This is a genomic window from Halalkalibacter urbisdiaboli (genome assembly GCF_002156385.1).
In the GTDB taxonomy this organism is placed as follows: domain Bacteria; phylum Bacillota; class Bacilli; order Bacillales; family Bacillaceae_D; genus Halalkalibacter_A; species Halalkalibacter_A urbisdiaboli.
In genome coordinates this window covers 1,520,882-1,578,552 of record NZ_MVJM01000001.1, presented here as the reverse complement: position 1 = coordinate 1,578,552, position 57,671 = coordinate 1,520,882, and the positions used below count along the sequence as shown (strand labels likewise).

48 protein-coding genes and 3 pseudogenes (1 of these 51 cut by a window edge) are annotated in these 57,671 nt (G+C 39.7%); 46 read left to right on the top strand and 5 right to left on the bottom strand.

All coding sequences use genetic code 11. The features are described from left to right. The 11 genes from purK to purD all read left to right on the top strand — a co-directional run. Positions 1–786: the 3' portion of a 5-(carboxyamino)imidazole ribonucleotide synthase gene (purK, locus tag B1R93_RS07870; RefSeq protein WP_088103332.1), read on the top strand. The gene continues 333 nt to the left of window position 1, outside the view; only the last 786 of its 1,119 coding nucleotides appear in the window; its start codon lies beyond the left edge, outside the window; it ends in the stop codon at positions 784–786. Between the two features lie 51 nt (positions 787–837). Continuing rightward, positions 838–2,133 carry an adenylosuccinate lyase gene (purB, locus tag B1R93_RS07865; protein WP_088103331.1) on the top strand — a complete coding sequence of 432 codons (1,296 nt, stop codon included), beginning with the start codon at positions 838–840 and terminating at the stop codon, positions 2,131–2,133. 67 nt (positions 2,134–2,200) lie between these two features. Beyond that, positions 2,201–2,923: a phosphoribosylaminoimidazolesuccinocarboxamide synthase gene (gene purC / locus B1R93_RS07860; protein WP_088103330.1), complete on the top strand. Its 723-nt coding sequence runs from the start codon at positions 2,201–2,203 to the stop codon at positions 2,921–2,923. Then, positions 2,911–3,162, top strand: coding sequence for a phosphoribosylformylglycinamidine synthase subunit PurS (gene purS / locus B1R93_RS07855; RefSeq protein ID WP_088103329.1), 252 nt, complete (start codon positions 2,911–2,913; stop codon positions 3,160–3,162). Before purC ends, purS begins: the two co-directional genes overlap by 13 nt. Beyond that, complete coding sequence (gene purQ, locus B1R93_RS07850; RefSeq protein ID WP_088103328.1) at positions 3,159–3,842, top strand: phosphoribosylformylglycinamidine synthase subunit PurQ; 684 nt, start codon at positions 3,159–3,161, stop codon at positions 3,840–3,842. Before purS ends, purQ begins: the two co-directional genes overlap by 4 nt. Continuing rightward, positions 3,826–6,051, top strand: a complete 2,226-nt coding sequence (gene purL / locus B1R93_RS07845; RefSeq protein ID WP_088103327.1) for a phosphoribosylformylglycinamidine synthase subunit PurL — start codon at positions 3,826–3,828, stop codon at positions 6,049–6,051. Before purQ ends, purL begins: the two co-directional genes overlap by 17 nt. Continuing rightward, complete coding sequence (gene purF / locus B1R93_RS07840; RefSeq protein ID WP_088103326.1) at positions 6,027–7,439, top strand: amidophosphoribosyltransferase; 1,413 nt, start codon at positions 6,027–6,029, stop codon at positions 7,437–7,439. Before purL ends, purF begins: the two co-directional genes overlap by 25 nt. A 77-nt stretch (positions 7,440–7,516) precedes the next feature. Next, entirely contained in the window at positions 7,517–8,557 is a 1,041-nt protein-coding gene (gene purM / locus B1R93_RS07835) for a phosphoribosylformylglycinamidine cyclo-ligase (protein ID WP_088103325.1), read from the top strand. Further along, a complete protein-coding gene (gene purN, locus B1R93_RS07830) occupies positions 8,554–9,126 on the top strand; it encodes a phosphoribosylglycinamide formyltransferase (RefSeq protein ID WP_088103324.1) in 573 nt (190 codons plus the stop codon). The genes purM and purN overlap by 4 nt, the downstream gene beginning before the upstream one ends. A 148-nt stretch (positions 9,127–9,274) precedes the next feature. Further along, positions 9,275–10,813 carry a bifunctional phosphoribosylaminoimidazolecarboxamide formyltransferase/IMP cyclohydrolase gene (purH, locus tag B1R93_RS07825; RefSeq protein WP_088103323.1) on the top strand — a complete coding sequence of 513 codons (1,539 nt, stop codon included), beginning with the start codon at positions 9,275–9,277 and terminating at the stop codon, positions 10,811–10,813. 33 nt (positions 10,814–10,846) lie between these two features. Next, the gene (gene purD / locus B1R93_RS07820) at positions 10,847–12,115 is read left to right on the top strand and encodes a phosphoribosylamine--glycine ligase (protein ID WP_088103322.1); all 1,269 of its coding nucleotides are present in this window, start codon (positions 10,847–10,849) and stop codon (positions 12,113–12,115) included. Here purD and B1R93_RS23805 read toward each other — a convergent pair. Continuing rightward, entirely contained in the window at positions 12,093–12,197 is a 105-nt protein-coding gene (locus tag B1R93_RS23805; RefSeq protein WP_342587512.1) for an EYxxD motif small membrane protein, read from the bottom strand. The genes purD and B1R93_RS23805 overlap by 23 nt on opposite strands. A gap of 154 nt (positions 12,198–12,351) precedes the next feature. Next, entirely contained in the window at positions 12,352–12,609 is a 258-nt protein-coding gene (locus tag B1R93_RS07815; protein ID WP_088103321.1) for a YgaP family membrane protein, read from the bottom strand. A gap of 139 nt (positions 12,610–12,748) precedes the next feature. On the opposite strand from B1R93_RS07815, the gene B1R93_RS07810 reads away from it, so the two are divergent. The 27 genes and pseudogenes from B1R93_RS07810 to rlmD all read left to right on the top strand — a co-directional run bounded on the left by B1R93_RS07810 (position 12,749) and on the right by rlmD (position 47,641). Next, entirely contained in the window at positions 12,749–14,488 is a 1,740-nt protein-coding gene (locus B1R93_RS07810) for an adenine deaminase C-terminal domain-containing protein (RefSeq protein WP_088103320.1), read from the top strand. A 406-nt stretch (positions 14,489–14,894) separates the two neighbouring features. Further along, entirely contained in the window at positions 14,895–15,941 is a 1,047-nt protein-coding gene (locus B1R93_RS07805; RefSeq protein ID WP_207634126.1) for a DUF3048 domain-containing protein, read from the top strand. A gap of 26 nt (positions 15,942–15,967) precedes the next feature. Further along, positions 15,968–16,279, top strand: coding sequence for a YerC/YecD family TrpR-related protein (locus B1R93_RS07800; RefSeq protein ID WP_088103318.1), 312 nt, complete (start codon positions 15,968–15,970; stop codon positions 16,277–16,279). Between the two features lie 135 nt (positions 16,280–16,414). After that, a complete protein-coding gene (gene ade, locus B1R93_RS07795) occupies positions 16,415–18,154 on the top strand; it encodes an adenine deaminase (RefSeq protein ID WP_088103444.1) in 1,740 nt (579 codons plus the stop codon). An 83-nt stretch (positions 18,155–18,237) separates the two neighbouring features. Then, positions 18,238–18,771, top strand: a complete 534-nt coding sequence (locus B1R93_RS07790; protein ID WP_088103317.1) for a helix-turn-helix domain-containing protein — start codon at positions 18,238–18,240, stop codon at positions 18,769–18,771. A gap of 34 nt (positions 18,772–18,805) precedes the next feature. Then, positions 18,806–19,738, top strand: coding sequence for an alpha/beta hydrolase (locus B1R93_RS07785; protein WP_088103316.1), 933 nt, complete (start codon positions 18,806–18,808; stop codon positions 19,736–19,738). Further along, positions 19,731–19,937 (top strand): hypothetical protein, encoded by a 207-nt coding sequence (locus tag B1R93_RS07780; RefSeq protein WP_088103315.1) that lies wholly within the window; start codon positions 19,731–19,733, stop codon positions 19,935–19,937. Before B1R93_RS07785 ends, B1R93_RS07780 begins: the two co-directional genes overlap by 8 nt. Continuing rightward, the gene (locus B1R93_RS07775) at positions 19,918–20,232 is read left to right on the top strand and encodes a YbjQ family protein (protein ID WP_088103314.1); all 315 of its coding nucleotides are present in this window, start codon (positions 19,918–19,920) and stop codon (positions 20,230–20,232) included. Before B1R93_RS07780 ends, B1R93_RS07775 begins: the two co-directional genes overlap by 20 nt. A 210-nt stretch (positions 20,233–20,442) precedes the next feature. Further along, positions 20,443–21,231: a (2Fe-2S)-binding protein gene (locus tag B1R93_RS07770; protein ID WP_088103313.1), complete on the top strand. Its 789-nt coding sequence runs from the start codon at positions 20,443–20,445 to the stop codon at positions 21,229–21,231. Positions 21,232–21,339: 108 nt separating this feature from the next. Further along, complete coding sequence (locus B1R93_RS07765; RefSeq protein ID WP_088103312.1) at positions 21,340–23,427, top strand: bifunctional diguanylate cyclase/phosphodiesterase; 2,088 nt, start codon at positions 21,340–21,342, stop codon at positions 23,425–23,427. Between the two features lie 119 nt (positions 23,428–23,546). Further along, a complete protein-coding gene (locus B1R93_RS07760) occupies positions 23,547–24,476 on the top strand; it encodes a bile acid:sodium symporter family protein (protein WP_088103311.1) in 930 nt (309 codons plus the stop codon). Positions 24,477–24,793: 317 nt separating this feature from the next. Further along, positions 24,794–25,489 carry a heptaprenylglyceryl phosphate synthase gene (pcrB, locus tag B1R93_RS07755; RefSeq protein ID WP_088103310.1) on the top strand — a complete coding sequence of 232 codons (696 nt, stop codon included), beginning with the start codon at positions 24,794–24,796 and terminating at the stop codon, positions 25,487–25,489. 75 nt (positions 25,490–25,564) lie between these two features. Then, positions 25,565–27,772, top strand: coding sequence for a DNA helicase PcrA (gene pcrA, locus B1R93_RS07750; RefSeq protein ID WP_245308239.1), 2,208 nt, complete (start codon positions 25,565–25,567; stop codon positions 27,770–27,772). Positions 27,773–27,806: 34 nt separating this feature from the next. Next, complete coding sequence (gene ligA / locus B1R93_RS07745) at positions 27,807–29,810, top strand: NAD-dependent DNA ligase LigA (RefSeq protein WP_088103309.1); 2,004 nt, start codon at positions 27,807–27,809, stop codon at positions 29,808–29,810. A gap of 34 nt (positions 29,811–29,844) precedes the next feature. Further along, positions 29,845–31,020 carry a CamS family sex pheromone protein gene (locus B1R93_RS07740; protein WP_088103308.1) on the top strand — a complete coding sequence of 392 codons (1,176 nt, stop codon included), beginning with the start codon at positions 29,845–29,847 and terminating at the stop codon, positions 31,018–31,020. Between the two features lie 234 nt (positions 31,021–31,254). Further along, positions 31,255–32,382: a BMP family lipoprotein gene (locus B1R93_RS07735; RefSeq protein WP_088103307.1), complete on the top strand. Its 1,128-nt coding sequence runs from the start codon at positions 31,255–31,257 to the stop codon at positions 32,380–32,382. A gap of 213 nt (positions 32,383–32,595) precedes the next feature. Beyond that, a complete protein-coding gene (locus B1R93_RS07730; RefSeq protein ID WP_088103306.1) occupies positions 32,596–34,122 on the top strand; it encodes an ABC transporter ATP-binding protein in 1,527 nt (508 codons plus the stop codon). After that, on the top strand, positions 34,122–35,183 hold the full coding sequence (locus B1R93_RS07725; protein ID WP_088103305.1) for an ABC transporter permease: 1,062 nt from the start codon (positions 34,122–34,124) through the stop codon (positions 35,181–35,183). Before B1R93_RS07730 ends, B1R93_RS07725 begins: the two co-directional genes overlap by 1 nt. Further along, positions 35,183–36,145: an ABC transporter permease gene (locus B1R93_RS07720; RefSeq protein WP_088103304.1), complete on the top strand. Its 963-nt coding sequence runs from the start codon at positions 35,183–35,185 to the stop codon at positions 36,143–36,145. The genes B1R93_RS07725 and B1R93_RS07720 overlap by 1 nt, the downstream gene beginning before the upstream one ends. Before the next feature lie 262 nt (positions 36,146–36,407). Next, the gene (gene putP, locus B1R93_RS07715) at positions 36,408–37,934 is read left to right on the top strand and encodes a sodium/proline symporter PutP (RefSeq protein ID WP_088103303.1); all 1,527 of its coding nucleotides are present in this window, start codon (positions 36,408–36,410) and stop codon (positions 37,932–37,934) included. Positions 37,935–38,103: 169 nt separating this feature from the next. Further along, entirely contained in the window at positions 38,104–38,394 is a 291-nt protein-coding gene (gene gatC / locus B1R93_RS07710; protein ID WP_088103302.1) for an Asp-tRNA(Asn)/Glu-tRNA(Gln) amidotransferase subunit GatC, read from the top strand. 17 nt (positions 38,395–38,411) lie between these two features. Next, positions 38,412–39,869, top strand: a complete 1,458-nt coding sequence (gatA, locus tag B1R93_RS07705) for an Asp-tRNA(Asn)/Glu-tRNA(Gln) amidotransferase subunit GatA (protein WP_088103301.1) — start codon at positions 38,412–38,414, stop codon at positions 39,867–39,869. 15 nt (positions 39,870–39,884) lie between these two features. After that, positions 39,885–41,315: an Asp-tRNA(Asn)/Glu-tRNA(Gln) amidotransferase subunit GatB gene (gene gatB / locus B1R93_RS07700; RefSeq protein WP_088103300.1), complete on the top strand. Its 1,431-nt coding sequence runs from the start codon at positions 39,885–39,887 to the stop codon at positions 41,313–41,315. A gap of 206 nt (positions 41,316–41,521) precedes the next feature. Further along, positions 41,522–42,418: a diacylglycerol kinase gene (locus tag B1R93_RS07695; RefSeq protein WP_088103299.1), complete on the top strand. Its 897-nt coding sequence runs from the start codon at positions 41,522–41,524 to the stop codon at positions 42,416–42,418. A gap of 327 nt (positions 42,419–42,745) precedes the next feature. Further along, a pseudogene (locus B1R93_RS07690) lies at positions 42,746–44,971 on the top strand (rhamnogalacturonan lyase); the annotation flags it as partial. 21 nt (positions 44,972–44,992) lie between these two features. Further along, complete coding sequence (locus B1R93_RS23800) at positions 44,993–46,144, top strand: hypothetical protein (protein WP_342587518.1); 1,152 nt, start codon at positions 44,993–44,995, stop codon at positions 46,142–46,144. Positions 46,145–46,267: 123 nt separating this feature from the next. Next, a complete protein-coding gene (rlmD, locus tag B1R93_RS07685) occupies positions 46,268–47,641 on the top strand; it encodes a 23S rRNA (uracil(1939)-C(5))-methyltransferase RlmD (protein ID WP_088103298.1) in 1,374 nt (457 codons plus the stop codon). Between the two features lie 613 nt (positions 47,642–48,254). On the opposite strand, the gene B1R93_RS07675 is transcribed toward rlmD, so the two are convergent. From B1R93_RS07675 to B1R93_RS07665, 3 genes are all read right to left on the bottom strand, one after another. Beyond that, positions 48,255–48,809, bottom strand: coding sequence for a hypothetical protein (locus tag B1R93_RS07675; protein ID WP_088103296.1), 555 nt, complete (start codon positions 48,807–48,809; stop codon positions 48,255–48,257). A gap of 61 nt (positions 48,810–48,870) precedes the next feature. Continuing rightward, on the bottom strand, positions 48,871–49,455 hold the full coding sequence (locus B1R93_RS07670; RefSeq protein WP_088103295.1) for a TetR/AcrR family transcriptional regulator: 585 nt from the start codon (positions 49,453–49,455) through the stop codon (positions 48,871–48,873). 492 nt (positions 49,456–49,947) lie between these two features. Further along, the gene (locus tag B1R93_RS07665) at positions 49,948–50,589 is read right to left on the bottom strand and encodes a glycosyl hydrolase 53 family protein (protein WP_280949463.1); all 642 of its coding nucleotides are present in this window, start codon (positions 50,587–50,589) and stop codon (positions 49,948–49,950) included. Positions 50,590–50,607: 18 nt separating this feature from the next. On the opposite strand from B1R93_RS07665, the gene B1R93_RS23795 reads away from it, so the two are divergent. From B1R93_RS23795 to B1R93_RS23365, 8 genes and pseudogenes are all read left to right on the top strand, one after another. After that, positions 50,608–51,087 (top strand): carbohydrate ABC transporter permease, encoded by a 480-nt coding sequence (locus tag B1R93_RS23795; RefSeq protein ID WP_342587511.1) that lies wholly within the window; start codon positions 50,608–50,610, stop codon positions 51,085–51,087. A 15-nt stretch (positions 51,088–51,102) separates the two neighbouring features. Continuing rightward, a pseudogene (locus B1R93_RS23790) lies at positions 51,103–51,459 on the top strand (carbohydrate ABC transporter permease); the annotation flags it as partial. 1 nt (position 51,460) lies between these two features. After that, positions 51,461–51,889: an ABC transporter permease family protein gene (locus B1R93_RS23785; RefSeq protein ID WP_342587510.1), complete on the top strand. Its 429-nt coding sequence runs from the start codon at positions 51,461–51,463 to the stop codon at positions 51,887–51,889. After that, entirely contained in the window at positions 51,886–52,389 is a 504-nt protein-coding gene (locus B1R93_RS23780) for a carbohydrate ABC transporter permease (protein ID WP_342587509.1), read from the top strand. Before B1R93_RS23785 ends, B1R93_RS23780 begins: the two co-directional genes overlap by 4 nt. 39 nt (positions 52,390–52,428) lie before the next feature. Then, complete coding sequence (locus B1R93_RS07650) at positions 52,429–54,516, top strand: beta-galactosidase (protein WP_088103293.1); 2,088 nt, start codon at positions 52,429–52,431, stop codon at positions 54,514–54,516. A gap of 97 nt (positions 54,517–54,613) precedes the next feature. After that, positions 54,614–54,763 (top strand): annotated as a pseudogene (locus tag B1R93_RS07645) (AraC family transcriptional regulator); the annotation flags it as partial. 340 nt (positions 54,764–55,103) lie between these two features. Then, positions 55,104–56,576, top strand: coding sequence for a protein adenylyltransferase SelO (locus tag B1R93_RS07640; RefSeq protein WP_088103292.1), 1,473 nt, complete (start codon positions 55,104–55,106; stop codon positions 56,574–56,576). Positions 56,577–57,024: 448 nt separating this feature from the next. Then, the coding region (locus B1R93_RS23365; RefSeq protein ID WP_245308237.1) for a transposase at positions 57,025–57,671 on the top strand (647 nt) is incomplete at its 3' end.

The following is a 57,671-nucleotide window of genomic DNA, read 5'->3' as shown; positions in this document are numbered from 1 at the left end:
GATAAGATTTCTTCATTAGGTGTTGAAGTCGCACCTTATGCAGCTATTTACAAAGAAGAGGATGTTGCAGAGGCGGCTGAAAAAATCGGTTTTCCTGCCGTTTTGAAAACGTGTCGAGGTGGTTATGATGGGAAAGGACAAGCTGTTGTCAAAAATGAACAAGAGCTTAAGCAAGCTGTCTCTCAACTGTTAAAGCAAGGCGAGTTAGTTCTTGAAGGCTGGGTTCCTTTTCAATGTGAAATCTCGGTTATCGTTACGCGCTCAACACAGGGTGAAACGAAAACACTTCCTGTAGCTGAAAATATCCATCGAAACAATATCCTACATCAATCGATTGTACCTGCGCGAATTAAGCAGGAAACTCAGGATTTAGCTAGAAGCATAGCAATGACCTTAGCGGACGGTTTAGAGCTTATCGGTACGTTAGCTGTTGAAATGTTTGTTAAAGATGGAAAGATAGTTGTAAACGAATTGGCACCGCGCCCTCATAATTCTGGCCATTATTCGATTGAGGCTTGCGAAACATCACAATTTGAACAGCATATTCGTGCAATTTGTGGCTGGCCACTAGGAGAAACGACGCTTCATTCCCCTGTAGTGATGGAAAATGTTCTCGGAGAGCATGTGGATCCTATGCTTAAAGCAGTTCCACTTATGTCTGGTGTGAAATTGCACCTTTATGGCAAAAAAGAAGCTGTTGAAAAGCGAAAAATGGGCCATATGACAGCATTGGGGAAAACCGTAGAAGAAGCATTAGGAAAACTTAACGCTCTTCATAAAAATTAAGTTAGTAGTGAATTTTATATATAGATAAGAACATAGTGGAGGATGGTAAGCATGATAGAACGTTATACAAGACCAGAAATGGGAGCAATTTGGACAGAGGAGAACCGTTACCGTGCATGGCTCGAAGTTGAAATTGTTGCCTGTGAAGCGTGGTCGGAATTGGGAGAAATTCCGAAAGAGGATGTTGAAAAAATCCGTAAAAATGCGAGCTTTGATGTTAACCGCATTCTTGAAATAGAGGAAGAAACTCGTCATGATGTGGTCGCCTTTACTCGTGCAGTATCTGAAACATTAGGAGAAGAACGTAAATGGGTTCATTACGGCTTAACATCAACAGACGTAGTAGATACGGCTCTTTCATATTTATTAAAGCAGGCTAATCAGATTTTAGCAGACGATCTTGATCGTTTTCTTACCATCCTAAAAAACAAAGCACTTGAGCATAAATACACGGTGATGATGGGACGTACGCATGGTGTTCATGCAGAACCAACAACCTTTGGTTTAAAATTAGCGCTTTGGTATGAAGAAATGAAGCGTAATATTGAACGTTTTAAACATGCTGCTGAAGGCGTACGAGTTGGAAAGCTTTCTGGTGCAGTTGGTACATTTGCGAATATCGATCCGAAAATTGAAGCATTTGTTTGTGAAAAGCTTGGACTGAAGGCAGCACCTATTTCAACGCAAACATTACAACGTGATCGCCACGCAGATTACATGTCTACTCTTGCGTTAATTGCAACATCTATTGAAAAGTTTGCTGTTGAGATTCGTGGGCTTCAAAAGAGTGAAACGCGCGAGGTTGAAGAGTTTTTTGCTAAAGGACAAAAGGGTTCATCTGCAATGCCGCATAAGCGTAATCCTATCGGCTCTGAAAATATGACTGGACTAGCTCGTGTGATTCGCGGCTATATGATGACTGCTTATGAAAATGTACCATTATGGCATGAAAGAGATATTTCTCACTCATCAGCCGAACGTGTGATTATTCCGGATGCAACCATAGCTCTTAACTATATGTTAAATCGTTTCGGCAATATCGTGAAAAACTTAACGGTGTTCCCTGAAAACATGAAGCGTAATATGACGCGTACGTATGGATTAATTTACTCTCAGCGTGTGCTGCTTTCACTTATTGATAAAGGAATGGTTCGTGAGGAAGCATATGACCTTGTTCAACCGAAAGCGATGGAAGCCTGGGAAAAAGGGATTCAGTTCCGTGAATTAGTTGAAGCAGAAGACCGCATTACATCTGTTCTTTCAAAAGAAGAAATTGAAGAGTGCTTTGATTATAACCATCATATGAAGCATGTTGATACGATTTTCACACGTGTTGGACTAGAGTAAAAGCAGGAGTCACTACGACTCCTCTTGTAAGATTTTATTCCACTATTTTATAGCCGGAGGGTTAATCATGGAAAAAAGAGGCTTGCTTTATGAAGGTAAGGCGAAGAAAATCTATCAAACTGAAGATGAAAATATCCTATGGGTAGAATATAAAGATGATGCGACGGCATTTAATGGTGAAAAGAAAGATGTCCTTACCGGAAAATCTCGCCTAAATAATGAAATCTCGTCATTAATTTTTAAGAAGTTATCGGAAAATGGATTAGAAAGTCATTTTATTGATAGACTTTCGGAAACAGAACAGCTTGTTCGTAAGGTTGAAATTGTTCCACTAGAAGTGGTTGTCCGCAATGTTGTTGCAGGAAGTATGGCAAAGCGTTTAGGAATAGAAGAAGGCACGCCACTTCCGACACCAATTGTTGAATTTTACTATAAAGACGATGCGCTTGGTGATCCCCTCGTAACAGAAGATCATGTGTATCTTCTAGAAGCAGCGACAGCTGAAGAAGTAGAGCAATTGAAGGTTCGTGCAAAGAAAGTAAATGAACTATTAATTAATATGTTTGCTGGAATAAACGTTAAACTTATTGATTTTAAGCTTGAATTCGGAAGAACGGAAAACGGCGAGCTATTACTAGCTGATGAAATTTCTCCAGACACTTGTCGTTTATGGGATAAGGATACGAATGAAAGATTTGATAAAGATTTATTCCGTCGTAATTTAGGAAGCTTGCAGGATGGTTATCAAGAAATTTTAACTCGTTTAGGAGGCGCATCATGTACAAAGTAAAAGTATTCGTAACGTTAAGAGAAAGTGTTTTAGATCCTCAAGGAGTAGCGGTGAAAAAGGCTTTGCATGCTATGGAATATAAAGAGGTTGATGAAGTTCGTATCGGTAAATATATGGAGCTTACGTTAACAGATAATACAAATATTGATGAACGTGTGAAAGAAATGTGTGAAAAGATTTTAGCAAACACTGTGATTGAAGATTACCGCTATGAAGTTGAGGAGGTTGTATCCTCATGAAATTTGCAGTCATAGTCTTTCCAGGATCGAACTGCGATTCAGACATGTATTTCGCAATTCGTGACGCTTTAGGCGAAGAAGTAGAGTATGTTAGACACGATGAGACGTCTTTAGAAGGCTTTGATGCAATTTTATTACCTGGTGGCTTCTCTTATGGTGACTATCTTCGTTCTGGTGCGATTGCTCGTTTTGCTCCGATTATGAACGAAGTCATTGCTGCTGCTGAACAAGGAAAACCAGTTTTAGGTGTTTGTAATGGATTTCAAATTTTACTTGAAGCAGGCTTACTAGAAGGTGCTATGAAGCGTAATGAAGGATTAAAATTTATTTGTCGCCCTGTGACGTTACAAGTTGAAAACCCAAAGACGATTTTCTCAAGTGGATACGAAGCTGGGGAGCAAATTACGATTCCTGTTGCACATGGTGAAGGAAACTACGAGTGTGACGAAGAGACGTTAGCAAAGCTAGAAGCGAATAACCAAGTCGTATTCCGTTATGTTGATTCAATTAATGGTTCACGTAATCAAATCGCTGGGATTATGAATGAAAAGGGGAACGTACTTGGGATGATGCCGCATCCTGAGCGTGCCGTTGAAGAGTTACTTGGAAGCAATGATGGAATTAAATTATTCCAATCGATTCTTAAAAATTGGAGGGAATCTCATGTCACTACTACTTGAGCCTACAGCAGAACGTGTGAAAGAAGAAAAATTATACCGTGATATGGGGCTAACTGACGAAGAATTTGCAATGGTTGAAAACATTCTTGGACGTACTCCGAACTATACGGAAACAGGATTATTTTCAGTAATGTGGTCAGAGCATTGTAGCTATAAAAATTCAAAGGTTCTATTAAAAAAGTTTCCTGTTACAGGTGAAAAAGTACTTCAAGGACCTGGTGAAGGTGCTGGAATTATTGACATTGGTGATGAACAAGCGGTTGTGTTCAAAATCGAAAGTCATAACCACCCTTCTGCGATTGAGCCATACCAAGGTGCAGCTACAGGTGTAGGTGGAATTATTCGTGACATCTTCTCAATGGGAGCTCGTCCAATTGCTAGCTTAAACTCACTTCGCTTCGGTGAATTAACATCTCCTAAAGTTCGTTATTTATTTGAAGAAGTTGTTGCTGGGATTGCTGGCTATGGTAACTGTGTTGGTGTTCCAACGGTTGGGGGAGAAGTTCAATTTGACCCTTGTTATGAAGGAAATCCTCTAGTTAACGCAATGTGTGTTGGTTTAATTGACCATAAAGACATTCAAAAAGGACAAGCAAAAGGTGTTGGCAACACAGTTATGTATGTTGGTGCAAGCACAGGTCGTGATGGAATTCACGGAGCGACATTTGCTTCTGAAGAGCTAAGTGAGAGCTCAGAAGAAAAGCGTCCAGCTGTTCAAGTTGGAGATCCTTTTATGGAAAAATTATTAATCGAAGCGTGTTTAGAGTTAATTCAATGTGATGCGCTTGTTGGTATTCAAGATATGGGTGCAGCAGGTTTAACGTCTTCATCAGCTGAGATGGCAAGTAAGGCCGGTTCTGGTATTGAAATGAACCTTGACCTTGTGCCACAACGTGAAAAAGGCATGACTCCATACGAAATGATGCTTTCTGAGTCTCAAGAGCGTATGTTAATCGTTGTTCAAAAAGGACGCGAACATGAGATTAAAGAAATTGTAGAACGTTGGGGATTACATGCGGTTGAAGTTGGACAAGTAACAGATGACAAACGTCTTCGTTTACTTCATAAAGGTGACGTCGTTGCAGATGTTCCAGTTGATTCACTAGCTGAGGATGCACCAGTGTATCATAAGCCTTCAAAAGTACCTGCTTACTTTGAAGAGTTCCAAAAATCAACACCATCTGTACCGAAAATATCCGATACAAAGGAAACATTGTTAAAGCTATTAGCTCAGCCGACAATAGCAAGCAAAGAGTGGGTTTACGATCAATATGATTATATGGTTCAGACGAATACAGTAGTTAGTCCAGGTTCAGATGCAGCGGTTGTTCGTGTTCGTGGAACGCGTAAAGCATTAGCGATGACGACAGATTGTAATTCTCGTTATCTATATTTGAATCCTGAGGTCGGTGGGAAGATTGCGATTGCTGAAGCAGCACGTAACATCGTATGTTCAGGTGGCGTACCATTAGGGGTAACAGATTGCTTAAATTATGGTAGTCCTGATAAACCAGAAATTTTCTGGCAGCTAGAAACATCTACAGATGGGATGAGCGAAGCGTGTCGCGAGCTCGGTACACCGGTTATTGGTGGAAACGTCTCTTTATATAACGAAACAAATGGTGTGGCTATCTATCCGACACCAGTAATCGGAATGGTTGGTTTAATTGAGGATGTAGATCATATTACAACACAGAACTACAAGCAAGCAGGAGATCTTATTTACCTTCTTGGAGAAACAAAAGCGGAATTTGGTGGAAGTGAGCTTCAAAAGCTTGTTGAAGGAAGCATCTCAGGTCATGCTCCAGAGATTGATTTAGCTGTTGAAAAAGAGCGTCAAACACAATTACTTAAGGCGATTCAAGCTGGGCTTGTTGCTTCAGCTCATGACGTTGCTGAAGGTGGTTTAAGTGTTGCTCTAGCAGAAGGAATGACAGCTGGTACAGTTGGTGCGCAAGTAACAGTTGAAGGTGACGCTGTTACAGCATTATTTGCAGAATCACAATCTCGTTTTGTTGTAACAGTAAAACCAGAAAACCGTGAAGCATTTGAAAAAGCTGTCTTTGCACAGCAGATTGGTGAAGTTACAGAAGAAGCAAAGCTTGTCATTAAGGATAAGAGTGAAGCGGTTATCTTAGAAGCATCTCAAGAAGAAATTGTCTCGGCTTGGAAAGGAGCCATTCCATGTTTGCTGAAATCAAAGGCTTAAATGAAGAATGTGGTGTCTTTGCCGTATGGGGGCATAAAGATGCTGCGCAAATTACGTATTACGGATTGCACAGTCTTCAACATCGTGGTCAAGAAGGTGCGGGAATCGTTGTCACAGATGGTGAACAGCTTGCGGTTCACAAAGGACTTGGATTAGTGAACGAAGTGTTCAATCCTGATACTTTATCTTCATTAAAAGGAAAAGGTGCGATTGGACATGTTCGTTACGCAACTGCGGGGGGCGGGGGCTTTGCCAACGTCCAGCCGCTTCTTTTCCGCTCGCAAATGGGAAGTCTAGCACTTGCACATAACGGTAACCTTGTAAATGCAAACAACATGAAACATCAATTAGAGAGTCAAGGAAGTATTTTTCAATCAACATCAGATACAGAGGTGCTCGCTCATTTGATTAAGCGTAGTGGCTATTCAACACTAGAGGATCAAATGAAAAACTCTCTTGCAATGCTTAAAGGTGCTTATGCTTTTGCGGTAATGAATGAAAATCAGCTTATCGTTGCACTAGATCCGAATGGTCTTCGTCCACTATCGATTGGCCGTCTTGGTGAGGCGTATGTCGTTGCTTCTGAAACATGTGCATTTGACATTATTGGGGCAGAATATATGCGTGAAGTAGATCCAGGCGAAATGATCATTATTGATGATCACGGTATTCGGTCTGAACGTTTTGTTAGTAAAACAGCTCGTTCTATTTGTAGTATGGAATATGTCTATTTTGCTCGTCCGGACAGTAATGTCGACGAAATTAATGTTCATACTGCGAGAAAGAACCTTGGAAAACAATTAGCGATTGAATCACCGATTGAAGCTGATGTTGTGACAGGAGTGCCAGACTCAAGTATATCAGCGGCGATTGGCTATGCGGAGCAAACGGGGATTCCTTACGAGCTTGGAATGATCAAAAATCGTTATGTTGGTCGGACATTTATTCAACCATCGCAAGAGCTTCGTGAGCAAGGGGTAAAAATGAAATTATCCGCAGTTCGTGGTGTAGTTGAAGGAAAACGCGTTGTGATGATCGATGATTCCATCGTTCGTGGTACGACCAGTCGCCGGATAGTGAATATGCTTCGTGAAGCAGGTGCTTTGGAGGTTCACGTTCGCATCAGTTCACCACCGATAAAAAACCCATGTTTTTACGGAATTGATACATCAACCACAGATGAATTAATCGCGTCCAATCATTCTATTGAAGAAATGCGTGAAATGATGGGTGCGGATTCGTTAGCCTTTCTATCCACTGAAGGACTAATGAAGGGAATTGGACGAAAAGACGAGGATAGTAGCTGTGGCCAGTGTCTTGCTTGTTTTACTGGTGAGTACCCAACAGAGATTTTTCCAGACACATTGCATCCACATGCAAAGGTTTAAATTGTAGAGGACGTTTAGTAAGAAAGACCGCTCTGTGGTTTTTCTTACAACCTCGAACAACATTAGGAGGTAAGAACATGTCAGAAGCTTATAAACAAGCAGGAGTAGACATTGAGGCTGGTTATGAGTCGGTTAAGCGTATGAAAAGTCATGTAGAGCGAACAATTCGCCCTGGAGTCATGGGGGGATTAGGTGGCTTTGGAGGGATGTTTGATCTCTCAGGCCTGAAGTTAGAGGAGCCTGTACTTGTTTCAGGAACAGATGGAGTGGGGACAAAGCTAATGCTCGCTTTTATGATGGATCGTCATGATACAATCGGTATTGATGCAGTAGCGATGTGTGTGAATGACATTGTCGTTCAAGGGGCCGAGCCTCTCTACTTTTTAGACTACATTGCATGTGGAAAAGCGGTTCCGGAGCGAATTGAAGCAATTGTAAAAGGTGTAGCCGATGGATGTGAGCAAGCAGGCTGTGCATTAATTGGCGGTGAAACAGCGGAAATGCCTGGGATGTATAGCGCAGAGGAATATGATATTGCTGGATTTTCAGTTGGTGCTGTTGAAAAAAAGAAACTCATAACGGGTGAAAAAATTGCACCTGGTGATGTTGTAATTGGTTTAGCTTCAAGTGGAATTCATAGCAATGGATTTTCGTTAGTGCGAAAAATCTTCTTAAATGACCATAAGCTTTCTCTTACAGATACATTGGAGGGACTTGAAGGTACACTTGGCGATGCGTTGCTGACTCCTACGAAAATCTATGTAAAGCCACTATTAAATTGTATCCGTCGTTTTGATGTGCACGGACTTGCTCATATTACCGGTGGAGGCTTCTATGAAAATATTCCACGAATGCTTCCAGAAGGTGTAAAAGTGGAGATTGACAATGGCTCTTGGTCTGTACCGAACATCTTCTCTTTATTAGCTAAATACGGGAAGCTAACAGAACGTGAGAAATTCTCAACATTTAATATGGGAATTGGAATGGTTATGGTTGTCCCAGAAGCTCAAAAAGAAGACGTGTTAACTCAGTTAAAGGCCGATGGGGAAGAAGCATATGTTATTGGACGTGTGACAGAAGGAACGACAGGTATCACTATTGGGGGCATTAGCGAATGAAGGTAGCCATTTTCGCATCGGGCAGTGGAACAAATGCTCAAGCTATTCTTGAGGCAATTGAGCAAGGCTCGTTGGATATGGAAGTTGCTCTTATTTTTAGTGATAAACCGAATGCACGTGTACTAGAACGTGCTGCGCAGTTTCAAATCCCGACGTTAATGTTTGAACCGAAAAACTTTCCATCAAAAGTTGAATTTGAGCAAGAGCTAGTGAAAAAGCTTGAAGAAGCCAAAGTTGAGTTTATCGTTTTAGCCGGTTATATGCGCTTAATAGGGAAAACACTTCTCGAAGCATATGAAGGTAAGATGGTAAACATACACCCTTCATTATTGCCGGCCTTTCCGGGATTAGATGCAATCGGACAAGCATTTAATGCAAAAGTGAAGGTAACGGGTGTGACGATTCATTACGTCGATTCGGGCATGGACACCGGACCGATTATTGCACAAGAGGCAGTAAAAGTAGATGAACATGATACAATTGAATCGTTAACATCCAAAATTCAAGCGGTCGAACATCGTCTCTATCCAGAGACACTACAAATGATTAATACGGAACGTATTCGTTAATAATCTACACTTTTTAAAAACAAAGAAGTAACGGGCTGAACGCTAATAGTGAAGCCGTTACTTTCTGTACATAGCAGTGATAAGGAGGAAGAAACGTTCCTCCTTATTCTAATCATTGGACTTTAATTATGAAAGGAATGAGTGAAAAATGGCAAAAAGAAGAGCATTAGTCAGCGTTTCAGATAAAGCAGGGATTGTCCCTTTTGTACAGGCATTAGCTGAAAAAGGGTTTGAAATCGTGTCTACAGGAGGAACTCATCGGACGCTAGAGGAAGCCGGTGTCCCAGTGACAGGAATCTCTGAAGTAACAGGCTTTCCGGAAATTTTAGATGGTCGTGTAAAAACGCTTCACCCGAATATTCATGGTGGCTTACTTGCAATGAGAGAAAAGGCAGAGCATCAAGCACAAATTAATGAACATGATATTCAACCAATCGATATTGTGGTTGTTAATCTATACCCGTTTCAACAAACGATTGCAAATAAGGAAGCAACGTTTGCTGATGCAATTGAAAACATTGATATTGGTGGTCCAAGTATGCTTCGTTCTGCTGCGAAAAACCATCAACATGTTACAGTTGTGGTGGACCCAACTGATTATGAAACGGTGCTGTCAGAATTAAATGAAGCAGGTGATGTTTCTGTTGAGACAAAGCGTAAATTGGCGGCAAAGGTATTCCGTCACACAGCAGCATATGATGCGGTCATTGCTGAATATTTAACAAAAGCAGTTGGAGAAGAAAATCCAGAATCTTTAACAGTGACATATGAGAAGAAGCAAGCTTTACGTTATGGAGAAAACCCACATCAGAAGGCGACTTTCTATAAAAAACCACTTGCAGATTCCAGTTCAATTGCAGCTGCAACGCAACTTCATGGTAAGGAATTATCCTATAACAACATTAATGATGCGGATGCAGCGCTTGCGATTGTGAAGGAATTTGAACAACCGGCTGCTGTTGCTGTTAAGCATATGAATCCGTGTGGCGTTGGAACAGGAGAAACAATTGAAGCAGCCTATGATAAAGCATACGAAGCTGACCCAGTTTCTATTTTTGGAGGAATTGTTGCGTTAAACCGTAAAGTGGATACGGCAACTGCTTTAAAAATGAAGGAAATCTTCCTAGAAATTATTATCGCACCATCATTTACGGAGGAAGCTCTTGAAATCTTAACATCAAAGAAAAATCTTCGGTTATTGACTGTTGAGTTAGATGGAGAAGAGAAAGTAGAGAAAAAATTAACATCGGTTCACGGAGGTCTTCTAGTGCAAGATGAGGATCGTTATGGCTTTGCCGATGCTGAAATCTCTATTCCGACTAAACGTGAACCGACAGAAGAAGAATGGGAAGCGTTAAAGCTTGCTTGGAAAGTAGTTAAGCATGTTAAATCAAATGCAATTGTACTTGCTAATGGTCAAATGACAGTTGGTGTTGGTGCGGGTCAAATGAATCGAGTTGGTGCAGCAGCAATTGCAACAGAACAAGCCGGAGAACGTGTGAAAGGTGCAGTCATGGGTTCTGATGCCTTTTTCCCAATGGGCGATACAGTGGAGAACGCAGGTAAGGCAGGAATTACAGCAATTATTCAGCCAGGTGGCTCGATCCGTGACCAGGAATCAATTGAAATGGCTGATAAATATGGAATTGCCATGGTGATGACAGGAGTAAGACATTTTAAACATTAATCGAAAGTATTTGAACATAATGGAGGGGTTAAGATGAATGTTCTTGTAATTGGAAGTGGCGGTCGTGAACATACCATTGCTTGGAAATTTGCGCAAAGTCAGCGGGTTGAGCAAGTATTTGTAGCTCCAGGAAATGATGGGATGGTCGATATTGCGACACCTGTAGCCATTCCGGAAGGTGATCATGATGCCCTAGTAACATTTGCTAAGGAAAACAACGTCGGTTTAACGTTTGTAGGTCCAGAGGTTCCACTATTAGCTGGTGTTGTCAATCGTTTTCAAGAAGAAGGCTTGAAGGTTTTTGGTCCGAAGCAAGAGGCAGCTTTACTTGAGGGAAGTAAATCATACGCAAAGATGATTATGAAGAAATATAACATTCCAACAGGAGCTTATGAAACCTTTTCAAACTATGACGAGGCAGTGGTCTATGTAAAAGAGCAAGGCGCACCAATTGTTATTAAGGCTGATGGTTTAGCAGCTGGCAAGGGTGTTGTCGTTGCGATGACAGAACAAGAAGCTCTTGAAGCATTAGACTATATGTTAAATGATAAAGCATTCGGTGAGGCTAGTGCGAGTGTTGTTATTGAAGAGTATCTTGAAGGGGAAGAGCTGTCATTAATGGCATTTGTTCATCATGATATTGTCGTCCCAATGGTTGGAGCTCAAGACCATAAGCGTGCTTTCGATAATGATGAAGGACCAAATACGGGGGGAATGGGTGCGTACTCTCCGGTTCCCCAGTTTAAGCAGGAACAAATTGAAGAAGCGGTTGAACGTATTTTACAGCCAACTGCGAATGCGATGATAACAGAAGGCCGTTCATTTACTGGCATTCTATATGCGGGATTAATGATGACGAATGCCGGGCCGAAAGTGATTGAATTTAATGTGCGTTTTGGTGACCCTGAGACACAGGTTGTTCTTCCAAGACTTGAGTCAGATTTAGTTGATGTATTAGAAGGGCTATTGAACGGTGAGAAACCTCAGTTGAAATGGTCGGAGGACGCCGTTGTTGGGGTTGTTATGGCAAGTAAAGGGTACCCGAAGGAATATGATAAAGGAATCGCTATTACTGGGCTTGAAAATGTAAACAGCGATTCACTTCTCTTCCATGCTGGAACGAAAAAAGTCGATGAGCAATGGGTGACAAATGGAGGACGAGTTCTTTTATTAGCAAGTAAAGGTGCGACGATTAATGAGGCACAACAAGCCGTATATAAGGCAATAAGCAACATTCAGTCTGAAGGGTTATTTTATCGCAAGGATATTGCACAAAAGGCTATTTCACGCGCTTTTTCATAAAAAAATAGATAGCTGCTACAATGCAACCGATAATTAAAATATAAATAAATAAGGAATCTGTCGCATATTCTTGAATATTCAAGATGGGATTCTCCTTTCTTTAACCCGTATAAAATTTATACGGGTTTTTAATTATTTAAAAAGGCTGTTTGATTTTTTTGTATTTTTACATTATCTTCAATATTTCGAAATTTTACTGTCACAGAATTATAACTTGTGTGACAAGTTTTCTTCTATTATGATGGGTTTATAGCAAATTGGTCTTGTTTATCGTTTTGATAATGAAGATTTTGCTTATTCGCAGAATTTTTTACTAAGTACGTTACAGGGCAAAAGCGGGTTATCCCTTCAGCTACTAGCATGCCACCAAGAGCAGCAAACGGTAAGGATGATTGAGACGGTCGTTTTACCATATTGGCAGTAGAACATGCTAATATAGAAAAACCACATGTAATACGAATAAGAGCATTGACTCTTCCGATATTTGGGTTCATGGATAGAAACCTCCTTTTTGGGTATAGATGGTGTCTTTTCTAAATATATTGTGAAGAGATTTCACAACTTTTATCAGTGAAAAAATGAAACTGTGTTAAACTAAAAAAAATAGCGACTAATGAAATGGGTGATGACAAGATGCCAGAGAGAATCTATCGCTGGACAAAGAAAAAGTTGCGACATCAGCTCGCGGTAGTTCGAGGAGAGACGGCACCAAGTCTCGTTCTTAAAAATGCAACGTATTTAAACTTTGCGCGCCGAAAATGGCTTAAAGCAAATATATGGATTTCGCAAGACCGTATTGTTTATGTTGGAGATGAAATGCCTCCTTTACTAATGGATGTTGAGGTTGTTGATTGTTCTCAATCGCTAATCGTACCAGGTTATATTGAGCACCATGCACACCCTTTTCAATTATATAATCCCCACAGTTTTGCTAAGTATGCGTCATCAAAGGGAACGACGACCTTGATAAACGACAATATGTTAATGTTTTTGCATCTCGAAAAACCGAAAGCGCTTTCATTGATTGAAGCGTTAGATGAGCTACCAACAACGATGTATTGGTGGGCTCGTTATGATGCACAAACTGAGATGAATGATGAAGAGTCGTTTACTAATTCAAAAATGAAAGAATGGTTGGAGCACCACCTTGTTGTTCAAGGAGGAGAGCTAACCTCTTGGCCGAAAGTACTTGAAGGTGATGATGCGATTCTCCACTGGATGCAAGAAACACAACGGTTAAGAAAGCCGATCGAAGGGCATCTTCCAGGTGCTTCGGAGAAAACATTAGCACAAATGGCTTTATTAGGAGTTACATGTGACCATGAAGCAATGACAGGAGAAGAGGTACTGCGTCGACTGAACATCGGGTATACGACTTCATTACGACATTCATCGATTCGTCCAGATTTACCAAAGCTGTTAAAGGAAATGAACGAACTTGGAATCGATTATTTCGGACGTTGCATTATGACCACTGACGGCTCGCCGCCAGCTTTTTATGAAGATGGTGTTATGGATAAGTTAATAAAAATTGCGCTCGAAAGTGGCTTGAAGCCCGAGGATGCTTATGGGATGGCCACATATTATGTTGCTAGATATTATCACATCGACCATAAGCTTGGAATGATTGCACCAGGCCGTGTTGCGCATTTAAATTTTCTTTCGGATGTAAATAACCCCTCCCCAACATCTGTCTTAGCAAAGGGACAATGGATGGTTCGAGATGGAAAGCAATGTGATGGTTTCGAGTCATTTCCTTGGGAAGACTTTGGAATTGGCCCACTTAAAATTGATTGGGACTTACATGAAGATGAGTTGAGTTTCTCCATGCCAATGGGGATTGAAATGGTTAACGCTGTTATTCTAAAGCCTTACCAAATACCGATTGATTGCAATTATAGTACGTTAAGCAAAGACCATGATGAAAGCTTTTTCGTTATGCTTGATAAGCATGGTAAATGGATGATTTCGACAATGATTAAAGGCTTTGCAACAAATGTATCGGGTTTTGCTAGTTCTTTTTCAAATACAGGAGATCTAATTTTAATCGGAAAAAATTTATCTGATATGGTAGCCGCATTTCGCGCATTAAAAGAACAAGGTGGGGGCATGACGTTAGTTGAAAATGGAGAGGTCATTGGTTCGATTCCATTACAGCTGTTCGGAGTTCTCTCGAATAAACCAATGCAAGGAATAATGGAGGATGAGAAAAATTTTGTGAGGTTATTAAGAGAACGTGGATATAAACATGAGGATCCAATTTACAGTTTACAGTTCTTTTCTTCAACTCATTTACCTTACATTAGGGTGACGCAACGGGGAATTTATGATGTTCATAAGAAAACGATACTCTTTCCCTCGATTATGCGTTAAACTATAAAAGTGGGTGTCCAAAGAAGCCACTGAAAAAGGTAAAGACATGAGGGCACTGAAAAAACCCTTGAAAGTCACGCTACGAAGCAGCAATGGCTTCACATGTTGCCCGCCTGCTATTTAGAAACTCACTCATAGCAGGCTTTTAAAAAGATGGCAACGGCTCTGCGCATTGCTTAGAGGGCACTGAAAAAGGGTGGGTTTCCCTTTTTCAGTGCCCTCGTGTCCAAAAGGTCTTTTTTGGCCTTTGGGACACCCTTTAAGCAATGAGCGGATTCGATACTATGATGAGTTATAGTAATAGCGAAACGGAGCCATTGTTTAGCCCTTTTTGGGCTTTTGGACAGCCCTTATTTTAAGCGAAGTCTTTAGTATGTTAAAATAGTAGAGAAAAGGTGTGGGCTCTATGAAAAATACGGTAACCTTGTCTGTCATCGGTTGTTTATTGCTGCTCATTTCGGCGTGTGGCAATAAGGAGATGACTGAAATCGTAGAAGAAACCCCTAATGAACCAAAGGTTGAGGAAGTCGTAGAAGAGAAAGAGGAAGAAGAAGTAAAAGAGACCTTTACTTATACGTTTCCATTAACAGGAGTCGGGACAAACGAGGAGATAAACAGGCGTGTCATCGGAGTTACGATTAACAATGCACCGCAAGCAAGGCCACAAACAGGGTTAGTCGATGCTGACCTAGTTTATGAAGTCCTTGCGGAAGGCGATGTCACGAGGTTTGTTGCTTTATACCAAAGCACTCTCCCAGAGAAAGTAGGCCCAGTCCGAAGTGCGAGACCGTATCATATCGATTTAATCAATGGTTATGATGCATTAATGGTGTTACATGGTTGGAGTCCTGAAGCAGAGCGGTTGTTAACCGGTGGTAAGGCTGACTTTTTAAATGGTTTATTTTATGATGGGACATTGTTTCAGCGCTCAAGTGATCGGAAAGCACCCCATAATTCTTATATAACATTTGAAAACATTGTTAAAGGATTAGAAGATAGGGGTTACGAGATTACCGGGGATGTTCCATCATTGGTGTTTGCTGAAGAGAGTGAACGATTAACCGGCGCTGATGCAAAGGAAATAACGGTAACGTACAATCGTTATCAAGTTGACTATATCTTCAATGAAGAAACAGGAATGTATCAACGCTTTAATGGTGAGAACCAAACGGTTGACCATGAAACAGGAGAAGAGCTTTCTGTCGCTAATCTTTTAGTTGCTGAAATGGATCATCGGGTTTTAGATGACGTAGGTAGACGAGCCATCAATTTAACATCTGGAGGAAAAGCATTGCTTTTTCAAGATGGAAATGTAGAGGAAGTTCAATGGAAAAATGACGATGGACGGATTATCGCTGTCAAAGATGGAGAGCCCGTTCCTCTAAAACCAGGTCAAACGTGGATAAATATTATTCCAACATCGCCTGGAATCGATGAAAATGTTACATATTGATGCATAATTGAAAGGTGTGAGTTTGAGTGCAAATCGATAAACTCCGTGGAAAAGAATTAGACCAATTATTTAAGGCCATTCTCTCACTAAAGGATTTAGAGGAGTGCTATGAGTTTTTTGATGATTTATGTACAATCAATGAAATTCAGTCGTTAGCGCAAAGACTTGAAGTTGCACGGATGCTCCAAAACGGTTTTACATATCATAAAATCGAGACGGAGACAGGGGCAAGTACAGCGACGATTTCGAGAGTGAAGCGTTGTTTAAATTACGGAAATGATGGATATAAAATGACGCTTGATCGAATTAAGGATAATGAAACACAAACTGAAGAATAATAACGACCGGCTCAGCTCCTAAAAACCTTTTTTGGGGGACTGGGTTTTTTTATGTTAAGAAACAGGACATTTCAGAAGAAGTCCGGGTCTTCTTTTGCTATGATAGGAATACTACATACTAAAGGCGGTGGAGAAATGGAGAAACAATTGAAAAACAGAGTAGCAATGGCAACTAAGCGGCAACCCGCTGACATCGTCGTAAAGAATGGTAAAATCATCGATGTATTTAATTTAGAAATCATTGAACAGGATTTAGCAATTGGAGAAGGCTATATCGTTGGAATTGGACAATATGAGGGAATGACTGTGATTGATGCTAAAGGACAATATATTTGCCCAGCGTTTATTGATGGTCATGTTCATATAGAATCGGCAATGGTCCCACCGGAAGAATTTGCAAATATTGTTGTTCCTAGAGGAGTAACAACGGTAATGGCAGATCCTCACGAGATCGCTAATGTTGCTGGTGTTACTGGAATTCAATATATGATCGATGCCTCTAAGGATATTCCTTTAGATGTGAAAATCATGGTGCCATCCTGTGTTCCTGCGACAAGCTTTGAAAATAACGGAGCAACGGTTACAGCTACTGAAATTGCAACACTCTTTCAGAAAGGTGAAGTATATGGATTAGGAGAGGTAATGGATTATCCCTCTGTCCTTAATGGAGAGGATGAGATGGTAAAGAAGCTGTTAGCCGCAAAAGAAAATCAGCGAATCATTGATGGGCATGCAGCTGGTTTAGATATTAATGGTTTAAATGCTTACCGAACGATGGGGATTAGCAATGATCATGAAGCTGTCACCGCGGATGAAGCGCTTGAACGTTTACGGAGAGGCATGTACGTTTTAATACGTGAGGGAACAGCAGCAAAGGATTTGGAAGCATTAGTTAATGTTGTGACACCTTATAACGCGAGACGCTGTGTATTTGCAACAGATGACAAGCATCTAGATGATCTAGTTGGAGAGGGGAGTGTAGATGCCAGTATCCGAAAAGCGATTTCATTAGGACTAGACCCTCTACAAGTGATACAAATGGCTAGCTTAAATGCAGCTGAATGTTTTCAGATCGGAGAAAAGGGAGCCATAGCCCCAGGCTATGAGGCAAATTTTCTATTCATTGAAAGTCTCGAATCGGTTAACATTCAAAGTGTCTATGTAAGAGGGAAAAAAGTAGCCGAAGACGGAAAAATAATTGCGCCTGCTCGAAAAAAACTAGACCCACCCGCAGCGTTAACAGATAGTGTCCATGTCAAATCGTTTGATATTAGTTCATTGCAATTACCGATTCGTAATCATAAAAAAGTCCATGTTATTAAAACAAATCCCGGTTCGATAATGACAGAGCACTTAATTGAAGAAGTAATGGTTGAAGACGGAATGTTTCTCCCTTCGGTTAAAAATAATCAATTGAAGTTAATCGTTGCTGAAAGGCATAAAAAGCTTGGTAATATCGGTGTCGGGGTTTTAAAGGGAATTCCGATGACAAATGGGGCGATAGTAGCAACAGTAGCCCATGATTCACATAACATTGTTGCTTGTGGGACTGATGACGAAAGTATTTATCACGCAATGAATCATGTCATTTCATTACGTGGTGGAGTTGCAGTTGTCAAGGGAAGCAAAGTCTTGGCGTCATTAAGCTTACCTTTAGCGGGATTAATGTCACTTGAACCATTCGAAAAGGTTAATGAATCATTACATGCGTTAGAAGGAGCTCTACAAGAAATAGGTTTTCTCGATACATGGAATCCATTTTTAACGCTATCTTTTTTAGCATTACCGGTCATACCATCATTAAAGTTAACAGATAAGGGTTTGTTTGATGTCGATGCTTTTTGCCATATTGAAGCTAGCTCCGAAAATGAATAAAGAGCTAGCTTTAATCTCTTGACTATTATCATTTATTATAATATTATCATTTTATATAATGATAATATAAAAAGAGGGGTAATATGACTAAGAAAAAAGCTGATGTACTCCTTCATCCTGTTCGTATGCGAATCGTTCAAGCACTTCTATCACATGAAAGACTTACGGTCCAACAACTTGTTGAAAAATTAGCTGATGTTCCTCAAGCAACAATGTACCGGCACCTTACTATTTTAAGAGAGGCAAAGGCAGTAGAAGTTGTTGAGACTCATAAAGTTAGAGGGACGACGGAAAAGGTGTACGCCGTTTCAAAAGAGCAACTGAAGATCCCTGATAAGGAAGTTGAGGAAACAGCACCAGATGAACATCTTAAATATTTTATGATGTATCAAGCAAATTTACTAAAAGAATTTGAAAAATATGTGCTTAATCATTCTCCACTTCAGTATAAGAAAGATGGCCTTGGTTATTGGCAAACAACCTTACATTTAAGTGATGCTGAATTTAAAGAATTTCTAGATGAATTAAGAGCGCTTTTTGAAAAGGTTTCGGAAAATAAGCCGACAGGCGATCGGAAAGAACGAATCATGGCAACAACATTCATTCCGGGAGGTTAACTCCCGCAGTTTTTATTGGATGGGAGGTTTAAATATGGAGGAACGAATTGTAAGCTTTGAACATAACGGCTCCGTTTACGGAACAATTACCAAACCTGCAGCAAAAGAGAAATTGGCCGCTATTTTAATATTACCGGGATCTGGACCTCTAGATCGGAATGGTAATAAAGGAAGAATAAAATTAAATCTCTACAATCAATTAGCTGAGGAACTTTCAAAATTAGGGTATGTAACATTTCGTTACGATAAGCGTGGAACTGGAAAAAGTCCAGAAAACTTCTTGAAAGTAGGGTTTTGGGACTTAGTGGAGGAAGGCAAAGCGGCACTGGAATTTCTAAAGGATCAGCCATTTGTTGATGAACATAAGCTATTTATTATCGGTCACAGTGAAGGGGCCATGATTGCACCTGCAGTTGCTAAACATGAGTCATTAGCAGGGGTGATTCTTTTGGCCGGAGCAGCTGAAACGCTACATGAGGCTTTGCTTTCCCAAAGAAAACAGGTAGTTGATGCATTAAATAATCTAGGTGGACTAAAGGGAAAGCTTCTTCAATTAATTAATGTAACAAAGAAAATTGAAAAGCAAGGTTCTAAGTTTGATCAAAAAATGTTAGAAGCTAAAAAGGATGTTATTCGTATTCAAGGAGCTAGGGTGAATGCGAAATGGTTTAAAGAACATTATGAATATAATGTAAGGGAAGTATTACAGCACATCAAATGTCCAGTATTAGCGGTAACGGGTTCAAAAGATTTACAAGTAACACCCGAAAAAGTACACGATATTCATGAACTTGTACAGACAGAGTCGGAAGCAGTGGTCATTCCAAATATGAATCATATTCTTAGACATCAGGAGGAAGATTATTCAATACTACAAATCAAAAAAGCTTATAAAGGATCTGGCGAAAAGCCTATTTCACCTCAATTTATTGAAGCAATTAATAGTTGGTTGAGTCGCTATGCGTGAGTCGATTAAATATTTACTAGTTGCTGTAGCGTTTTTCAGTCAAATAGGCGGCATTATTCTTTTGTTTTTTAATCAGCTATGGGCTTTATACGCTTTCTTAGGTTATGGTGCAAGTTTAGGGAGTCTTCTAATACTTTTTATTCTTGAACGAAGAAAAGAAAAAAAGGAGGAAATCGATTATGAAGATTGTCACTACTGAGACGATTTCTGGACATGAAATTATCGAAGTTATCGGGTATGTGAAAGGAAGTACGATTCAAACGAAACATGTTGGACGTGACATAACAGCCGCTTTAAAGGGAATTGTCGGTGGGGAAATTAAAGGGTACAACGAAATGATGATCGAAGCTAGAAAACTAGCAATTCATCGAATGGTTGAAGAGGCGAAAGAATTAGGAGCGAATGCAATTGTAGGGATGCGTCTGCAAACCTCTACAGTAATGGGTGCTGCTGCGGAGGTTATCGCGTACGGTACGGCTGTTGTAGTACGATAAGGAATAAGGAAGAGGGGCTTACAGGTACAGCCTCTCTTCCTAGTTTATTACATAAGAGAAATAAGAGTACCCTTTTCTTTCTCCCTAAAAAATGGATAACTCTTTCATGTTTCACTTGAAGGAATTGTTAAGCTCCTGTATACTTAAGTGAAAATGATTATCATTAACGGTGTTCTTGTTATCGAATGAAGGGCGAAAGGGGTACGTTTCATGGGTAATCTTGATTTCGAACAATTAAAAAAATACGGTTCAATTACAGACGAGGATCATCCTGCTAAAGTATACGAAGTGACGTTAGCTCAACTACTTCAGTCAGAGGCTGCGAACGCCTTCACAGCTTACTATGCTGAAAAATTAAAAGCAACAGATGTTGACGTAGCCGCGACTTATTTTTCGAGCTCATTTGGATATATTTGTGCTGCGCTTCAAACGGTTCTATCAACAGAACTTGCTATCCCTTCTGACCGAGATCAAATCACCGTCCAGCTTTACTATAATAAAGAACATGACTATTATGCGTTATCATATAAGCTAGCAAATCTACAATGCGTGAGTGAAGCTAACGCTAATTGGAGAAGGGAACAGCTAGTGAACTTTTACAAACAAGTTGTGACACCTGTTTTAGAAGCTTTGTCTCAATCGACTAGTATTCGAATAAGAGAGCTATGGGGCCAGCTAGTTGGCGGATTGCATTATGGTCACAAAATTGGTTTAACGTTTATAGAAGAAGCACAAAAGGATATTGTCAAACAGGACTTTAATTGGTTACTTGAGAAAGCAGCCCCCGAAATCTTTCGTTGTGATAAGAACCCACTATCATTTCCGATTCGAGAAATTGAAAGTCTAAAAGAACCGGGAACGATGATTAGAATGAAGCCAACCTGCTGCTTGTATTACAAGACAGAGAAATCAAGAGGGACAAAATGTTATACTTGTCCGCGTTTAAGTGAAGCTGAGCGGGAAGATAGAAAAAAACAGCTGGTCGCATCAACGACGTAGCTTTGTGCAATTATTTAATCAAGCATCTAAATTGACAACGAACTTACAGTTGAACTATGATAACGATAATGATAATCATTATCGTTATTTTTGTTGAGGGATTATTTTATGAAAAAAACAATAGCTACAACGGTTTTTCCTTCCTATGAAACGATTGTGAAAGACACAATTTTTGCTCTTGTTAATAAAGAAATCACAGTTGAAGGAATTGTCATCTATGATAAATCTGGCCATGTTCTTTATATGAATGAGTTGGCGAAGAAGCATGGATTACCTGATAGTTTAACAGTAGATGACGTTTCTCAATTAGAATGTTTATATCCAAATGGAGAAAGTGAAATGGAGCGGGAGCGTAATCCGTTTTTCCGGTTTATAAAGAATGAGACTGTAGAAGAAGTGAATATTTGGTTAAAAAAAAAGAAACAGCCTACGATGATTTTATCAGTACAAGGTGAGTCTTTACCCAAATTAATTAATCAAGAAGGCTATGTCGTTGTTACACGAGATATTGCTCAGCAGCGTTGGACAGAACAATGCTTATTAATGAGTGAACAAAGGTATAAATCTTTATATGAATATAATCCTGATAGTGTTTCCTGGCTAGATTTAAGTGGACGCTTTCTCCATGTTAATCCCGCAACAGAGCTATTATTCGGATCTCCCTTAAATGAACTTATTGGTCAATCATTTATTGATTATGTTGGTGACAGTATTACCGATATTGAGAAGTATTTTCGTGATGCGATTGATGGTCAGGCGCAGCATCTAGATGTTAGGTTCAGGCATGCTAGTGAGCGTTATCTTGTACTTAGTGTGTCAATGATTCCAATGATTGTAAATGGTGCGGTAGTAGGTGTTTATTTGTTAGCTAAAGATGTTTCTCATCAGCGGAAAATAGAGCAGTTAAACTATTATTTGTCCTATCATGACTCATTAACGAAGCTGCCGAACCGACGTTTTTTTATTAAACGTTTAAGAGAGGAACTTAAGCTATCAAACGCCGAACAATCAAAGGTAGCTATTATGTTTCTTGATTTAGATCGCTTTAAAATGATTAATGATTCGCTTGGTCATTCTGTTGGAGATATTTTATTAAAAAAGGTGTCTGAACGATTTTTGCGTTTACTTCCTAGCAAGGAGTGTTTATTTAGAATAGGCGGCGATGAATTTACGGTTATTCTTTCTCATTGTGAAAGGGAAGAAGTAGCAGGTTTAGCACAAAAACTGATTGACGTGTTGCAAAAACCATTTACTCTTGCTGAACAAGAGCTGTTTATTGGTGTCAGTATTGGGATTAGTCTATACCCAGATAATGGAGATTCAATTGAACTTTTATTAAAAAATGCTGATACGTCCATGTATGAAGTAAAAGCGAGAGGGAAAAATCATTATCAGTTTTTTGAGTCATATATGGAACAAACACGTGAACTCATTCATTTAGAAAGCGAATTACATAAAGCCTTGGACCACAATCAATTTGTTCTATGTTACCAGCCGAAATTTGATTTGCGGACAAATGAGATATGTGGTGCTGAAGCATTAATAAGGTGGAAACACCCTAGAAGAGGATTAATTCCTCCAGCAGAATTTATTCCATATGCAGAGGAAAGTGGTCTGATTATCGATATTGGAGAATGGGTTATTCGAACTGCATGTCAACAAATTAGAGATTGGAGAAATGAAGGTAGGAAGGCTGTCCCAGTTGCGATAAATCTATCAATAAAGCAATTTCAGCACAAAGATATCGCTGCTATCATAGGAAGAATTCTAGATGAAACTGATATTCCTGCCCATTATTTAGAGCTTGAAATTACGGAAGGGATTAGTGCATATGATATGACTGTGGTGACCCATACTCTACAAGAGTTAGACAAGCTAGGTGTTCGAATCTCATTAGACGATTTTGGCATAGGGTTTTCCTCATTAAATTATATTAAACATTTTCCAGTTGATACGATAAAAATTGATAAATCTTTTGTTCAACATATCTACCAAAATCAAAAGGATGCTGCGATAGTCCAGTCTATATTAACAATGGGACATGGCTTACGGCTTACCGTTTTAGCTGAAGGGGTTGAAACAGAAGAACAGTTACAGTATTTAAGAACACTACATTGTGACCAAGTGCAAGGGTTTATGTTTAGTAAGCCATTACCAGTTGGGGAATTTCAAGAGCGCTATTTAGGATTGTCGTGATTTTCCATAAGCCTATCTTTGAACTAAGTTCTATAAAAGTCAAAAGGTATGCATGATTTGTTGTTAACCATACATAGAATTAAGAGAATCAGATTTTTATAAAAAAGGGGGGTTCATATATGGGGAAGGTAGAAGTTTTAGGTAGACTGTTAAGTAAATACTTTGCTCTTATTGTGATTATTATTAGTATTCTAGCCTTTTTGCTTCCGAGTGGGTTTACGTGGATTGCACCACATATTGTTTTACTTTTAAGTATTATTATGTTCGGAATGGGCTTAACGATGAAGCCAACAGACTTTTCTGTCGTCGCCAAAAGGCCAGTACCAGTTCTTATTGGGGTAATCGCACAATTTGTCATTATGCCACTAGTAGCATATTTGCTAGCCATTATTCTTCAGTTACCACCAGAGCTTGCAGTGGGTCTAATTTTAGTAGGTGCTTGCCCAGGGGGGACTGCATCGAATGTTATGGTGTATTTAGCGAAAGGAGATGTGCCCATTTCTGTGGCAATGACTTCCGTATCTACCTTACTTGCTCCTATTCTAACTCCTGCGATTTTGCTCTTATTAGCAGGTCAATGGCTACCGATCGATGCGTGGGCGATGTTCCAATCCATCATCGAAATGATTATTATCCCGATTATCCTCGGAATTTTAGTTCGGCGCTTTTTACCTAATACTGTTGAGAAAAGTGTGAAGGCTTTGCCTATTATTTCTATTCTTGCCATTCTAGCAATTGTGGCAGCAGTTGTTGGGGTAAATAAAGAAAATATAGCAACAACGGGATTACTAGTGTTTCTTGCGGTTATCCTTCACAATGGTTTTGGTTTAGCGCTAGGGTACGTTACAGCTAGATTATGCGGAATTGATGAAACGAAGCGACGTGCTATCGCAATAGAAGTAGGCATGCAAAATTCCGGTTTAGGCGCTTCGTTAGCTTCTGTTCACTTTTCACCGCTTGCAGCTTTACCTAGTGCCATTTTCTCCGTTTGGCATAATATATCAGGCCCGGCATTAGTGTCGTTCTGGACTCGAAATAAGAATAGATAATGAAAAGGGGGTTGTCTCAAAAGCATAAAGCGTGCACAGCAATGGCTTCGTCCGCTACGCGCCTTACGATGAGAGAGGCTTTTAAAAGATGTAGCGACTACGCTCATTGCATGAAGGCTGTGCCAAAAGGTTAAAAAACAACCTTTTGGCACAGCCTCTTTTTTTGTCCATAAAGTGATACCATTTGTTCTTCATATGAAAAAAAGGGTACAAAGACATTTTTCCTCCTTCTTCTATCGGGCGACAAGCCTTGCTTTCTTTGATATAATGACGTCTTAGATGCGATAGATGTTTCATTAGGAGTTGAGAATGAATCGATGCTGGATTATCAGGAATGGCACCATATTTTTAAAATCGACCCGAATAAAGACATTTCAGACGAACATTTAGAGGCTATATGTGAGTCAGGAACAGATGGAATTATTATTGGAGGGACAGATGGAGTTACATTAGATAACACATTACAGCTATTAGCTCGTGTACGCCGTTATCCAATTTCGTGTGCATTAGAGATATCAAATTTAGATGCCATTACACCGGGCTTCGACTACTTCTTTATTCCTTCTGTGATGAACAGTCGTGATGTAAACTATGTCTTAGGACATCATCATCAAGCAGTTAAAGAATACGGAGCGATTATGAATTGGGATGAAATTGTGATGGAAGGCTACTGTATCCTCAATGAAGAGGCGAAAGCTGCAAAAGTGACAAATGCAAATACAAATCTTACAAATGAAGATGTGATTGCTTATGCACGAATGGCAGAGAATTTATATCACTATCCAATTTTCTATCTCGAATATAGTGGAACGTATGGAAAACTTGAGCTTGTCCAACAGGTGGCAGCTGTCCTTGGGGGAACTCGCTTGTTCTATGGTGGAGGAATTAAGACACCAGAGCAGGCAAAGGAAATGGCGCAACATGCAGATGCGGTTGTTGTAGGGAACCTCATCTATGAAAATATTCACGCTGCATTAAAAACAGTCGAAGCAGTAAAGGAAGCATTGAAATAGTAGGGAATGGACGATAAAATAAAAAGAGAACATTTGTTTGGTGGTGAGGATGTGCAAGAGAAAATTATTGAAAGAATGTTAGATGGATTAAATCCTGAACAAAGGAATGCCGTTACACATACAGAGGGACCGTTATTGTTAATGGCCGGTGCTGGAAGTGGGAAGACACGTGTGCTTACGCATCGAATTGCTTATTTATTACGTGAAAAAGGCATTGCTCCGTGGAATGTACTAGCAATAACGTTTACGAATAAGGCTGCAAGAGAGATGAAAGACCGTGTAGCCCAGCTTGTTGGCCCGATTGCTGAGGATATTTGGATTTCAACGTTTCACTCCATGTGTGTAAGAATCTTGCGACGTGATATCGACCGGATTGGCTATAATCGTAATTTTACGATTTTAGATTCAGGTGATCAACTAACAGTAATTAAACAAATTTTAAAAAATAAAAACATTGACCCGAAGAAGTTTGATGCTCGAAGTATTCTCGGGACTATTAGTAGTGCAAAGAATGAATTGAAAAAGCCTGATGATTTTGCGGCAATCGCTACAGGATTGTATGACCAAACAGCTGCTGAGGTATATGTTGACTATCAGAAGCAATTAAAAAAGAATCATGCGTTAGACTTTGATGATTTAATAATGAAAACAATTGAGTTGTTTAAGCTTGTTCCTGAGGTGTTAGAGCATTATCAGCGAAAGTTTCAATATGTGCTTGTTGATGAGTACCAGGATACGAACCGGGCCCAGTATATGCTCGTTCGTATGATAAGTGACCGTTATAAAAATATTTGTGTTGTCGGGGATTCTGACCAATCCATTTACCGTTGGCGTGGAGCAGATATCGCAAATATTTTATCGTTTGAGGGTGACTATCCGAATGCGGCTGTTATTTTGCTTGAACAAAACTATCGTTCAACAAAACTAATCCTGCAGGCAGCAAACCGAGTTATTGAGAATAACCGAAACCGAAAACCAAAAAATCTTTGGACGGAAAATGATTTAGGAGCAAAAATTGGTTATTACTCCGCTGATACAGAGCAATCAGAGGCCCAATTTGTTGTCGAGAAAATCCGTGAGGCTGTACGTGAAGGAACGCATACTTATTCAGATATTGCGATTTTATATCGGACGAATGCGCAGTCGCGTGTAATTGAGGAATTTTTTGTTAAGTCTAATATTGATTATAATATTGTTGGCGGGACAAAGTTCTATGATCGTAAGGAAATTAAAGATGTTCTTGCATATTTACGACTAATTGCCAATCCAGATGATGATATTAGCTTACAGCGGATTATAAATGTACCTAAGCGAGGGATCGGTGCAACAACAGTTGATAAGATTGGTGCGTTTGCCATTCAACAAGGCATTTCGATGTTTGCTGCCTTGCATGAGGTTGAACAAATCGGGTTGTCAGGCCGTGCTGTTACGAAGCTGAAGGAGTTTTCTGAGCAACTTGGTCATTGGGTTCAAATGCAGGAATATTTATCCGTATCAGAGTTAGTCGAAGAATTATTAGAGCGGACAGGCTATCGCGAAATGCTGAAAAATGAACAAACAATCGAGGCACAAAGCCGTCTAGAGAATATTGATGAATTTTTAACGGTTACCAATGAATTTGAAAAGCAAAATGAGGATAAGTCCCTTGTCGCCTTTTTAACAGACTTAGCACTTGTAGCAGATATTGATCAGTTAGATGATGACGACGAAGGGAAAAAGAAAGATACGATTACATTAATGACGTTACATTCGGCTAAAGGACTTGAATTCCCGCTTGTTTTCCTTATAGGAATGGAAGAAGGAATATTTCCACATAGTCGATCATTATTTGAAGAAGACGAGATGGAAGAGGAGCGGCGTTTGGCTTATGTTGGAATCACTCGGGCAGAGAAGCAGCTGTATTTGACGAATGCGCGACTGCGAACGTTATATGGACGAACAAATACGAATCCTCCATCACGTTTCATTGCAGAAGTACCTGAGGAGTGCCTAGAGTCGTTGAATGAAGAGAAGCAAGCACCGGCATGGATGACGACATCGTCCGCATCAACTTCTGCTCCTAGTTCAAGACCTAGACCGATCTCTAAGCCGAGAACGACGGTAACAGGTGGCGACCAATTCTCTTGGAATGTTGGGGATAAGGCTGAACATAAAAAATGGGGAGTCGGAACAGTTGTAAGCATAAAGGGAGATCCTGATTCATTGGAATTAGATATTGCCTTCCCTCCCCCGACCGGTGTAAAACGATTATTTGCTAAATTTGCACCCATTACAAAAATGTAACATTCGTTAAAGTCGTAAAGAAAGGAAGAAGCCCATGGATAAAGCCGAAGCAGGAAAACGAATTGAAGTGCTTCGACAGCAGCTTGAGGAGTATGGTTATCATTATTATGTATTAGATAAGCCAATTGTTTCCGATGCTGAGTATGATAAACAGATGCAAGAGTTAATCTCTCTTGAAGCCGAGTATCCAGAATTCATTAGTGATGACTCTCCTTCTGTCCGTGTTGGAGGAGAGCCACTGCCTTTTTTTGAAAAAGTAGAGCATCGGACGCCAATGCTTAGTCTTGGTAATGCGTTTTCTGAACAGGATTTGCGCGATTTCGATCGCCGAGTACGCCAAGCGGTTGGAGATGAGGTCGCCTATACGTGTGAATTGAAAATTGATGGTTTAGCCGTGTCTTTATTATACGAAGAAGGAAAATTAGTTCGTGGCGCTACTCGTGGCGATGGGACTATCGGCGAGGATATTACCGCTAACCTTAAAACGATACCAGCGATTCCGTTACGATTGAAAGAGGATGTTACTCTAGAAGTACGTGGTGAGGCTTTTATGCCAAAACGGTCATTTGACCAGTTGAATTTGGCAAAGGAACAAGCTGGGGAAGAGAAATTTGCGAATCCACGAAATGCAGCTGCCGGTTCATTGCGTCAATTAGATCCTAAAATCGCTGCAAAACGAAACCTTTCAATTTTTGTTTATGCAATAGGGAGTATAGAGGGCAAGGAAATTCACTCGCATTATGAAGGAATTAACTATTTAAGGACATTAGGCTTTAAAATAAATGAAGAAAGCAAGCATTGCGAAAGCATCGATGAGGTCATTGGTTATACGACGGAATGGCTTGAGAAGCGAGGAGAGCTTTCTTATGATATCGATGGTATTGTTATAAAAGTTGATTCACTTTCTCAGCAAAAGGAGCTAGGATTTACTGCGAAGAGTCCACGCTGGGCAATTGCTTATAAATTCCCTGCAGAGGAAGTAGTAACAATCCTTGAAGATATTGAATTGAGTGTAGGGCGTACAGGTGTGATTACACCGACAGCTTTGCTAAAGCCAGTGCAAGTTGCTGGTACAACCGTGAAACGTGCCTCGCTTCATAACGAAGATTTTATACGGGAAAAAGATGTAAAGCTGGGCGATTCTGTTGTTATAAAAAAAGCGGGTGATATTATTCCTGAAGTTGTCAATGTGTTGACTGAGCTACGGGATGGTAGTGAACGGGAATTTACGATGCCTACTCATTGCCCGGCGTGTGAGAGTGAGTTAGTTCGTTTAGAAGGTGAGGTCGCATTACGTTGTATTAACCCACAATGCCCTGCGCAAATCCGTGAAGGACTTATCCACTTTGTTTCTCGAAACGCGATGAATATTGATGGATTAGGTGAAAAGGTAATTAGTCAGTTATTTGAGCATCAGTTAGTTCGTAATGTTGCTGATATCTATAAATTAGAACGTGAGGCGTTACTCAAGCTTGAGCGGATGGGTGAAAAGTCTGTTGATAATCTATTAGAAGCGATCGAGAAAACGAAGCAGAACTCACTTGAACGCCTCCTTTTTGGCTTAGGGATTCGTTTTGTCGGTGCAAAAGCAGCGAAGACTTTAGCGATAGAATTTGGAACAATTGAAAGAATTCAACAGGCAACCGAGGAAGAACTTATTGCTGTTAATGAAATAGGTGAGAAAATGGCGTCATCGATTGTTCGTTATTTTTCAACACCAGAGGTAAGTGAGCTACTCGAAGAGCTCAAGCAATTAGGTGTGAATCTAACCTATAAAGGCGCTGCCCCTATAGCAGGAGTAACGGAAAGTCTATTTCTTGATAAAACTGTTGTTTTAACAGGGAAATTGCATCAATTAACACGTGATGAAGCAAAAGAAAAGATTGAAGCCTTAGGTGGGAAAGTAACTGGTAGTGTTAGTAAAAAGACAGATTTGGTTATCGCAGGTGAAGATGCAGGCTCTAAGCTTAAAAAGGCAGAACAATTAAATATTCTCGTATGGGATGAAGAACAATTATTAGAAGTTCTTCACTCATGAATCGATTATTAATATAGAGAGGAGGGAGCACCTCATGTCGAGAAGATTTGGGATTGCTTCTCTCACGATTCTTCTTTTTCTAACAGGTTGTTTTCCTTTTCTTCAACCAGAAAAAGAAGAACTGGAGTTAGAGGAGTTAGAGGAAGAACAAACGGTTGAGATTGTACCTCAAATTACAACGCCAGAAAACTACTATCAGAGTGTTTTATATGATGGTACGTATTTACACGGTGAATCGCGAGGCTTTGGTAATGCCGTCGTTTATAACAGATTAGATTTAGACCAACTTGAAATGGGGCTAACCTCAGTGGCTCAGCAATATTTTGAGCCAGATCATTATTTTTTTAGAGAAGGGCAATTTATTAAAAGAGATGAACTAAATAGTTGGTTAAAGCGCTATGACGCAGACAAAAACCCAACAGGGCTAAATCCTGAGCTCGGTCAAGGGGAATCAATGAAAGAGAGAGAGGAAAGCCAACCACGTTATCTTTCTCATATTCTTGAACATAACTACTTAGTCCAAAACAAAAATGGGAATCTAGAGCTAGGTGGAATTGTTATCGGCTTATCGATGAACTCAGTCTATAATTTTAGAGTGGAAGATGACCAAGGGCTTTACTACTTTTATGAAACAGTAATAGAAGAAGAGGCGATGAAACGAGAAGGACAGAAGATAGCTAATGAGATTGTTAGCCGACTACGTTCAGATAATCGAGACGAAGGGGTTTTGAAAAATGTCCCAATTGTCGTCGCGATGTTTCGTGAGCAGCCTAGAGAATCTGTCATTCCAGGTCATTTCTTCCTTAAGGCTATTGCGGAGCCAAATAATAGCTTAGATCGCTGGCAAGAGATTAATGAACAATACTATTTATTTCCGTCAAGAGATGCAAGCACAGATGTTCGGAATGATGCCGATCAGTTTCAACGCTTTAAAGATGAAATTCAAGATTTTTTTGATTCTTATATAGGGGTTGTAGGGAAAGGACATTACGTTAATAATCAGCTTCGGGAACTAACTATTGAAATCCCAATTCGATATCAAGGGAAAGCAGAGATTGTTGCGTTAACACAATATACAGCTGACCGAATAACACAACGCTTTCATGAAAACTTAAAAGTGACTGTTTATGTTACTTCTGTATCAGGTAAACGAGAAAGTATGATTGTTCGTAATTCAAAAGATGAACCATTTATTCATATATTCGAATAAGACTCCATTTTGGGGTCTTTTTTAATGGCTAGCCCGCTGTTTTTATTTTGAAATGTTTGTAAATTCAGTATATTATAACAACGTAGCTTTAGGGTTTTTTTATTTACAAAAGTATAGAAAATGGTTAAATTGTAATCATAAATAGTAGTTATGCATGGAAAATCGCTACATTTCAACCAATGTGTATAAACTAAAATAGCGCTCATGCAAAAAACAATAGGGGGTTTTTTTATAATGAAAAAATGGCTACGTTCAATTTCATTATCAATGGCAGCCGTACTTACTCTCACTGCTTGTGGTGCAGGTGGTGATACTGGTGGAGATACAACTGCTCCAGAGCCGGCAGAAGATGCTCCAGACACTGAGGAAGCAACAGAAACAGATTTCAGTGTTGCAATGGTAACTGATGTTGGGGGAATCGATGACCGTTCCTTTAATCAATCAGCTTGGGAAGGGCTAACTGAATTTGGACAAGATTTTGGGTTAGAAGAGGGAGTTGGCTATCGCTATCTTCAATCATCTACGACTGCAGATTTTGAACCAAACTTAAGAAACCTTGTTCGTGAGGATGCTGATTTAATTTGGGGTATTGGATATTTAATGGAAGATGCTGTTCGTACAATTGCAGAACAGGTTGAAGATGCTCAGCTTGCGATTGTCGACTCTGTTGTCGTTGATGGTGAAGGTAATACATATCCAAATGTTGCAAATGTTACGTTTAAAGAACATCAAGGATCATTTTTAGTCGGGGTAGCAGCTGGATTACAAACGGAAGGAAATAAAGTAGGCTTTATTGGTGGAGTAGAAGGTGCATTAATAAAGAAGTTTGAAAATGGGTTTAAAGCTGGGGTAAAAGCAGTTAATCCGGATGCGGAGATTATTGTACAATACGCTGAAAGCTTTAATGATTCTACACGTGGTCAACAAATAGCGAACACAATGTATAGCCAAGGTGCTGATATCATTTATCATGCTTCAGGTGGGACTGGAAACGGTTTATTTACAGAGGCAATTAATCGTGCCAGAAATGGTGAAGCGGTTTGGGCAATTGGTGTAGACCGTGATCAGTACGAAGAGGGGGCTTACGGTGACAATCAATCCGTTACCCTTACATCGATGATTAAGCGTGTGGATAGAGCTGTGTATCTTGTTTCAGATAGAACGTTAAATGGAGATTTCCCAGGTGGTGAAGTGTTAGAGTACGGATTAGAGGAAGATGCAGTTGGGATTTCTCCATCGACTGATAACATGTCTGAAGAAGCTTTACAAGCAGTAGAAGAGTATGAAGCGAAAATCCAGGATGGTGAAATTACCGTTCCTCAAACAGATGAGGAATACGAGGATTTCTTAGAAACCCTTTAATAGTTGAAGACTAAGGATGAAGCACCAGAATGATATTCTGCTAAAGAAGAAATTGAAGCTGCTTAAATGATTGCTTCGGGGTTGCCCCAAAAGGTTTATGTGACCTATTTGGGACAACCCTTATTATCTTAAATCTCGGAACTATGGTGAATGGTTGTTTTGGGTCACATTCACCATGGTTTCTTTAATGGATGCCCGCTAAGGAGTGAGAACATGAGTTATGTTATTGAAATGAAGAACATTCGGAAAGAGTTCCCAGGAATAGTCGCGAATGATAACATTACCCTACAGCTGAAGGAAGGTGAGATCCACGCATTACTTGGAGAGAATGGGGCGGGAAAATCAACCTTAATGAATGTCTTATTTGGCCTCTACCAGCCGGAAGCAGGAGAAATTATTGTTCGAGGAAACAAAGTGAAAATTACAGACCCAAATGTTGCAAATCGTTTAGGCATCGGGATGGTGCATCAGCACTTTATGCTCGTTGATAAGTTTACAGTTACTGAAAATATTATTCTAGGGAGTGAACCTACACGAGCAGGGATCATGAATAAACAAGAGGCTGCAAAAGAAGTTGAACGTATTTCAAAGAGATACGGTTTAGCCGTTGAGCCATATGCAAAAATTGAGAACATTTCGGTTGGAATGCAGCAGCGTGTTGAAATTTTAAAGACGCTTTATCGTGGCGCTGATATTTTGATTTTTGATGAGCCAACTGCTGTATTAACCCCTCAAGAAATTCAAGAACTCATTCAAATCATGAAAACATTAGTTGCTGAAGGAAAATCAATTATATTAATAACCCATAAGCTAAAAGAGATTATGTCTGTTTGCGATCGTTGTACAGTAATCCGACGTGGAAAGGGAATCGGTACGGTTACCATTCAAGAGACGAATCATCATGAGCTAGCTGAAATGATGGTAGGACGAGAAGTAAACTTTAAGGTAGAGAAAACACCAGCACAGCCTAAACATTCAGTCCTGTCTGTAAGCGATTTAACGGTAAAGAATAGCCGCGGAGTTCTAGCTCTTAAAGGGCTTAATCTAGAGATTAAATCGGGAGAAATTCTTGGTTTAGCTGGTGTAGAAGGAAATGGACAAACGGAATTAATTGAAGCTATTACAGGTTTACGAAAAGTTGATCATGGCAAGATATTATTAAACGATAGCGAGATAACAAATTTACCTCCACGTAAAGTGACAGAATCGGGTATTGGCCATATTCCAGAGGATCGCCACAAGCATGGTTTAGTTCTCGACTTTGCAATAGGTGAAAATATTGTCCTTCAAACCTATTACCAACAGCCTTTTTCAAAGCACTCAGTATTACAATATCCTGAAATATATGAGAAGGCTCGCACATTAATTCAGGATTATGACGTTCGGACACCTTCGGAATATACGCAAGCACGAGCATTATCAGGTGGGAATCAACAAAAAGCCATTATTGCGCGTGAGGTCGATCGCTCTCCAGCATTTTTAATTGCAGCTCAGCCAACACGTGGGTTGGATGTCGGAGCGATCGAATCAATCCATAGGCGTTTAATTACGGAAAGAGATAAAGGCAGAGCCGTTCTGCTTATGTCATTAGAGTTAGATGAAATTTTGAATGTAAGTGACCGGATCGCCGTAATTTATGAAGGAGAAATTGTTGCCATCGTTAATGCAGATGAAACGAATGAACGTGAACTAGGGCTTCTAATGGCAGGTGGTCATCGAGAGAGAGAAGGTGAAGCATAATGAAAGAAGCATCGGTTTTTAAACAGAGAATTATGTCAATAGCTGTTCCTCTTATTGCCGTTCTTTTAGGCGTAATTATAGGAGCGATTATTATGCTGATTAGTGGCTATGATCCGATAAAGGGATACACAGCATTAATTCGTGGGATTTTTAGTGAATCATATTATATCGGGGAAACGATTCGAGCAATGACGCCGCTAATATTAGCTGGGTTAGCTGTTGCCTTTGCGTATAGAACAGGGTTATTAAATATTGGTGTAGAGGGTCAGCTCATCGTTGGATGGCTCGCAGCGGTCTATGTTGGAATTGCGCTCGACTTGCCTGCGGTTATTCATTTACCGTTAGCGATCATAGCGGGAGCGTTGGCAGGTGCCCTTTGGGGATTTATACCGGGATTTTTAAAGGCCAAGTTTAAGGTTCATGAAGTTATCGTTACAATTATGATGAATTATATTGCCCTATTTACAGCTAATTCAATTATTCGAGCATTCTTACTCGTTCCTGGAGAGCGTACAGAATCGATATCAGAAACGGCTTCATTAGCTTCTCCAGTTTTGCAAGCAATGACGGATTACTCCCGTTTACATTACGGGTTTATCGTGTCCGTTTTGGCTTGTTTCATTATGTGGTTTGTCTTATGGAGAACGACAAAAGGGTATGAGTTACGAGCAGTTGGCTTTAATGAGCATGCGTCGCACTACGCTGGAATGAATGTAAATCGTAACATTGTGTACTCGATGTTAATTTCCGGTAGTTTTGCAGGTGTAGCTGGAGCGATGGAAGGGCTTGGAACGTATGGCTATATGAGTATTCTTGCTGGTTTTTCCGGTGTTGGCTTTGATGGAATTGCGGTAGCGTTATTAGGTTCAAACACAGCGATTGGTGTTTTCCTCGCTTCTTTCTTATTTGGTGGTTTGAAAATCGGCTCGCTTAACATGCAATCAAAAGCAGGGGTTCCGACTGAATTAATTGATATTGTCATTGCCTTAATTATCTTCTTTGTTGCATCAAGCTATATTATTCGCTGGGTTATCAACCGCATTAATAAGGAGGAAATTTGATGGATATTGTACAAATACTTGCACTAGTCATTCCAGCAGCGATCTATTTTGCAGCTCCACTCATTTTGACAGCCCTCGGCGGTTTATTTAGTGAACGTTCAGGAGTCGTTAATATTGGCTTAGAAGGATTAATGGTCATCGGTGCATTTACTGGTATTGTTATGACTTTAACCCTAGAAGGTGCCGGCTTAGGGGAAGCCTCGACATGGATAGCGCTACTAATTGCTGTTCTAGTAGGTGCAGTATTTTCACTATTTCATGCTGTCGCTTCTATTAGCTTTCGTGCTGATCAAATTGTAAGTGGTGTTGCGTTAAATTTTTTAGCTGTTGGCCTATGTGTCTTTCTCGTAAGACTCCTTTATAATAAAGGGCAAACTGATTCGATTAGAAACAGAATTATCTGGTTTGATATCCCTGTATTAAGTGACATTCCAATTATCGGTCCGATTTTATTTTCAAAAATGTACGCAACCTCGTTTTTGGCGATTGGACTCGCATTCATTACTTATTTCGTTGTATATTATACACCGTTTGGTCTTCGTCTGCGCTCTGTTGGTGAGCATCCAATGGCAGCTGATACGATGGGGATTAATGTGATTAAAATGCGCTACATCGGTGTGATGCTAAGTGGTGCTTTTGCGGGGCTAGGTGGAGCCGTATTTGCGGTTACCTTTTCTGGAAATTTTTCAGGGACGACCATTTTAGGCCAAGGATTTATGGCACTAGCTGCCTTAATCTTTGGTAAATGGCATCCGCTTGGAGCGATGGGGGCCGCGCTGTTTTTTGGATTGGCTCAAGCGCTAAGTATTACAGGCCAACAAATTCCATTGTTTGCAAATGTACCGTCCGTCTTTTTGTTAATTGCACCTTATGTTTTAACGATTTTAGCATTAGCGGGCTTTGTTGGTCGTGCTGATGCGCCTAAAGCAATTGGGGAGCCTTATGTTAAAGGTTCAAGGTAAAAAGCTTTGTCCTAAAAGGTCATAACACCTTTTAGGACATTTTTTTAGTGGCTGTTTCTTATGGTATAGTAATAAACGATAATCCTCACATCAGTTTATAGTGATAAAGTACGGGGAATGAACATAAGTGTTGTCTAAGAAGCAAGAGAGGAGGTTTGAAATGGATTATTCTTTAACAACTGCAACATGGCTGTTACTTTATATTCCGATGCCAGTATTAATCGTGTTATCTATCATATCTTTAGTAAGGAGGAGAGATTAATTGGAATTCTCTACAATTATTACATTTGTCGTATATTTAATCGGGATGCTTTTCATTGGTTTATTGGCATACCGTCTCACAAGTAATTTAAAGGACTATGTATTAGGTGGTCGTCGTCTTAATGGGAGTGTAGCTGCCCTGAGTGCCGGTGCTTCTGATATGAGTAGTTGGCTCTTATTAGGTTTACCAGGTGCGATGTATGTAGGGGGAATGGGTGAGATTTGGATAGCTGTGGGCTTAGCAATTGGGGCCTACTTAAATTGGCAGTTTTTAGCTTCAAGACTAAGAACGTATACGTTCATTGCTAAAGACTCTATTACCTTACCGGAATTTCTTGAAAATCGATTCCATGACCGCTCTAAGCTGCTACGAATGATTTCAGCTCTTGTTATTTTAATTTTTTTTGCTTTTTATACGTCTTCAGGGTTAGTAGCTGGGGCATTGCTTTTTGAGGCGTCCTTTGGAATGACCTATACTCAAGCGTTATGGATCGGGGCACTCGTTATTATTTCCTATACGTTTCTCGGTGGTTTTTTAGCTGTAAGCTGGACGGACTTCTTTCAAGGGATTTTAATGTTTTTAGCGTTAATCATAGTTCCTGCTGTTGCCATTTCTAGTCTTGGTGGCTGGAGTGAAACGGTTGATGCGGTTGGCGCTGTGGATCCAGCTTATCTTGATGCATTTCAAGGAGCTACGTTTATTGGTGTTGTTTCTTTATTAGCTTGGGGACTTGGTTATTTTGGCCAGCCACATATTATTACGCGGTTTATGGCGGTTAAATCGTTAAAAGAAATCCCTAAAGCACGTGCGGTTGGAATGACATGGATGATCCTATCCCTTTTTGGAGCAATCTACACAGGGTTTGTCGGAATCGCTTACTTTTCTACAGCTGGTCCGAATGCTGCACCTTTAGCAGAAGGGGCACATGAAACTGTGTTTATCATGTTTACTCAAGTTTTATTTAATCCGTGGGTTGCAGGATTTTTATTAGCAGCAATTTTATCAGCGATTATGAGTACAATCGATTCCCAGCTACTCGTTTCATCGAGTGCTCTAGCGGAGGATGTGTACAAAGGCTATCTACGAAAAAATGCCTCAGAGAAGGAGCTTGTTTGGGTAGGACGGATTGGTGTTGTTGTTATTGCGCTTATTGCCATCTTACTCGCCTATCATCCAGAGAGTTCGGTCCTTGACTTAGTAGGGTATGCGTGGGCAGGATTTGGAGCAGCCTTTGGTCCTGTTTTATTGCTTGCCTTGTTTTGGAAACGAATGACACGTAATGGGGCATTAGCTGGTATGATTGTTGGTGGAGCGACCGTTATTATATGGGCAGAGCTAGATAACATTTTAAGTTTATTCGGTGTATCTAAGGAAGCTATTGATCAAATGGTCATTCTAGGGCTTTATGAAATTATTCCAGGATTTATCCTAGCGGGACTTGCAAGTATTATTTTTAGTGTTATTGATGAAGAGCCTTCTAAGGAAATCCAAGAGGAATTTGAAAGAGCAAAAAGTGAAGTTGAATAAAGTACCTTGTTGGCCGAAGTGAGCATAAAGGATGAGGAGTATCAAAATGATCAAATTTTTTGATACTCCTCTTTATCTGATAATGGGGCTTTGTTGCCTACAGAGGCGGAATTTGGTATCATTAAAAATATTGTCAACACGTACGAATTTTTATGGAGGTGAGCTTGAGATGTCACGAATCTCGAAGGAAGAAGTAAAGCACGTTGCAAACCTTGCAAGGCTTGCTGTAACAGAAGAAGAAGTTGAACTTTTTACAAAACAGCTTGATGCCATTATCTCATTTGCAGAGCAGTTAAATGAACTTGATACAGAGGGTGTTGAGCCAACCTCTCACGTTCTTGATATGAAGAACGTACTGCGTGAAGATAAAGCAGATAAAGGATTACCAATTGAAGATGTATTAAAAAATGCACCAGATCATGAAGATGGACAAATACGTGTGCCATCAATTATGGAATAGTAGGGAGGACAAGCTTCATGTCATTATTTGACCATAAAATGTCGGAGCTCCATTCAATGCTCCACAACAAAGAAGTGAAAGTTTCTGAGCTGGTCGATGAATCCTATAAACGGATTGCAGAAGTAGACGACAAGGTTAAAGCTTTCTTAGCATTAGATGAGGAAAAAGCACGCGCTTATGCCAAAGAGCTAGATGAAGCCCTTGGAACGGATGAGCAACGTGGTTTGTTATTTGGCATGCCAATTGGGGTGAAAGATAACATTGTCACGAAAAACTTACGTACAACATGTTCAAGTCGCATTCTTGAAAACTTTGACCCAATCTATGACGCAACCGTTGTTCAAAAGCTTCAATCAGCTCAAGCAGTGACAATCGGGAAGTTAAATATGGATGAATTCGCAATGGGTTCATCAACGGAAAACTCTGCGTACCAAGATACGAAAAACCCTTGGAATCTTAACCACGTACCGGGTGGCTCAAGTGGTGGTTCGGCAGCGGCTGTAGCTGCAGGACAAGTTCCGTTTTCGTTAGGTTCAGATACAGGCGGTTCAATTCGTCAGCCAGCTGCGTACTGTGGTGTTGTTGGTTTGAAGCCTACATATGGTCGTGTTTCGCGTTTTGGTCTTGTTGCATTTGCATCTTCTCTTGATCAAATTGGTCCGATTACACGCAACGTTGAGGATAATGCTTATTTACTACAAACCATTTCTGGTCTTGATCCGATGGATTCAACATCAGCTAATGTTGAAGTACCAGACTTTTTATCTTCTTTAACTGGCGATGTGAAAGACTTAAAGATTGCGGTTCCTAAGGAGTACTTAGCAGAAGGAGTACAGGAGGAAGTTAAACAATCCGTTCTAGATGCTCTTAAAGTTTTAGAAGGACTAGGAGCTACATGGGAAGAGGTATCTCTACCACATTCTAAATACGCATTAGCTACATATTACTTGCTTTCATCTTCAGAAGCATCTGCAAATTTAGCTCGTTTTGATGGAGTCCGCTACGGCTATCGTACAGATAATGCGGACAATTTACTTGAAATGTACAAGCAAACACGTTCAGAAGGCTTCGGAAACGAAGTAAAGCGTCGTATTATGCTAGGTACGTTTGCATTAAGTTCCGGTTATTACGATGCTTATTACAAAAAAGCACAGCAAGTACGTACGTTAATTAAGCAAGACTTTGAAAAGGTGTTTGAAAAATACGATGTGATTATTGGACCAACATCACCTACACCAGCGTTTAAAATTGGTGAACAAGTTGAAGATCCATTAACAATGTATGCAAATGATATTTTAACGATTCCAGTTAACCTTGCAGGGGTACCAGGGATTTCGGTTCCATGTGGCTTCCAAGACGGACTACCATTAGGGCTACAAATTATCGGAAAGCATTTTGATGAAAGCACGGTTTACCGCGTTGCCCATGCATTTGAGCAAGCAACAGACTATCATAAGCAAAAACCGACATTGTAAAGGGGTGAAATAACGATGAATTTTGAAACGGTGATTGGACTTGAGGTCCACGTTGAACTAAAAACAGACTCGAAAATTTTCTCAGCGAGCCCGAATCATTTTGGGTCTGAGCCTAATAGCAATACGAGTGTAATTGACCTTGGTTATCCTGGAGTATTGCCAGTATTGAATAAATCTGCTGTTGAATTTGCGATGAAAGCTGCGATGGCTTTAAATTGTGAAGTTGCAACAGATACGAAATTTGACCGGAAGAATTACTTCTATCCTGATAATCCGAAGGCATACCAAATCTCTCAATTTGATAAGCCAATCGGGGAGCATGGCTGGATTGAGATTGAAGTAGACGGAGAAAAGAAACGAATCGGGATTACACGCCTTCACTTAGAGGAAGATGCGGGGAAACTTACGCACTCTGGAAACGGTTATTCACTTGTTGATTACAACCGTCAAGGAACACCACTAATTGAAATTGTTTCAGAGCCAGATATTCGTACTCCGGAAGAAGCCTATGCTTATTTGGAAAAATTAAAAGCAATAATTCAATATACAGGTGTTTCAGATTGTAAGATGGAGGAAGGTTCCCTACGTTGTGATGCAAATATCTCCCTTCGTCCAGTTGGACAAGAGGAATTCGGAACAAAAACGGAGCTTAAAAACTTAAACTCGTTTAACTTTGTTCGTAAAGGGCTTGAATATGAGGAAAAGCGTCAAGAGCAAGTCCTTCTTTCAGGTGGTGTAATTGAGCAGGAAACACGCCGCTTTGATGAAGCGACAGGTAAAACACTCCTTATGCGTGTAAAAGAAGGCTCGGATGATTATCGCTACTTCCCAGAACCAGATCTCCTTGCTCTTCATATTGATGATGAATGGAAGGCACGTATTCGTTCGGAAATTCCTGAGCTTCCTGACGCACGTAAGAAGCGTTATATTGAAGATTTAGGCTTACCAGCATATGATGCGATGGTATTAACATTAACGAAGGAAATGTCTGATTTCTTTGAAGCGACAGTGAATCAGGGAGCTGATGCAAAGCTTTCCTCTAACTGGCTAATGGGCGAGGTTTCTGCTTATTTAAATGCAGAGCAAAAGGAATTAGAGGATGTTGCTTTAACTCCAGAAGGGTTAGCTAAAATGATTGAGTTGATTCAAAAAGGAACGATTTCCTCGAAAATTGCCAAGCAGGTATTTAAAGAGCTTATCGAAAAAGGCGGAGACCCTGAAGAAATCGTCAAGGCAAAAGGTCTTGTCCAAATTTCCGACGAGGGCGAGCTTCGTAAAATGGTTACAGAAGTACTTGATAACAACGCTCAATCGATTGAAGACTTTAAGAATGGAAAAGATCGTGCAATTGGATTCTTAGTCGGTCAAATTATGAAGGCATCAAAAGGAAAAGCGAATCCGAAAATGGTAAATGAGATTTTACTTGACGAGATTAAAAAGCGTTAATTGAAAAATAAGGATGTGTCCAAAAAGGAAGTCGACTTTTTTGGACACTCCTTTATTTTTTAGCATTTTTTTAACCAATTGGAACAGAACAAAAACTATAGATAACTTTCTTTGGCGTATACTGATTGTAGAATAATTGTTGTTTTGATTCGTTTTAAGATACAATACAGAGAAACAAGAAGAATTTGATTAAAGTAGGGGATCAAATGAAAAAGGCACGTCTTATTTACAATCCAACGTCAGGTAGGGAACAAATACGCAGAAATTTAGCCTACGTATTAGAGAGATTAGAGCAGGCTGGCTACGAGACCTCAACTCATGCGACGACAGGTGAAGGTTGTGCAAAAAGAGCAGCAGCAAAAGCGGCTGAAAATGGCTATGATTTAGTGATTGCAGCTGGTGGGGATGGTACTATTTTTGAGGTTGTAAACGGACTAGCTCCACTTGAAAATCGGCCAAAGCTTGGCTTAATCCCGGCTGGAACGACTAATGACTTCGCTCGTGCTTTAGGAATCCCGCGTGACATCGAGAAAGCTTGTAATGTCCTTTGTGATGGACATTTAGAATCAATCGATATAGGTCAGGTTGATGACCGTTATTTTATTAATATTGCGGCAGGTGGTTCATTAACTGAGCTTACATACGAGGTTCCAAGTAAGCTAAAAACGTTAGTTGGGCAATTAGCTTATTATATAAAAGGCATAGAAAAGCTTCCACATATCGCCCCTAAAAATGTTACGATTGAATACGATGGGAAATTATTTGAAGGAGAAATTATGATGTTTCTCGTTGCAAATACAAATTCAGTTGGGGGATTCGAGCGCTTAGCACCTAATGCCTCATTGCAGGATGGAATGTTTGACTTTATCATCGTCAAAAAGATTTCGTTTCCGGAATTTGTTCACTTAGGGAGCCTTGCTTTACGCGGTGAGCATATTAATCACCCTAAAGTTATGTATGTACAAGCTAATCGAATTAAAGTTCAAGTTCATGGTGATATGCAATTGAATTTAGACGGCGAATTTGGTGGGTTATTACCTGCTGAATTTGTGAATCGCTATCAGCATTTTCAGATGCTTTGTCCTAAAAATAAATTAAAGTAAATGAAGAAACACTTCTTCCGAGTGAAGGGGTGTTTTTTGTTGATGAAAAATAAATCTAAGTGCCTAGTCCGAAATTAGTCCATTTTATTGTTTATTTGAATGTTTTTAACAATTTTAATATTTATATAAAACAAAATTTGTACTTATAATTAACATACAGGTGGATGATTAACATAAAATCTCAATATTTACAGTTACTCATCAGATCATCTGACTTATTTTGTAAGCGTTTTACTTTATGGGGGTGATGCATAGGTAAGATGAGTCAAGCTGAAAGTGACTTTCAAAATTATGAGGAGGGGTATTGTGTCTAAGAAATTATCACTGATGATGATCTTTACGCTGATATTTTCCATGTTTTCTAATGTTGGGTTAACTGGAGTAAAGGCAGAAGAAGTGGACCAGATTCAACTGGAGGATCTTGATAGAGGGTTAGTTGCTACAACAACCTCTGAAGGGATTTTTCTTAGCTGGAGACTCTTGTCAAATGAAGTAACGGCTTATTCTGATTACGGTTTAAGAGGAACAAACTTCAATGTTTACCGAGATGGAGAACAAATTGCAACGGTTGAAACAAGTACAAACTTTTTAGATAAAGAGGGGACAGAAACCTCGGAATACTATGTAAGCGCTGTCGTGGATGGGGAAGAAACAGGGGACCGAAGTGAAACGATTACGCCGTGGGAAAATCAGTATTATGATCTACCTTTACAAAAACCAGAGGATGGCGTAACACCTGCTGGCGAGTCCTATACTTACTCTGCGAATGATATGAGTGTTGGTGATGTAAATGGAGATGGCCAATATGAGTATATTGTAAAGTGGGACCCATCTAATTCAAAGGACGTCTCTCAAGTTGGCTATACTGGAAATGTCTATATTGATACGTATACATTCGATGGTAAGCTGTTATACAGAATCGATCTAGGTGTTAATATTCGCGCTGGTGCGCATTATACACAATTTATGGTATACGATTTTGATGGTGATGGAAAATCTGAAATGATTATGAAAACGGCTCCTGGTTCAAAAGTGGTGTACTATGATGAAAACGGGAACGTAGAATCAGAAGAATATATTACGATGCCTGAAGAAGATTTAGCGGCTGGATATAGCAATGAAGATGATTATCGTATGAGTGCTGATGATTACTATGAACATCTCGTTGGTATGTTTATGGATTGGCATAATCATGAAGAAGTCATAGCGGGCAACTGGCCAACGATTGAAGAAGGAATTGGAATGGATGCAACATTCGATTATCCTCTTTCAAGAGAAGATGCTGAAACGTTAGCTGATTACTTCATTGATGAGTATGCTCCTAGTAGAAGTGCACGAAATAATTTAAGGGAGTTCGAAGGATTTATATTAACAGGACCTGAATATTTAACGGTTTTTAACGGTGAAACGGGTGCTGAGATGGAAACAATCCATTATAAACCTGGTCGCGAAGACGATGGCTTGATTTGGGGTGATTATGCTTACTCAAGGATCGAACCAGGTAACCGTGTTGACCGCTTAAATATGGGGGTAGCATATCTTGATGGGAAGACTCCTTCCTTCTTCGTAAATCGTGGCTATTATACAAGAGCTGTATTTGTTTCTTGGAATTGGGATGGTGAGAACTTAACGGAAGTATGGACTGCTGATAGTGGTCATGTGCCGATGGATAATCCATTTAATAGTTATCCTCATGGTGGTGCAGGAGCCAATGAAGAGTTAGCAAGATTAGCGTCTCAAGGTAATCACGCTATTAGTGTCGCTGATGTAGATGGTGACGGTAAGCATGAGATTATCCATGGTGGAGCAACGTTAGACGATGATGGAACGTTGTTATATAGCTCAATGGAAGAACTTCCACCACAAAGTCCGGCTGCTGGAGATATGGCGGTATTCGGTCATGGTGATGCTCTTCATGTAGCAGATATCGATCCAGATAGACCTGGTTTAGAGATTTACTCTGTGTTTGAAGCTGGACCTTGGGCTCCGTATGGTTTCGCCTTACGTGATGCAGCAACAGGGGAAGTTATTTACGGCGAACATACAGGTGCCGATACTGGTCGAGGAATGATCGGTGATGTGAAGCGTGGACAAAGAGGTCTTGAAACATGGGCTGTTGATTTACGTACAGCTGATGGGACAGTTTTAGGTACGAGTAGACCTGGAACGAATATGAATATTAAATGGTCAGCTGATATGGCTACTCAAATTGTCAATGGTTCAGGTGGGGCAACACCGACTATTGATGATTGGGAATTTGGTAGAATGCTAACAGCTGAAGGGACGAGAACAAATAATGGTACGAAAGGGAATCCTTCATTAGTAGCTGATATATTCGGTGATTGGAGAGAGGAATTATTAGTAAGAACAGAAGATAGCTCGGCTATTCGTATCTACTTAAGCACGGAAGTAACGGATCGGAAGTTGTTTACACTTATGCATGATATTCAGTATCGAACAGGGATTGCATGGCAGAACGTAGGTTATAATCAACCTTCTTACCCTAGTTTCTATTTTGCAACCGATATTGATTGGGATAAGGTAACGGTTCCGAACACTGGTGAACTTCCATATGTGGAAGAAGAAGGACCAGCAATTGATATAACGGAGCTTGAGGAATTAATTGCAACAGCGAAAGGGATCTCAAATGTACAACAATCCTACACAGAAGAAACGTACCAAGCGTTACAAGACGCGATTGTAGAAGCAGAGGCTGCCTTAGAGACGATTAAATTTGATTATGAGCTCTATGCTGCATTAGAAAAGCTACAAACAGCTCTAGATGGGCTAGAAGCAATCATTGATCTTGGCCCAGGTTGGAGATTTGATTTCGGTTCAGATAACAGTCCGGTAGCAAACGGCTATTTACAGGTTTCTGATACGATGATTTACGATGAAGAAAGAGGCTACGGGTTTTCTGACAAAGGAACAGATGGCTCAAGGGATCAAGATAGTCCTGACGATTTAAGAAGAGACTTCATTTTAGCCTATGAAAAAGAATTTATGCTCGATCTGCCAAATGGCGAGTATGATGTGAAAATCACAACAGGTTCTGAATGGGATAGTAATACCACAACATACACACTTGAAGGTGGCGACACACAAGGTGGAACAAAAACAGTAGCGGGGGAATTTATTGAATATAATGATACCGTGCTCGTAGAAGATGGACAATTAAATATAAACTTTGCCGGTCAATGGGCAAGAATTAATGGAATTGAAATTGTTGCTGTAGAAGACTTTAATGTAAAATTTGATTTCGGTTCGGCAACAAGTCCAGTAGCATATGGCTGGAAGCAAGTTTCTAATACCCTTCTCTATGATAGTGAAAGAGGCTACGGACTAAGTAAAGAAGTTGCAACTCGTGATCGTGGTAATCCAGATGATGTTAGAAGAGACTTTGTAATAGACGGTAATTATGAATTTACAGTAGATCTTCGAAACGGAGAGTATGTAGTGAACATTATTGCTGGCGATGATATCGCTTCTAATAACTCTACGTTTATCATTGAAGGCGAAGATTTAGGTCAAATTTCTTCCGGGTCGGGCCAATATGCAGAGCTAGAACAAACAGTCTTTGTTTCAGATGGCCAAATGAACATTCAAATTGGCGGCAACGGACGCATTAACGGTCTTGAAATTTATTTTGTTCCAGAGTCAAAGGGAAAAGACAAAGATAAGGACAAAGACAAAGACAAAGATAAAGATAAAGACAAAGCTAAATAATCGCTCTTAAAAAGGAACCTTCTCGCCATTTGGCGGGGAGGTTTTTTTACTATACTGAAAATAGGATTGGCATTCAGCTTATGATACAATAACAACCAAGATTAGACGAAAAGGACGAATGTGATGAGTAAATATGAAGGCCCAGTTACGAAAAATGAAGTCATTGATGTAACGATAGAAGATCTTACCCATGATGGAGCAGGTGTTGCGAAAGTAAATGGCTATGCGCTTTTTATTCCGAAAGCATTACCGGGTGAAAAGATAAAGGCTAAGGTCGTAAAAGTGAAAAAAGGCTACGGATTTGCACGAGTACTTGAAACGTTAGCAGAAAGCCCAGACCGTATTGAAGCGCCCTGCCCGATTTATAATCAATGTGGCGGCTGTCAGCTCCAACATTTAAGCTACGGGGGACAGCTACGCTTTAAGCAAAAGCAAGTAAAAGATGTGTTAGAGAGAATTGGACAGCTACCAAATGTAACAGTTCATTCGACAATTGGGATGGAAGAACCGTGGCGTTATCGTAATAAAGCCCAGGTTCCGGTCGGAGAAATAGAAGGTGGATTAGTCGCAGGATTTTATCAAGAAAGAAGTCATAGAATCATCGATATGGATGAATGTCTAATCCAGCATGAAAAAAATGACCATGTTGTCACAACTGTCAAAAACATTGCCCGAAAATACGGAATCCGTGGCTATGATGAAGAAAAGCATCGTGGAACGCTAAGACATGTAGTCGCCCGTTATGGAAAGCATACGGGAGATATTATGGTTGTCCTTATAACAAAGGGACAGGAACTTCCTAATAAGAAAAACATCATTGAAGAGATTATTAAAGAGATACCGAATATAAAGTCGATTGTCCAAAATATTAATCCAAAACGGACAAATGTAATTTTCGGTGAGAAGACGATGGTTCTATGGGGAGATGAATACATATACGATACGATAGGAGACATTAAGTTTGCGATTTCAGCACGCTCTTTCTATCAAGTTAATCCAGAACAAACGAAGGTCCTTTATGACAAAGCGTTAGACTATGCTAAGCTAACTGGTGGGGAAACGGTCATTGACGCGTACTGTGGCATCGGAACGATTTCATTATTCCTTGCTCAGCAAGCAAAGCAAGTATACGGGGTGGAAATCGTACCCGAAGCAATCTCAGATGCAAAACGCAACGCAAAGCTAAATGGCTTTGAAAATGTCACGTTCGCAGTCGGAGAAGCAGAGAATGTCATGCCATGGTGGTACGCACAAGGAGTAAGACCTGACGTAATCGTCGTTGACCCTCCCAGGAAAGGCTGTGATGAAAAGCTCCTAGAAACGATTTTGAAAATGCAGCCAAAGCGAGTCGTGTATGTCTCCTGTAATCCGGCAACACTCGCTCGTGATTTGCGTGTGCTAGAAGACGGGGGATATCAAACACAGGAAGTACAGCCAGTCGATATGTTTCCGTGGACGACGCATGTGGAGTGTGTTGTGTTGATAGAGAAGAAATAGGTTGATATCAGTGGTTTATAGAGTTTTAAATAAAAATTGATAATGTATATAAGTTCCTCTAGACGAGAGTTTAGGGGGATTTGGCTTTAGAAGTGGGAAAAAGTTTCGCAGAATAGAGAAAATGTATGGAAAAGTATGGAATGTTGAAGTTGAGAAATAGAACGATGATTATTTACTGTTGTGTTGTTATTTAATTCTATAGTCTTTTCATGCATATTGTTGCTTGAAAACACAGTTATCACACATACTCCCGTCCCTATGGTTACTATTGTGTGTTACTTTTTATCATACTTAAATAATGCTTAGCCTCCTAAGTAAATAAGGAGGCTAAACTTCTGTTGAAAATATAAATTGTGATTCATTATTTTATTCTGCAGGCCAAGTCATACAATATATCCTTAGTCCATCGAACATTTTAGTATCCTTCAGCTCATATCCAAAACATTCGTAACTAGGCTCTTTAGTATGGTAGGTAAGGATCAGACCATCTAATAAGCGATTCCGCTTAAGGATAAATCTAAATTTTTTGATTGGTCTTTTTTTGTTTGAAAAGAAATAAACAAACATGGGGTCTTTCTCAAATGCTCGAGATAGCAAGGATATATGAGTTTCATTAATGCTTATTTTGTTCACCCCTATGGTGGAAAACAGAAAAGCTAAACAACACCTTGAAAATATAAAAAATGATTAAAGTGGAAGCAAAGAAGGGAGCAGTTTGACCCAAATAAGCCGCTATTAGCAAACCTACACCTGTTAAGCTACCGGCTAAGAGGTTATGAATGGAGTGGTTTCTACTCAAATTTAATAGTGCTGCACCAATTAATGTGTAGGCGCAAATCATAATCCCATAATGAATAGAAATTCCCATTGACCATGAAAGGATAATGGGTTGAATGTGGATAGCTATAAATATCCACCTTTTGCTTGGATACCGATTATAAAAAATATCAGTGCCCTTGGTTAAGTTAGCTACAACACCTCCTGAGATATCTAAGAATAAAAACCATGTTACTACTTGTTTTACTAAGGATAATTCCTTCCATTCATCATAGCCTAGAATACCTATTAGAAACCCAGAAATCAGTACAAAAAAACCAATAACAACTAAGGATGATTTCTCCTGAGACTCACCTAGAATTTCATGGAAAAACTTTGGAATTTTAATCATAGAACACCTCTATCTGACCGTCCGGACAGTCAATTTTAAAATGTAGAAACATGGCAGCAACTTATTTTAATAAAGACTGCCATGTTTCTACTTGTAAAGTCCAAATTTCTTTAAGTGTAACACTATCAGATTCTAATAAAAAATGTAGACCATAACCATCTAATGTCATGATGATCATTTCTGAAATTTTTAAAAGTCGCTCTTTTCTTTGGGAACTATAGCGCGATAATTGTGTAGCAATAGCATTAATCATCTCATCTTTGGTCTTTAATAAGTAGGCTCTATATTTTTCATTGTATAAGCAAGTATTATAGAAATTAAGTAAAACAGAAAGTGATAACTTTTCTTCTTCACTTAATGAGTAGATACTCTCCCCAAGAAAAAAAAGAAATGTTTCTAAGTCTGGGCCCTGGTGGGATCTAACTGGTGTCACTAAATAAGCAAGGATGTTCTCGAAAATCACATTTAAAACTTCATCTACAGATCCAAAATGGTGAAATATATTACTCTTACTAATTCCTGAAAGATTAGCTATTTTTTTTGCGCTTAATCCCTCGATTCCTTCTTCAGAAATGATTTTCATAGAGGCAGCTAGAATGCGATCTTTAGTTTCGTTGCCCTTAGTAATTCTTAAATCCTGAGTCAAGTTAACCCTCCTCTTTTATGATTTTAATTTTTATTAAAATACTAACCGAACGGTCAGTCAATATAATGATTTGATGTGGAAATATACTCTCCATTTTTTTGTGAAATATTATCACCATTCCATCCAATCCCATGTTGAGTGCGTTGCGTTGATAGAGTTGAAATAGCTTAGTATTAATAGGTTTATCGGTTTTTAGTTGGAAATTGAAGTGTGTTTTATGTTCCCTGATACTCAGAGTTTGGGGGATTTTTTGTTATGGGGGGTTTAACTTTTACGCGGTATATAACAATTACACATAAAGATTAGAATTTTGAAGGTGGAGATTTGTGGAAAAATTCAGTTTCTGAAAATTTCCAACATTAACCTTAACTCTCTAAACATTAGCAAGTTGTGTCTCCACCCTTTGTATATGATAAACCACCTTTTCAGTGGCCTCTTTGTAATAAGCGAAGCGTTTTCCGGTAAATTAATTTTTATAAAACTCTACGTGGTCTATATTAATCCAGTTATTTGCATTTGCGTCCAAGCACTTGTTGCGGGAATAGCAACATTTTTTTCCGTTCCTCCAAAGTTTTTAACATACATTTGGCTTGTGTTAAATCCACCACTACTCTTAACCCATGCTTTCATTGTATACGTACCATTCGAAATCCCTGTTTTTATCTGGTACGTACTAAGCTGATAGGAAGTGTTCTTCCAATGAGATAATTTGAAGCTTCCCGTATATCCACTAGCTTCCGTATAATTAGCGTTGTCATGTCCATTTGACCAAGTGGTCCACCCCGATGGGTTCTGTGTAGAACCATCAACTTCAAAACCAGGATTTGTGGCAATATTAACTCCTGAACTTTGTGTTGACCCTGAGGCGCCACTGAAAGCATCCATCGCTGTCGTTAATTGTAAGACATTTTCAGATACTGCTTTAGCTGCTCCTACTGGATAGCCATCAGGAAGAACGCTCGAGTGACCTAGAGGCTCCCAATAGAATACTCCAATTCCTTTTCCGTTCGGAATCTCTTTCACAGCATTGATCGTCTCGTGTATTGTCCAATAGGTATCGGTAGGGCTATTTTCGTGACCGCCTACTTCGACAACCATAACTTCCTTGTTATAACGGGAAGCCATATCATTCAAATTATAAGGTAAAATGATATGTCGTACAACAGGTATGCTCCTTTTCTATTTTTAGCTCCAGCACTTATTCTATTTCTTTGCTTTACTGCCTATCCAATTGTAGCTTCTTTGATTCTCAGTTTCCAGAAGCTTGAGGGCGGGGAGTATATATTTGCTGGATTTTCAAATTACATTCGTTTATTTAAAGATATGGTTTTTTATGAAGCTTTAAAAAATACATTTATCTTTTTTATCATTCAAATCCCAATCATGTTGGGCTTGGCATTAATCCTAGCGAATGCATTAAATAGTAAGTTACTAAGATTTAGAGGTTTCTTTCGCGTAGGGTTCTTTATGCCAGCTGTTACCTCACTTGTTGCATATGCGATTTTATTTTCGATTATGTTACAAGATTCAGGTCTAGTTAACCAATTTTTAGGGTACTTAGGAATTAATAATATCCCGTGGTTGGCTCATCCATTTTGGGCGAAGGTTTCTATTATTATGGCGATGACGTGAAGATGGACTGGATACAATATGGTCATTTATTTAGCGGCTATGCAAAATATCCCTAATGAACTATATGAAGCAGCTTCAATGGACGGGGCCGGTAAGATAAGGAAGTTTTTTAGTGTTACGGTTCCACAGTTGAAACCAGTCATTTTATTTACGGCGATTATATCAACGATTTCAACATTACAACTATTTGACGAGCCGTACAATTTGACAAGAGGTGGCCCTGCTGATTCTACCTTAACGTTAGGGTTATATATTTACTGTGTCGGTTTTAACTATTTTGAGTTTGGATATGCATCAGCCATGGCTTATGTCATTGTACTTATCGTAGCAGTGCTTGCGTTTATTCAGATAAAAGTGACGGGAGATGACTAAAATGGCGCTCAAAAAAGAGAAACAACAACACGAAGAAATGAATCCAGAAGAGGCCAGGAAGGAGACTTTAGAAATCGTGGGTAATGATAAGGTAAAGAAAAAGGAAAAGAATAGTCAATTGGTGAATAAAATAGTTATGTACGTTTTATTGTGTGTATTTTTGTTTATCTCTATCTTCCCATTTTATTGGATGTTTGTAGGTTCAACAAATCATACAAGTAAAATATTTACAAACCCGCCAACACTAACATTTGGAGATCAATTCTTAATAAACTTTACAAATTTAAATAATGCTATCGGGATTTATCGTGTATTATTTAACTCTTTGTTTGTTTCGTTAACGTTTGTTGTGCTGTCATTGGCTGTTTGTACTTTAGCCGCATACGCATTATCAAAGTTTCAGTTTAAGGGACTAATACGATCTTTATGATTTTTATGCTATCGATGATGATTCCTTATCAAGCTACATTAATTCCGCTGTTTCGTATGATGGTAAATTTTAATTTACTAAACACGTATTTTGCGCTTATCGCACCTCAGTTGTTCTTTCCATTTGCTATCTTTCTTATGAGACAGAACTTTTTATCCTTTCCGAGTTCTTTAATCGAGGCATCTCGAATTGATGGTGCAGGAGAGCTGAAAATATTTTGGTCAGTTGTGTTACCTTCTATGAACCCAGCTTTAGCAGCAACATCCATCTATTTGTTTATGATGCAGTGGAATAATTTTATGTGGCCATTAGTAGCAACAACATCAAAGGAAATGTATACAATTCCGGTAGCTTTATCAAGTTTGATTGGGATTTCAATGATTGATTATGGACAGATTATGGTCGGTATTACCATTGCTACAATTCCAATTATTATCTTCTTCTTAATGTTACAGAAACAATTTATTTCCGGCATGCTTGGAAGTGCTGTAAAAGAGTAGAAGATTGCAAGAAATTCGTATAAAGGAGACTTATTTAATATGAAAAAAAAATACTCAACCATTCATCCAAAAGTAAAAGGCTTTATGCATGGTGGTGATTATAACCCGGATCAATGGGTTGGTTATCCTGACATCATCGAGGAAGACTATCGTTTAATGAAGCTCGCTAAGTGCAATACGTTTTCTATTAATATTTTTGGATGGAGTGCAATTGAGCCGGAAGAAGGGACCTATACATTTGAATGGTTAGATAAAATTATAAATGGCTTAGCTGAACAAGGATCTCATGTAATTTTAGCAACACCGAGTGGGGCGAGGCCAGCTTGGCTTTCACAAAAATACCCTGAAGTACTTCGTGTTGAAAAAAACAGACAAAGAAATTTGCATGGCTTAAGACATAATCATTGTTTCACTTCACCTGTCTATCGCGAAAAGACGCAACAGTTTAATAGAATATTAGCAGAACGCTATAAAGACCATCCAGCGCTCATTATGTGGCATGTATCGAATGAGTATAGCGGGGAATGTCATTGTGACCTTTGTCAGGCTGCATTTAGAGAATGGTTAAAAGAGAAGTATCACAATAATTTAGATGAACTAAACCATGCCTGGTGGACTGGATTTTGGAGTCATACATTTAGTAATTGGGAGCAAATTGAATCTCCAGCACCGCATGGCGAGAACCAGGTTCATGGCCATAACTTAGATTGGAAACGGTTTGTGACAGAGCAAACGATTGATTTTTATAAAAATGAAATCGTACCTTTAAGAGAAATCACGCCTACGATTCCGGTTACAACTAATTTTATGGGAAGTTATCCAGAGATGGGGCCATTTCTAGGTTTGAACTATGATAAGTTTGCAAAAGAAGTAGATGTTGTCACATGGGATAGTTATCCAGCGTGGCATGGAGATTATCAAGAAACGTCAGAGCTTGCGGCGGATGTTGGCTTTGTTCATGATATGTATCGTTCCTTAAAAGATGGCCAACCTTTCTTAATATTGGAATGTACCCCGAGTCTTGTGAACTGGCATAAAGTAAACAAAACAAAACGACCAGGTATGCATCTATTATCTTCAATGCAATCTATTGCTCACGGTGCCGATTCAATTTTATATTTCCAATGGAGAAAAGGTCGAGGAGCATCGGAGAAATTCCATGGGGCTGTCGTTGATCATGTTGGGCATGAACATAATCGGGTGTTCCGTGAGGTTGCTGAGCTTGGTGAGGTATTAGAGAATCTCCAAGAGGTTGTTGGTGCTTCAGTAGAGGCAGAGGTAGCGATCATTTATGATTGGGAAAATCAGTGGGCGATTGATGATGCGCAGGGATTGAAAATTGAAAACAAAGAATATATTAATACATGCCAAGCACAGTACCAGGCATTTTGGAAAAAGGGAATCCCTGTAGATGTAATCTCAATGGATAAAGATTTGTCAAAATACAAATTAGTTATTGCGCCAATGCTTTATATGGTTCGCCCTGGAGTGGCAGAACGAATCGAAACGTTTGTCTCAAATGGGGGAACGTTTGTATCAACCTATTGGAGTGGCATTGTTGATGAACATGACTTGTGTTTCTTAGGAGGATTTCCGGGGCCATTAAAAAATGTTTTAGGAATTTGGGCAGAGGAAATTGATACACTTTACGATAAAGAGTTCAATGAAGTGAAGTTTAAAGAAGAATCTAGTTTAAATCTCTCTCAAACATATAAGGCTAGAGATTATTGTGAAGTGGTGCATCCTAAAGGAGCAAACGTGTTGGCGGAATTCCAACATGATTATTACCAAGGTATGCCTGCTTTAACGGTAAACCGTTATGGCAAAGGCGAGGCCTATTATATTGCATCGCGAAATGACGCCCAATTTCATGATGATTTTTATGGGGAGATGGCGGAACGATTAGATATTAAATCGGTATTTTCAGAGGAAATCCCCAAAGGTGTTAGTGTACAAAGAAGAGCGAATGAACATCATGAATACACTTTTGTTATGAACTTTAATGATCACGAACAAACGGTCAAATTAACAAAAGATCACGTGTATGTAGATATGGTGAGCCAAAGAGAAATAAAGTCAACAGTCGTACTTAAGCCTTATGGTGTCGTTGTATTGAAAAAATGTTAATAAGTATAGCGAAAACTTGTGAGGGGATGCATACCTTCACAGGCTTTTACTATAATGAACATGACATTGGAAACTCGTGTAAAGTTGGGAGAAAAAAATGGATAATGTAAAAATACGCTATACCTTTTCTTCTATTGAGAAAACCTTACCTTTATTTATTGAAAGTATAGGTTATAATCCACAGGAAGAGGATTTTGCTAGGCCAGAGGGTTATCCATATTATCATTGGCTGCAAACGCTCGAAGGTGTCGAGACCTTTTCGATTTAACAAAATCAACAAATATGTTAATTATAAATTATCTATCGTGATTAATAATAAAAATTAATACAAATGGCTATTGTTTAGTCAATTGGTACACTTTTAAAAAAAAGACACACAATACGGCACCATTATTTAGAATTACCACTTAGACCAAGTGAAATGTTTGGGAAATAATTGAAACAGGATGTTGGATGGCATAAAATTGGAGGAAACATCCAATGAAGTCCCTGTATTGTTATGATAAGTAGGTAAAAAATATAAAAGATTGATTTAAGTAAAAGAAATAGTTGCACTTCAAAAAGACAAAGGAAAAAAAGGAGATATGATGACAAAGAGTAAAACAATAATCGAAGCAGGATGGAACTTAGACAATAGTTATGCTCGTCTGCCAAAATCATTCTTTACAAGCCACAATCCCACTCCTGTACGCGCACCGAAATTGGTTATTTTTAATGATTCGTTAGCTGCATCCCTAGGATTGAAAAACGAGGCATTAAAAAGCGAAGAGGGCGTGGAGGTATTTGCAGGCAACCAAATTCCAGAAGGCTCTTCACCTCTCGCTCAAGCATACGCGGGCCATCAATTCGGACATTTTACGATGTTAGGGGACGGTCGCGCCATCTTGCTTGGTGAGCAAATAACTCCTCAAGGCGAGCGCTTTGATATTCAGCTTAAAGGTTCAGGTAGAACGCCATATTCCCGCGGGGGGGATGGTCGAGCTGCACTCGGACCGATGCTACGTGAATACATCATCAGCGAGGCTATGCATGCACTCGGTATCCCAACTACCCGTAGTCTAGCTGTGGTATCAACCGGTGAAACCGTTATCCGCGAAACGGATCTACCTGGTGCAATTCTAACCCGTATAGCTGCAAGTCATCTACGCGTTGGCACCTTTGAATACGCTGCAAAATGGGGAACAGTTGAGGAACTCCGAGCATTAGCTGATTATACGATTAAACGGCATTATCCAAATATTGATGCTACTGAAAATCGCTATCTTTCGCTACTGAGAGAAGTAATAAAACGTCTGGCGAAGTTAATTGCCAAATGGCAGCTAGTTGGCTTTATACATGGGGTAATGAATACTGATAACATGACGATCAGTGGAGAAACAATTGACTATGGCCCTTGCGCTTTTATGGATACGTATGATCCTGCAACGGTTTTCAGTTCGATTGACAGGCAAGGTCGTTATGCTTATAGTAATCAACCGAAGATGGCTGGATGGAACCTTGCGCGATTTGCTGAAGCACTATTGCAGCTTCTGCACGATGATCAAGAGGAGGCAGTTAAACTCGCTCAAGATACAATTTTAGAGTTTCCTGATTTGTATCGCCATCATTGGCTTGAGGGAATGAGAGCTAAGTTAGGAATTATAAACGAAGAACAACAGGATGAATCCCTTATTGAAGACCTCCTAAATATGATGCATAAGTATCGTGCGGACTTTACTAATACGTTCCGCGCATTAACCTTTGAAAAACTAGAGGATACAGACTTACATGGAACCGAAGAATTTGTACAATGGACTGAACGTTGGAAGGCAAGATTAGATAGGCAGCAAGAATCAAAAGTATCCTCGCTTGAACTTATGAAAAACTCTAATCCTGCGGTAATTCCTCGTAACCACCGGGTAGAAGAGGCGCTAGAAGCTGCAGAACAAGGAGATTTCAGCGTGATGGAGAGACTACTTGAAGTACTTTCAAATCCTTTTGCGCACTCACCTGAACAGACTGAGTACACGACAGTTTCTGAACCATCAGACCGTCCTTACCGTACTTTTTGTGGTACTTAATGTATCTAGGGCTAATTTAGAATGAAAGTACTTTTAAGTAGAAGGCGTTTTGATGGAAAAGATTTGCGTATCTGTATTGATAAAATCATTTTAAATAAAATTAAGCCCACTTTTTTAGAAGTAGTGGGCTTCAGCCTGTCGACAAAGTCTCGCGTCGACAGGCTTTTTTGTGATTAGAGAGGGGGTTGCCATGACTAGTCGCTTCGAATCCGCTCCCGGGATGGGGGGCACGCTTTCCGCAGGCGGGCGTGGAACTAACCGGCTCCGCCGGTGGATTTCCACCTGCCCTTCCTCCTGCAGGAGTCGGCCCTCCCATCCCGTCCGCTTTTTTAGAGGAGACATGAGAATCCCCTTACTCTTCAACCATCCTTCATACGAAGCAAATAGGAGACAGTTTACAGATTTTTTTCTATAATATGAATGAAAACAAGACTGGGGTGAATGGGGAATGATGTCAAAAAAGTTGGAAGATAAGCGGATGCAAATGGAGATGGTTTGGATTGAAAAGCTAGTTCCAGAAGACCATCTTGTTCGTAAATTGGATCACTCTATGGAATTTGATTTCATCTATGATTTGGTGAAAGATCTTTATTCTTCCGACAAAGGACGTCCTAGTATCGATCCAGTTGTTTTAGTGAAAATGGTCTTTATTCAATATATCTTTGGCATTCGGTCGATGCGTCAGACCATCAAAGAGATTGAAACTAATGTGGCTTATCGATGGTTTTTAGGATTTGGATTCGAGGATAAAATCCCTCACTTTTCTACGTTCGGAAAGAATTATGCTCGCAGATTCCGGGAAAGTGATGTGTTTGAACAGATCTTTTACCGCATTCTTCGGAATGCAATGGACAAGGGATTCGTTAATCCAGAGATTGCCTTCATTGATTCAACGCACGTCAAGGCCAATGCAAATAAGCGGAAGTTTGGAAAGAAAGTCGTCCGTTCAGAAGCACGAGCGTATCAGAAACAATTAGAGGAAGAGATTAACGTCGATAGAGAGGCAAACGGAAAAAAGCCCTTACCTCCCTCGAAGAAGGATACGACGAGGGAGGTCAAGGAGAGTACAACGGATCCTGAGAGTGGCTACTATGT

Coding starts and splice junctions, on each gene's coding strand:
- purB (WP_088103331.1), top strand. CDS start 838: ATGATAGAACGTTATACAAGACCAGAAATGGGAGCAATTTGGACAGAG.
- purC (WP_088103330.1), top strand. CDS start 2,201: ATGGAAAAAAGAGGCTTGCTTTATGAAGGTAAGGCGAAGAAAATCTAT.
- purS (WP_088103329.1), top strand. CDS start 2,911: ATGTACAAAGTAAAAGTATTCGTAACGTTAAGAGAAAGTGTTTTAGAT.
- purQ (WP_088103328.1), top strand. CDS start 3,159: ATGAAATTTGCAGTCATAGTCTTTCCAGGATCGAACTGCGATTCAGAC.
- purL (WP_088103327.1), top strand. CDS start 3,826: ATGTCACTACTACTTGAGCCTACAGCAGAACGTGTGAAAGAAGAAAAA.
- purF (WP_088103326.1), top strand. CDS start 6,027: ATGTTTGCTGAAATCAAAGGCTTAAATGAAGAATGTGGTGTCTTTGCC.
- purM (WP_088103325.1), top strand. CDS start 7,517: ATGTCAGAAGCTTATAAACAAGCAGGAGTAGACATTGAGGCTGGTTAT.
- purN (WP_088103324.1), top strand. CDS start 8,554: ATGAAGGTAGCCATTTTCGCATCGGGCAGTGGAACAAATGCTCAAGCT.
- purH (WP_088103323.1), top strand. CDS start 9,275: ATGGCAAAAAGAAGAGCATTAGTCAGCGTTTCAGATAAAGCAGGGATT.
- purD (WP_088103322.1), top strand. CDS start 10,847: ATGAATGTTCTTGTAATTGGAAGTGGCGGTCGTGAACATACCATTGCT.
- B1R93_RS07815 (WP_088103321.1), bottom strand. CDS start 12,609: ATGAACCCAAATATCGGAAGAGTCAATGCTCTTATTCGTATTACATGT.
- B1R93_RS07810 (WP_088103320.1), top strand. CDS start 12,749: ATGCCAGAGAGAATCTATCGCTGGACAAAGAAAAAGTTGCGACATCAG.
- B1R93_RS07805 (WP_207634126.1), top strand. CDS start 14,895: ATGAAAAATACGGTAACCTTGTCTGTCATCGGTTGTTTATTGCTGCTC.
- ade (WP_088103444.1), top strand. CDS start 16,415: ATGGAGAAACAATTGAAAAACAGAGTAGCAATGGCAACTAAGCGGCAA.
- B1R93_RS07790 (WP_088103317.1), top strand. CDS start 18,238: ATGACTAAGAAAAAAGCTGATGTACTCCTTCATCCTGTTCGTATGCGA.
- B1R93_RS07785 (WP_088103316.1), top strand. CDS start 18,806: ATGGAGGAACGAATTGTAAGCTTTGAACATAACGGCTCCGTTTACGGA.
- B1R93_RS07780 (WP_088103315.1), top strand. CDS start 19,731: ATGCGTGAGTCGATTAAATATTTACTAGTTGCTGTAGCGTTTTTCAGT.
- B1R93_RS07775 (WP_088103314.1), top strand. CDS start 19,918: ATGAAGATTGTCACTACTGAGACGATTTCTGGACATGAAATTATCGAA.
- B1R93_RS07770 (WP_088103313.1), top strand. CDS start 20,443: ATGGGTAATCTTGATTTCGAACAATTAAAAAAATACGGTTCAATTACA.
- B1R93_RS07765 (WP_088103312.1), top strand. CDS start 21,340: ATGAAAAAAACAATAGCTACAACGGTTTTTCCTTCCTATGAAACGATT.
- B1R93_RS07760 (WP_088103311.1), top strand. CDS start 23,547: ATGGGGAAGGTAGAAGTTTTAGGTAGACTGTTAAGTAAATACTTTGCT.
- pcrB (WP_088103310.1), top strand. CDS start 24,794: ATGCTGGATTATCAGGAATGGCACCATATTTTTAAAATCGACCCGAAT.
- pcrA (WP_245308239.1), top strand. CDS start 25,565: ATGTTAGATGGATTAAATCCTGAACAAAGGAATGCCGTTACACATACA.
- ligA (WP_088103309.1), top strand. CDS start 27,807: ATGGATAAAGCCGAAGCAGGAAAACGAATTGAAGTGCTTCGACAGCAG.
- B1R93_RS07740 (WP_088103308.1), top strand. CDS start 29,845: ATGTCGAGAAGATTTGGGATTGCTTCTCTCACGATTCTTCTTTTTCTA.
- B1R93_RS07735 (WP_088103307.1), top strand. CDS start 31,255: ATGAAAAAATGGCTACGTTCAATTTCATTATCAATGGCAGCCGTACTT.
- B1R93_RS07730 (WP_088103306.1), top strand. CDS start 32,596: ATGAGTTATGTTATTGAAATGAAGAACATTCGGAAAGAGTTCCCAGGA.
- B1R93_RS07725 (WP_088103305.1), top strand. CDS start 34,122: ATGAAAGAAGCATCGGTTTTTAAACAGAGAATTATGTCAATAGCTGTT.
- B1R93_RS07720 (WP_088103304.1), top strand. CDS start 35,183: ATGGATATTGTACAAATACTTGCACTAGTCATTCCAGCAGCGATCTAT.
- gatC (WP_088103302.1), top strand. CDS start 38,104: ATGTCACGAATCTCGAAGGAAGAAGTAAAGCACGTTGCAAACCTTGCA.
- gatA (WP_088103301.1), top strand. CDS start 38,412: ATGTCATTATTTGACCATAAAATGTCGGAGCTCCATTCAATGCTCCAC.
- gatB (WP_088103300.1), top strand. CDS start 39,885: ATGAATTTTGAAACGGTGATTGGACTTGAGGTCCACGTTGAACTAAAA.
- B1R93_RS07695 (WP_088103299.1), top strand. CDS start 41,522: ATGAAAAAGGCACGTCTTATTTACAATCCAACGTCAGGTAGGGAACAA.
- rlmD (WP_088103298.1), top strand. CDS start 46,268: ATGAGTAAATATGAAGGCCCAGTTACGAAAAATGAAGTCATTGATGTA.
- B1R93_RS07675 (WP_088103296.1), bottom strand. CDS start 48,809: ATGATTAAAATTCCAAAGTTTTTCCATGAAATTCTAGGTGAGTCTCAG.
- B1R93_RS23795 (WP_342587511.1), top strand. CDS start 50,608: ATGTCGTACAACAGGTATGCTCCTTTTCTATTTTTAGCTCCAGCACTT.
- B1R93_RS23785 (WP_342587510.1), top strand. CDS start 51,461: ATGGCGCTCAAAAAAGAGAAACAACAACACGAAGAAATGAATCCAGAA.
- B1R93_RS23780 (WP_342587509.1), top strand. CDS start 51,886: ATGATTTTTATGCTATCGATGATGATTCCTTATCAAGCTACATTAATT.
- B1R93_RS07650 (WP_088103293.1), top strand. CDS start 52,429: ATGAAAAAAAAATACTCAACCATTCATCCAAAAGTAAAAGGCTTTATG.
- B1R93_RS07640 (WP_088103292.1), top strand. CDS start 55,104: ATGACAAAGAGTAAAACAATAATCGAAGCAGGATGGAACTTAGACAAT.